The sequence below is a fragment of the Synechococcus sp. WH 8016 genome, assembly GCF_000230675.1.
Classification (GTDB): Bacteria; Cyanobacteriota; Cyanobacteriia; order PCC-6307; family Cyanobiaceae; genus Synechococcus_C.
Window position 1 is genome coordinate 1 of the sequence record NZ_AGIK01000007.1, and the last position, 57,545, is coordinate 57,545.

Sequence of the window (57,545 nt, forward strand, 5' to 3'; positions counted from 1 at the left end):
CTGGTGAATGAATTGGCCAATGGAGTGCCATTACCGGCGTAGAGAGTGCCAGCATTTTTTGAGGTGTAGTTGTAAGCAGCTGCGAGGCCCCAATTCTCAGGAGCGTATGCAATCTGAACAGTTCCGTTGGAGCCAGCACAATCGGTAGCGAGACCGCCAGTGCCTGCTCCACATGTGTCATCGAAAAGACCATCGGACGCATTCCCTGGATTCGAGAAAGCTCCGTTGGTGCTCAGATAATTAGCACTGATTATGAAATCATTAGATTGCCACCAAAGACCACCGCCGGCTCCGAGAGCAGAGTTATAGGTCGCAGGAGCACCGGCGTAGGTGAAGAAGTCAAGAACAGTGTCAGCTGGGTAAGCACTAGGCCAGACAGCCAACATATCGTCCTGTTGCACATAAGCACCAACAGTTGCAGTGAAGCCCGCACCAATAGGAAATTGATAATAAATACGTTCTACACCAAGGCTGTCTGCACCTGAAGGCTCTTCAAACGCAATCTCCAAGGCATCAAGACCGACATAGCCATCACCACCAAAAGCAGAGTTACCGAAGTTCCCGGCACGGAGCATGGTGCGGAAAAGATCCTTACCGGTAAAGCTCGTGTCGAGAGTTATCTGGAGGTCGTAGTTGAAACTCACAGCACCAGACTGAGCGGCAGCAGCATCAGCACGCTTCTGGCCGTCGACTTGCTCAGCGTTTCCGCCGAAGCTGTTAGCACCGATCACGAAGGTGGCTACACCTTTCAGCTTGGTGGTGGTGGAGAACTGAGTTGCTTCCAGTTCGCCAACGCGAGCTTCCAAACCGTCAACACGGCCCTTGAGGATGGCGAGTTCTTTTTCGAACTCTTTCATCAGGCGCTTCAGCTCGTCGGTCACTTCGGTGACGCGGTCGAGACAAGCGTTCAACAGAGCAGCCGCTTCATAGCGAGTCATCGCCCTGTTACCGCGGTAGGTGCCGTTGGGGTATCCAGCCACACAGCCGTAGCGCTCGATCAGGTTGCTAAGTGCCTGATAAGCCCAGTCGGTTGGGTAAACGTCGGAAAACTGAGTGATGCTGGTGACTTGCTCGCGGCTGTTCGATGCAGAGCTGGCGGCGTAGTCAGAAACACCGTTGATGTTCAGCTCAGTCGCTTTGAAGTCAGTGGCTTTGAAGTCAGTCGCTGTGAAGTGAGTGGCCTTTCGATCTGAAGCGTTCGCAATATTTAAGTCAGATGCCGACAACAGAGCGAGCAATGTGAGACTCAAAGGCTGAAGTTGAGAAAGTTTTGACACTCGTTTAACGGGCAATCTGCTAACTCTTTCATCAAACAATCCATCTTCAACTCAATAAGACCAGCCATCCAGGTGGCCGTAAACACAAAAAAGCCCCCTAAAGGGGGCTGAGTGAATTCAAGCCACAAATAGTAGGGCTTTTAAATTACTTCGTTTCCGTGAATTCAGCGTCAATGACATCATCACCAGCATTACTGGATCCATCGCCAGAGTTACCAGTAGCGGCACCATCATCACCAGAAGCTGCTGCCTCAGCACCCGCCTGTTGGTAAACAGATGCACCAACGGTGTATAGCTCCTGCTGTAACTCCTCAAGGAGGGTCTTCATCGACTCAAAGTCCTCTTTTTCCGTTGCTTCCTTGAGCTTGGTGGACTTCTCTTCAACCTTGGACTTGGCGTCGGCGTCAACCTTGTCGCCGAGTTCAGCCAGTTGCTTTTCGGCTTGATACACAAGAGTTTCAGCCTGATTCTTCAGGTCAATCTTCTCGCGCTTCTCCTTATCAGCACTGGCATTGCTCTCGGCATCCCTCACCATCTTCTCGACTTCATTGTCAGAAAGGGTGGAGGCGCCTGTGATCGAAATCGACTGCTCTTTGCCGCTGCCCTTGTCCTTCGCAGTCACGCTCAAAATGCCATTGGCATCGATGTCGAACGTGACTTCGATCTGAGGCACACCGCGAGGGGCAGAGGGGATGCCATCCAGACGGAAGGTCCCAAGACTCTTGTTGTCGGAAGCCATCTCGCGCTCACCCTGGAGCACGTGAATTTCCACGTTGGTCTGACCATCCACAGCCGTGGAGTAAGTCTCAGATTTTTTGGTTGGAACGGTGGTGTTCCTCGTAATCATTTTCGTCATCACCCCCCCGAGCGTCTCGACGCCCAGAGATAGAGGTGTGACATCAAGGAGCAAGATGTCTTTGACTTCACCGGCCAACACACCGCCTTGAATGGCGGCTCCGATAGCCACCACCTCATCAGGGTTCACGGTCTGATTGGGATCCTTGCCGGTGGTGCGCTTCACAAGCTCCAGCACAGCCGGAATCCTGGTGGAACCACCCACCATCACAATCTCGTCAAGCTCACTTGATGAAAGCTTGGCATCTTTCAAAGCCTGCTCAACTGGGATGCGGCAACGATCGATCAGCTTGGAAGCCAGCTCTTCAAACTTGCCGCGCGTCAGGGTGAGATCGAGATGCTTGGGTCCTTCAGGAGTCGCCGTGATGAAGGGCAAGTTGATTTCGCTCTGGGTCGCGCTCGACAGCTCAATTTTTGCTTTCTCAGCCGCTTCGGTCAGACGCTGCAGAGCCTGCTTGTCCTGACGAAGATCAATGCCTTCGTTGGATTTGAAGCTGTCGGCGAGATGGTCAACAATCACTTTGTCGAAGTCATCGCCGCCAAGATGCGTGTCACCTGAAGTGGAGAGCACTTCAAACACGCCATCACCGACTTCCAGCACAGACACATCGAAGGTGCCGCCGCCAAGGTCGAAGACAAGAATGCGTTCGTTGCTTTTTTTGTCGAGGCCGTAAGCCAACGCCGCAGCGGTGGGCTCATTGATGATGCGCAGCACTTCAAGGCCAGCGATCTTGCCGGCGTCTTTCGTGGCTTGGCGCTGAGAATCGTTGAAATAGGCGGGCACGGTGATAACCGCTTGGGTCACCGTTTCACCGAGGTACTTACCTGCATCTTCAGCCAGCTTGCGCAGCACCTGGGCACTCACCTCTTCAGGGGCGAACTGCTTGTCGAGAACAGGACATTTGACTTTGACGTTCGAGCCTGCCTTCTCAACTGAATAACTCACCTCTTTGGATTCATCATTCACTTCATCAACACGACGTCCGATGAAACGTTTGACGGAATAAAACGTGTTGTCGGTGTTCATCACCGCTTGACGCTTGGCGATCTGACCGACCAGCTGATCCTGGTTTTTTGTGTAGGCCACCACCGATGGCGTGGTGCGAAAGCCCTCAGCATTGGCGATAACGGTGGGCTTGCCGCCCTCCATCACCGAGACACAACTGTTGGTGGTACCTAAATCAATGCCGACAACCTTGCCCATTAGTGCCCTCCTATCCCTCGAAAAAATGTGACTAGAACACGTGCATCTTCGTCAGAGACATCACCAAGAGGCGAGGTGTGGTTCCCGAACAGCCCGAACGGCAGGCTGGTCTGGTCTGACAAACAAAGGAATGATCAGCGGAACCACGGCACTGGTCGCACTGTTGGGACAACCAGTGAGCCACTCACTCTCACCGGTCATGCAAAACGCAGCTCTGAAGGTGATGGGGCTCGACTGGAGCTTCATGGCACTGCCCTGTAGCGCTGATGATCTCGCCAGCGTGCTCAAGGGACTAGAGGCCGTGGGGTGCCGTGGGCTCAACGTCACCATCCCCCATAAACAGGCCGTCTCGCTGCTCTGTAAGGAACTCAGCCCGCTAGCTCAACGACTTGGGGCCGTCAACACGCTGACTCCTTTGCCCCGTGGTGGCTGGCACGGGCACAACACCGATGTAGAAGGCTTTCTCGCCCCGCTCCTACAAAATCATCCGGACTGGAGCGAAAGGCGAGCCGTGGTGGTGGGTTGTGGAGGAAGCGCCCGGGCGGTTGTAGCGGGTTTGCAGGACGTCAACCCAAGCGAAATCACAATCGTGGGGCGTCGGGCTGAAACACTCGAACCGTTTTGCAGCTCGCTCCAGCAAGGAAGACCAACCAACGCTGTCCGGTTACAACCTCTTTTAAACAACGACCCACAACTGCAAACCCGAATTCAACAAGCAGATCTGGTGGTCAACACCACCCCGATTGGCATGAGCAGCCATCAGCCTGATCAAGGTCCCGCTCTGCCGCTCGGCGAAGACATCTGGAACAACCTCTCTGCTCACACCGTGCTCTACGACCTGATCTACACACCACGACCCACGCCATGGCTGCAGCGCGGGGAAACATTGGGCTGCCGCACCTATGACGGCCTGGAGATGCTGGTGCAGCAAGGGGCCGCCGCTCTCCGGCGTTGGAGTGGCATTGATGAGATTCCGGTGGACGTGATGCGGAAAGCAGCTCTCAAAAACCTGAGCCATTCCTAAACGCCACCTAGCCTTTAGGCATTCACCAGCTTCAACCTGTGCCCATCCCCATCTGGCAGCGCCTGCTTGGTTTGTTGGTTTATGTGTTGCCTTGGAGCGATGCCATCCCCATCGGCCAACACCTGCTTATTCAATTCCCTGTGTTGCAGTGGCTGACCCTGCCGGCCTTGCCTCTCTTCATTTTGGAGCGGGGAATTCCTTTTGGTCTGGGGAACCTTCTGGTGTTTTTCTTGTTGTTCTTAGCGGTGGTGAGGAATCCAAACGTTCCTTACTTCATTCGCTTCAACACCTTGCAAGCTCTGTTGGTTGACATCATTGTGGTGATTATTAGCTATGCGTTCGCCATCCTGCCCATCGGTGGCGGATTGATGATGCGCACCCTTTCCAGCACGGTGGTGGTGGGTGTTCTGGCGGTCGTGATCTTTGCCCTGATCGAGTGTTCTCGAGGTCGTGAGCCCGACCTGCCCGGCTTAAGTCAAGCGGTTCGCATGCAGTTGTACTGATCCCCATAACACCAGGAGATAAGGTGGTAGATCCGTCGCTCATTCACTGAGCCTTCAGTCCCCGTCGGATCTGTCTCCATGACCCAACAGCCTTATTACGAGACCATGTACATCCTCCGTCCGGATATTCCGGAAGAGGAAGTGGAGTCTCACGTAACCAAGTACCGCGACATCTTGGCTGAAGCGGGTGCCGAGGTTCTCGACAATCAAATGCGCGGCAAGCGTCGTCTGGCCTATCCGATCGCCAAGCACAAAGAAGGCATCTACGTGCAGCTGAGCCACAACGGTGATGGCCAACAAGTGGGTGTCATCGAAAAAGCGATGCGTCTCAGTGAAGATGTCATCCGTTATCTCACCGTGAAGCAAGAAGGCCCCTTGCCTGCTCCTCGCGTGGCACCAGGAACAGAAGCACCAGCAGAGCCAGAAGCCGCTGCTCCTGCCTGAAGGCCATTGTGCAAGCCATGGCTGGGCGATAACGTCCGGCCATGGCGCATCAGGACTCCAGCTATTGCTCACCTCCACCCGTCTGGAAAGCCGCTCGACCCCCCAGTGGTGACGTCGAAGCACTCAAAGCCAGGGTGAACGAACTTGAACAGCAGGTCAGGGACTACGAAACGCTGCTGAGCGAACTCCCCGACCTCTTTGAACGCAAATTCCAACAGCGCTTGGAACCACTGCTTGAGCGCTACCGGTTGTTAGCTCAGGCACAGCAATTAATGGCTGGACCAGCTGAAGCCGAGATCGTTCCTCTGCCCTTACGCGCCGATCGACAAGGGCAGCAGCAACGCAACATCGCAGCCTGAACTCGCAGCCTGAACTCAACGCCGATGCTTGGCGGCCCACAAGCGCGTGGGTAAGCCCCAAACATAGATAAAGCCCTCAGCAGCACGATGATCAAACGTGTCTTCGCTGCCGTATGAGGCCATCTCGGGGACGTACAAGCTGTTGTCTGTAGAGGATCTACCGGTGACCGTGGCATTGCCCTTGTGAAGCCTCAGGCGCACGACCCCATTCACATGCACCTGAGTGCGATCCATGAAGCCATCAAGGGCATCTTTGAGAGGACCAAACCAAAGGCCCTGATAGACGAGATCGGCCCATTGCATCTCAAGCTGGCGCTTTGTCCGCAACACATCGGCAGCAAGGGTGAGACTCTCCAACTCCTGATGCGCCTGAATCAACAGCAGCAATCCAGGCGTTTCGTAAATCTCCCGACTTTTGATTCCCACCACACGGTTCTCGATCATGTCGAGACGACCAATGCCATGGGTGCCTGCCAAGCGGTTGGCTTCCCGGATCAAGGCCACGGGGTCCAGCCGTTTGCCATTGATGGCCACAGGATTGCCACCTTCAAACTGAATCTCGATCTCCTCGGCATCGTTAGGGGCTTGATCCACGGAACGGGTCATGGCAAAGACCTCTTCAGGTGGTGCCACCATCGGGTCTTCCAAGGGACCAGCTTCAATGCTGCGCCCGAGCAGGTTGAGGTCGATCGAATACGGGGATTTTTTGCTCACGGGGGATGGCATGCCAAACCGCTCGCCATAGGCAATCGTTTCCTCCCGGCTCATGCCCCATTCACGCGCTGGGGTTAACACCTTCAAATCGGGTGCAAGCGAAGCAATCGCCACATCAAAACGCACCTGATCGTTTCCCTTGCCGGTGCAGCCATGGGCCACAGCATCAGCGCCTACCTCTCGTGCCACCTCCACGAGCCGACGGGCGATCAAGGGACGCGCCAAGGCTGTTGAGAGGGGATAGCGACCCTCATATAAGGCATTCGCGCGAATCGCTGGAAAGGCGAATTCCTCGATGAAGGGCTTAATGAGATCACCAACCAAAGACTGACTGGCTCCCGCCTCAAGGGCCTTGAGTCGTATGGGTTCCAGTTCATCGCCCTGACCGAGATCAGCAGCGAAGGTGATCACCTCCTCCACACCCCACTCCTGCTTGAGATAGGGGATGCAGACGCTGGTGTCCACCCCACCGGAATAGGCAAGAACGACTTTGGTTGCGCGTCCCATCAGGTGGACTCCTGCTCTGAATCAGATTGCACTGATTCTCCACTCCCGCCGGCCCGCTGGACCGATTGGGGGGCCAGCCGAGCGAGCCAAAGCAGCCAAAGCGCCATGAAAAAGGCAGGCACAAACAACAGGGAAAGCACCGGAACCGTGGACACCACCAGCGGATCGGGATGCAAGCGCCCCCATTTCCATAGGCCAAAACTCAGTAACAAAGCCCCGCCCCACACAGAGAGGAGCAGCCACACCTTGGCCAAGAGACATCCTCAAGACTGCATTGAACTATGATGATCGATTACGGAACTGGACAGTGTCGTCTGAGTTGAGCGCCCTCGACAACATCAATCCAGCTCTGACGCGTTATGGGCGGAAGGAACCTGCACCGGTGCTGCCCCTGCGCGAAGAGCCCGATTTGCTCAGCTGGCTGGAAACCAGTGGCCGCCTTGTAGAAGACGAGGAGTCCAGCACAGCTGAAGTGAGCACCGTGGAAGAAGAAGAGCTCTCTGCTCTCATGGGCGAGAAAGAGGATTACAACGCTGCCGATGAGCAAACAGAAGAGAATTGGGAAGATTGATTCAAGGTCCCTGCCCTAAGCCGTTAAAGGAACGGGACGTGAACGACGCACAAGAGACTCCTCCACCCCTTCAGGGGAAAGTCTCTGCGGCTGTGCTTGCCGTTGTTGTGGTTGCAGCAGCGTTCGCATCAGACCGCTGGATCCCCAACAGCCTGCTGAGCCTCCCTTTGCTGATAGCGACCTTGATCGCTGCAATCGTGACCTGGTGGGGGGTACCCAAGCTCCGTGACTTAAAGCTGGGGCAAGTGATCCGAGAAGAAGGGCCTCAGGCCCATCTCAACAAATCAGGCACCCCCACCATGGGTGGACTGCTGGTGGTGCCGGTCGGCGTGATCGTGGGCGGCCTGATCAGCTGGAGCGGTCGACCGGCTGAACAACTCTTAGCCGTGGCCTTCATCACACTCGCCTACATGGTGGTGGGAGGAATTGACGATTGGCGCAGTCTCACCAAACACACGAACACGGGTTTAACGCCACGCGGAAAATTACTTCTTCAAGCCCTAGCCGCTGTGATCTTTCTGATCTGGGCAGGAATGCGCGGTTGGATCGGTGGTGATGTGGCCTTGCCGTTTGACATCACCCTTCCCTTGGGCTGGCTGATTTGGCCTCTTGCCGTTTTTGTGTTTTTAGCCGAAAGCAACGCCACCAACCTCACCGATGGCTTGGATGGTCTTGCCGCCGGTTGCGGGGCCCTAGTGTTCACCGGCATGGCACTCCAGCTCACATTGCGGGGAAACAGCGGAGACCCAAACCTTGCTGGGTTCTGCATGGCCATGGCGGGCTGCTGGATTGGTTTCCTTGTGCACAATCGCAATCCAGCCCAAGTGTTTATGGGCGACACCGGCTCTCTAGCCATGGGCGGCGCTCTCACGGCTGTGGCCCTACTCACAAACAGCCTTTGGCCCTTGCTGGTGATGGGTGGAGTGTTCCTAGCGGAATCCCTCTCCGTGATCATACAAGTGTGGGTTTTTAAAGCAACCAAAGGCGCTGATGGTGTGGGTCGCCGGGTGTTCCGAATGTCGCCCTTGCACCACCATTTCGAATTAGGAGGAACAGCAGAACAAACGGTAGTACCGGGATTTTGGTTGGCAACGATGGGGCTCGTATTAATCGGTTTAGCCTTGCGCCCCCTCTAATCAAAAATCCAGCTCATCGCATGGCGTATGTGCCCTTGAAAAAGTCAGATCGCTGCAATTAGGCAGCACGATCTTCTAAGCGTGAAAGATTCCAACCCATAGGCATAGGAACAACCTTTGGCTTCGGCATTAACAGTTCGATTTCATGGCAAGCTTGCGAGTAGGCGAAAAATCCCGACATTCTTCGCCGATCAGATCTCCCACTTTTCGTGACTGCACGATCAACAGTGACTCCCTCAGTCTCAGCATTTTCAAAAGCATTCAACAATGGAATCTCTGTGTCAAGAACTTGGACATTGAAACCACTCAAGATACTCCGAGCAAGTTGAATCGAAGCCTTCTTTCTCGCATCTGCCTTCACAATGAGTGCTGCATAAGGGATATCAAACTTATTGAGCATGCATGACATTTCTACCGTTAATTCTATTGATCTACTTTGTGCCGTTGTAGGGAGAACAATAAAATCAGACCCTTCCACTAGATTCTTTAGTTCCTCTTCATTGCTACTGGCCTGACCATCAGTCACGACAATTTCCGCACCTCTTGTTGCTTTTGCCGCCGCTTCCATCGGCACAACATCAAACGGGAGCAAACCTCTTGAGGCGTATGCAGTGGCTGATCGATTGCGATCAGAATCAACCAGGACAACAGAGCGGCCACTATTGGCCCAATGAGCAGCAAGATGAATGCTTGTGCAAGTTTTAGCTACTCCTCCTTTTTGCCCAAAAGTAGTAACAAACACAATGTGCATTCATAGTGATAAATCCCTTATACCTCATAATCTAATTACCGCAAGAGGGGATGCAGAAAATTGTGATTATCAGAAGAGATACATGGATAAAAAAGACAGTCCCTTGATTCCAAGACTTAATCTAACCTTGCAATAACCTTGCAAATGAGGCCCTCCTGCTCCCACAACTAACTATCGCGACAAAAGGCATCTTTCTGATTCTAATTAGAGCGATACCAATGAAATAAGTTAATATAAGTTTTAGCATTTAGCCTCATTTGCGGCAGGCAGGAGTCATTGAGCCAATCAGAAACCAGCATCGGAGACTCTTTTTCTATCGTTTTCTATATCTCAGTGACTCCTACAACCGATCGCTTTTATAGATCTGGTAGAAGATGTTCATTGAGATCCACTATTGGCTGCAGACCAACCCAAGACAAGCAGGATCAGAGAAAACCCTAAAGCCCTAACACCAGTCCTCATCGACAGTCCCTTGGATCATCAGACCATGAGCTACTTCACCTGGAAAGAAGCCGGCCTTACCAGCGACTGCCCCAGCCTTGAAGCGATGGCCTCCCGCTTTGAAGAAGCCGCCAGCCTGATGCGCCGGATGGCAAAAGAGGGCTTTGAGCTCCACTCACAGGGTCGTCAACAACGCATCACCCACAACGATGCCGAAGTCTTTGCCTCTTGGGGCTTCGTGAATGAAGAGCCCGCCTTCCGCCAGCTCACCTTGATCAGCAATCCAGCCAACGAGCCGCCCTCCCCCTAATCAACGACGGCGGAACCCGCCAATCACCCACACCAAGACAAACAAAAACGAAGAGAGCCCGAGGTAGATCAAGGCCCACTTTTGAACGGTGGCAATCTCCCAGCCAAACAGCAGACCATTGGCCGCATCTCCAGCCGTTGTAAACGCAAGCGGCAAAGGCATGAGGGCAAAGCGAGAAGATCAAGCCATGCTGCCTTGAAATTCACCATGACGACCTTCCCTAAAACAGTGATGCTGCTCGGCAGCGGCGAACTGGGAAAAGAGGTGGCGATCGCCGCCCAGAGACTGGGTTGCCACGTGATCGCCTGCGACCGTTACGCCGGTGCACCAGCCATGCAGGTCGCTGATCAGGCCGAGGTGCTCACCATGACCGATCCAAACGCCCTGAAGGCTGTTGTAAACAAACATCAGCCGGATGTACTGATCCCAGAAATCGAAGCGCTGGCTGTGGATGCCCTGCAAGCACTGGAAGACAACGGCATCTGCGTCATTCCCACCGCCAGAGCCACTGCAGTCACGATGAATCGCGACCGAATCAGGAATCTGGCGGCAGGCGAACTCGCACTGCGCACCGCACGCTTTGCTTATGCCTCCAATGCAGAGGAGCTCCACCGTGCCGCGGCTCCGTTGGGTTGGCCCGTGGTCGTCAAACCGGTGATGAGTTCATCTGGAAAAGGCCAAAGCGTGGTTCACTCCGCTAATGAATTAGATCGGGCCTGGGAGATCGCCATGGCAGGAGCTCGAGGCAGCTCAGCCCAGGTGATCGTGGAGGAATTTCTTGATTTTGATCTTGAAATCACCCTGCTCACCATTCGTCAACACGATGGAACCACCGTGTTTTGCCCGCCGATTGGTCATCAACAAGCCAACGGCGACTATCAATGCAGTTGGCAGCCCGCGCCGATCTCGGCCGCCCAACTGCAACAGGCCCAAACGATGGCACGCACCGTCACAGACAATCTTGGCGGTGCCGGTTTGTTTGGGGTGGAATTTTTCTTATGTGGCGATGAAGTGGTGTTTTCCGAGCTCTCACCTAGACCTCATGACACCGGTCTGGTGACCTTGATCAGCCAAAACCTGAGCGAATTCGACCTGCATCTCCGTGCCGTTTTGGGCCTACCCATCCCCTCGATCACGACTGCCGATGCTGCGGCCAGCCGCGTGATCCTGGCCGAAAGCCAAGGCAATCAAGTTCAATTCAGTGGTGTGGAACAAGCCCTCACGGAACCAGACACCAAGCTTCTGCTGTTTGGAAAACAAGAGGCCCGGCCAGGGCGTCGAATGGGCGTTGCCTTAGCCCGCGGCACCGATATCAACGAAGCCTTAGCCAAGGCAGACCGCTGTGCAGCGGCGGTCAAGATTCAGGTCAGTGACTGATCATGCCGGGCGCGTCCGCCCAAAAACCGATAGTGCTGGATCCCTTCCAGCACGCCCGGTAATTGGGAGCGGCTTGCAAAGTAAACACGCTGTTGCTGTCGAAAATCATCCAAACAAGGATCGTGATCACCCAAGACAACCGTGGCGGGTCGACCGCAAACCAACTCGCCATCACCCTGTTCACTAGCCACCACCAACATCTGTTCCAGGGGAAGCCCCCAACGCAGGGCTAGGAACCGAATCGCTTCGCTACGGGATGCCCGCAGCGGCAGCACGTCTAGATACCAATGACAGCGAAGCTGGGGACGCGCCGCCTGTTGACGCTGGCGCAGACGTTGGCGGATCAAAGGAAGGATCTCTTCTCCGGCATCGCGAATCGTGTAGCTCAGCTTGAACAATCCTTGCTGCTCTGCTGGCTGCAAATCAATGTGATCGGTGAGGTCGGCCAGGGCACTTTCCACACCTGCGCGGTCCCAATCCACTCCGATCTGCGCCGACCAAAACAAATCGGACTCACTCTCCTGGCCGTAATGAATTTCCGTACCAGCGCCAGTGATCCAAACCTTCGGTTCGGGTAGCAACAGCTCCCTAAACCGTTGTCTTGCGGCAGGCAACGAACGGCCCGACAAGATCCCTAACGAACACCGATCAAGCTGCTCACGCAAAACCCTGAGCGCATCCCCATCGGGCTGTTCCAAACTGCTATCGAGATCAAGCAGCAGCAAGCGATCGCCCAATGGCTGGAAACCTGGCGTGGAGGGGGTCTGCCTGGAGGCCAATGACATTGGCTGGGGTACCGCCTTCATGCGCTCCTGCATCAAGGCCAGGTAAGAACAAACGTGGGCATCCCAACTGAAATGGCGACTCACCGCCTCCACGCCGTTGTCACTCCAGCGGCTCCAGCGTTGAAGGTCAGAACCAGCACACTCCAAAGCATCTTGAAGGGCCTCTCGATCCGTCACATCTGCAAGGAGGCCGTTGTCACAGCGAGCAAGGATGTCCCGTGGTCCTCCGTCATCGGTGGCAACCATCGGCAATCCGCAAGCGGCAGCCTCCAACAAGGTGAGTCCAAAAGGCTCCGTCAGAGCAGGATTCACGAAGAGGCCTCGACGCTGAGCAGCCCAGCGATAGATGGCAGGGATCTGATCGCGACGATGCTGCTTGGGATAGGCAATGCGGCCATAGAGGTCGTAGCGATCAACAAGATCAAACACCTGCTGAAACACATCGCGCTGCTGTTTCTCCATCTGCCGGGGATCCTCCCGACACCCGAGCACCAGCACCAAATTGTGACGCTGCCGTAAAACTGCAGACCGGCCGAACGCCTCGACCAGAGCAGGAATGTTCTTGCGACGAACAGCCCTAGAAATCGCCAACAGCGGCGGAAGCTCAGGCTGACGCAGGAAAGGAGTTAAGAGTCCCGCAACCTCACTCTCCTCTGCAGCCACCAAACCAGGGTGAAAGCGACGTGCGTCCACACCGGGAGGAACCACCTGAGCGCGATCAGCACGAAATCCGCCGTAACGGGAATACTGCTGATCACATTCCTGGCGCGTGCTAGTGATCACCAGATCGGCATGAGCCAGCGCCAACTCCTCCGCATCAATGCGACGGCTAATCGAATAGGTCTGCTCGAGCTGTTGATGATCCCCACCTCCAGCTAACAGGCGACGCTGCTTCTCACGACCAAGGGAATGCCCTGTAAACACCAAGGGAATCCCAAGCCGACGACTCAGCAATGCCCCGACGTAACCAGCATCGGCGTAGTGCGCATGAATCCAATCAGGTCGATTTTCGGGCTTCTGAAGGTGCACCACAAGCTGGTCAGCCAAATCCTCGAGATAGGGCCACAGCAATTCTTTGCGGAGATAGCGCTTCGGGCCGAAAGCAAAACGCTGGATGTCAGCACCGGCCGCAATCGCTTCAACTGGCTGAGCGTAATCAGCTGAAACCCGTCGGTCCTGAATCAGACGAGTGACCACATCGACGCGATCCACTTCGGCCCGAGCCGCAAGGCTGCGCACCAGTTCGAGCACATAGAGGGTTTGACCACCGGTATCGGCGTCCCGTCCCAACTCCAAATCATGGGAGCGAAACAGTCCGTGGAGATGGAGATGAAGAAGCCGAAAACCCACAATCAACCCTCAACGAAACAAGACATGCATCTGATGTCTTGATTAAGGGTTAAGGCGTTCAAACACGTTCAAAGCTGAAGACATCCTTAGAAATCAACAGCTAAAGGCGTTTTCTTCGGTTAGAAGCCAGTCTGAGTCTGGATCTTTCGCCATCAGCGCAGAAACAAGCAAACGCAAACTGATGATGAAATGCAACGCAAATCAGTGCAAATAGATCAGCTTGTTCTGATCATTTCAAGACGTCGTTTTAAGAAAGGCTGTTTTTTAGAGCTGTCCAGTGACATCGACCAAAGGAACGGACGCATTCCCCCAACCACCTCCGCTGAAGGTATGAGATGAGGGAACAGCCAGCTGTTCATTGATCCAAGCCAAGATCATTGGCCCAAGAATCGGCGCTTCCTTCTGATCTGCAGGCGCCCAAAGATTGAAATGACTGCCACCTGAAGCCAGCACGAGGCGGTGACCATTCGCCAATGGCTTCCCCCCCTGCAAAGGGACCACGGCCTCAGGATCGGAGGGCACCACCCAATCTTTTGTTCCACTCACCAACAACACCTTCGCCTGAAGGGAAGGTCCGCTCGACTCATCAAAAAGAAGCCTCATGGGTGGACTGACCACAACCGCTGCCTTGACACGAGGGTCGGCCAGGGATCCTTGATCAGCTCCTGACAACCAACTGCATTGCAACACCCAACTGAGATTGCGATCTGGATCACGAGGGTCCTGACATCGCATTTTCAGCTTCCTGCTGGTGGTCTGTAGACCACTTAATTGCAACGCCGCTGTGGCACCCCATGAGTGCCCCACAACCGCTACGTCATCGATAGCAATCTGTTGTCCAGACAACAAGTTCCCTGCTTGCACTCCATCCAGAAGAGCTGAGACATCCAAGGGACGAAACCGTAGCTCCTCAGAACTCGGCGGAGGAGAGGCTCCATCAAGCAACTGCTTTTGCTGCTTAGCGTCGCTGCCTGGATGATCTGGAAGAAGAACGGTGTATCCATTAGCAGCCAACAAACGGCCCCAGCCTTCGAAACTATCGGGCTCGTCCCACAATCCATGGGAAATCACCACAAGCTTCCCGTTGGACGTTCCCTTTGGAGTCAACATCGTGATCTCGAGGGGTTCAGAGCGATGGGCCACAGCAAAGCGGATCTCAGCCCGCGACCAGCCCTCAGACCCCGATTCAGCCAGAGACGTTGGCGCCGGGGCCATCGCTGTTCCTTGCTGAACGAGCGCGCGGGCATCATCCTGATTGGCCCGCAAGCGTTTGGAGTAAAAAGCCAAAGCCTGAAAGTCGATCGATAACGACTCCCCCGGAACGCGACGAAGCATTCCCAGCAAATGGGGCTCTCCAGCGCGATAGGCCGCTTGAAGAGAATCCGACAGCATTTGTCCACTGGTATCTGGCGGCAGACCCTCCACCTTCACCAGCTCGGACGCCGCCAATAAGGCTTGCTCCAGCAATGGATGGCCCACCGATTGCTCCAACACGCTCGACGTCCGCTGGGGAAGAGGTGCAGTCAGGAACTGGGCAAGCAGTCGAGACACGGAACCATCACCAGCCCGATCTAATTCCTGCAGGTCAGGGTTGGCCTCAATCAACTCCGCAGCGGTGCCTGCTCCCTTCAAATTGAGCGAAACACTTACATCCAAGAGGGGTAGATCAAACTTGAGTCGCTCAACTGCAGAAACGGATCCTGCCCCTAAAAAAGTGAATACGGAGGCCAGAGCAGCCGCACGAACGCCATCAACCCAACGATGAAACAAAAAAGTCATGCCGCCGCCTCGATCAATTCAGGTGGATGTTGCTGCAAAATCTTGCTGAGATAGCGACCGGTATGACTGGTTTCATGCTGGGCAACCTCCTCAGGCGTGCCAGTCACCACAACATGACCTCCCTTGTCACCGCCTTCTGGACCTAAATCAATGATCCAATCTGAACAACGGATCACATCCAGATTGTGCTCAATGCAAATAATCGAGTTTCCCTTATCAACAAGACGCTGCATCACATCCATCAACTTGTGGACATCATAAAAGCTGAGTCCAGTGGTTGGTTCGTCGATTAAATAGAGCGTTTTTCCCGTAGCGCGACGCGACAATTCAGTAGCAAGTTTGACGCGCTGAGCTTCACCTCCAGAAAGGGTTGGCGCTGGCTGGCCAAGTTTCACGTACCCCAAACCAACATCCACCAGGGTCCAAAGACGATCTGCAGCCTGGGGGATCGCAGAAAACACATCCGCTGCCTGCTCCACTGTCATTTGGAGCACGTCGGCGATCGTGTGCCCTTTGTACGTGACCTGAAGCGTTTCGCGGTTAAACCGAGCCCCCTTGCAGACATCACATTGCACATAAACATCTGGTAAAAAATTCATTTCAATCACATTCACACCCTGGCCACGACAGGCCTCACAACGACCACCCTTCACATTGAAACTGAACTGTCCAACCTGATAACCGCGGGCCTTCGCTTCCACCGTTGCGGCAAAAATCTGACGAATAGGATCAAAAGCGCCTGTATAGGTAGCCGCATTCGAACGGGGAGTACGACCGATCGGAGACTGATCGATCACAATCACCTTGTCGATCGATTTGAGCCCGCGAAGTTCTCCCAATCCTTGTGGGAAAGGCACTTTATGGCCAAGTCCGTGCTCCAGTGCTGGATGGAGCAACTCATTCACCAAGGTGCTTTTACCGCTGCCGCTTACGCCTGTAACCGAAACCAGACGTCCAAGCGGAAACTCCACATTCAATCCCTCAAGATTGTTGCGAGAGCAATCGAGAAGTTTCAAACTACGGGTACCAACATTGCGTCGCTCTGCTGGAGTGGGAATACTCTTTCTTCCACTTAAATAAGCACCCGTTAAAGAATCCTCAGCGCCTAATAAATCATCAATCGACCCCTCGGCCACGATGTGACCGCCATGCACTCCGGCTCCAGGGCCAATATCGACAAGATGATCGGCAGCGCGAATCGTGTCTTCATCGTGCTCAACCACCACCAAGGTGTTGCCTAGATCTCTTAAACGTTCAAGCGTGGCCAACAAACGATCGTTGTCGCGCTGATGCAAGCCAATGCTCGGTTCATCAAGCACATAAAGAACGCCCGTCAGCCCAGCACCAATTTGAGTGGCAAGGCGGATCCGCTGAGCTTCACCACCCGACAGCGTCATCGCTGGTCGATCCAAGCTCAGATAATCCAATCCCACGTCAAGGAGAAAACGCAGGCGCATCCGGATCTCCCTCAAAACAAGATCACCGATCTGAATCTGACGAGAGTTCAGCAAGGGCTCAGAGCCTTCATGGCTACCCACCCCCATCAAACGTTCAATGCGTTCAAGAGTTTGACCCACGCTGACAGCCGTAAGTTCAGTGATCCGAAACGGACCAACTTTCACCGCGAGCGCCTCGGGTCTTAAGCGCAAACCCGCACAACTAGCGCAGGGGACTAGTTCGAGATATTTTTCAAGCTTTTGCCTCTGAGCTTCTCCACTTGCATCGCGAAGTTGACGCTCAAGGATCGGTAAAATCCCCTCAAAAGGTCTCATATAGGTTTGAGACTTTCGATAGCGACTATCCGCCTGAATTTGAATCGGCTCGCGACTCCCATTCAATAAAATATCCTTCTGTTCATCCGTTAGGTCCTTCCAAGGGGTCTTGATTTCAAATCCAAAGGCTTCGCCTACAGAATACAAAAGTGAGAAGTAATAGGAATTATCTTTTTCTGCCCATGGAACAACAGCGGAATACACCGGTTGTGATGGATCTGGAACAACCCGCTCCGACGTGAACTTTCGTAGATGACCTAATCCATGACAATCATCACAGGCACCATAAGGACTATTAAATGAAAACAACCTTGGTGATAACTCTTCAATAACAGAGCCATGCTCTGGACAAGCAAAATTCTCTGAATAAAGACGCTCTTGTTCCACTCCCTCTGGTAATTCCTCTCCTTTTTTAGGAACCACTTCCACAATCGCTAAACCATCTCCCCGCTTCAAAGCCGTGCGCAAAGAATCATTGAGCCGTTCCTGAATTCCTTCCCGAGCGACAAGACGATCCACAACCACCTCAATGTTGTGCAGATGGTTTTTATCAAGTTCAATATTGTCCGCAAGCTCACGCACCTCACGATTAATCCGGATTCGAGCAAAACCCTCCGCAGCCAATCCACTAATTAATTTGCTGTGGGTTCCTTTTTTGCCACGGACCACCGGGGCTAAAAGTTGATAACGCGTCCCCTCAGGAAGCTTGAGAATTTGATCAACCATTTCATCAATGGTTTGAGGTCGAATCGCTCGATTGCACTGCGGGCAATGAGGTTCTCCTGCCCTACCAAACAACAGACGCAAATAATCCTGAATCTCCGTCACCGTGCCAACGGTGGAGCGAGGGTTGTGGCTGGTTGATTTCTGATCAATCGAAATCGCTGGTGATAGCCCTTCAATGGCATCCACATCAGGTTTATCGACCTGGCCAAGAAATTGACGCGCATACGCAGACAAACTCTCTACGTAGCGACGCTGACCTTCCGCAAAGATCGTGTCGAACGCCAATGAGCTTTTACCGCTGCCACTGACACCGGTGAAGACCACCAATTTGTTCCGCGGAATCGTGACGTCCACGTTTTTGAGGTTGTGCTGACGGGCGCCTCGCACCCGAATCACTTCCTCTAAGGACCCCCCACTCAAATTCACAGTCTTCGACGAAGAATCCTTCGATGAAGCGGACTTTTCCTTTGCAGTCGGAGCAGGGCGCCCCATACGAGATGTGTTCAGCAGCCCAAGAGTCTAAGGAGACTGCTGCTGTTCAGGCTGCTCGCTGATCCAACAAACTTGCCGCATAGGCCTGAGCATCATCAAAATCCCCTCCAGCCAATTCAGCCAATTCTTGACGTCTGGCCTGAGTGTCCCGCAGGTGGGACACTCGCGAGCAGGTTTCACCGTTCAGCACCTCCTTGCTAACTCGGAAGTGATGATCTGCAGCTGCGGCCACTAAGGGTTGATGGGTCACACAAAACACCTGGCGGTGCTCGGCCATGGTTCGCAGCAAGTTGGCCATCTCTCCACTGACGCGGCCGCTCACGCCACTATCAATCTCGTCGAACAACAAGGTGCTGGAACCATCCACATCGGCCAGACAGGTTTTGAGTGCCAACAGAAAACGCGACATCTCCCCTCCTGAGGCCACCTCTCCTAACGGGGACAGGGGCTGGCCTGGATTCGCCGAAAATAAAAAGCAGATCGCATCTGCGCCTAGATCCATGGGCTCAGCTGCAGAGAAATCCACCCGAAAGCGCACATTTTCAAGGCCCATCGGTCGCAAGTGGGCCGTCAAGCGCTCCTCCAAGCCCACGGCGGAAGCCTGTCGCAAAGCCGTGAGCGATTGGTTGCAGGAATCGCGATGCTTGCGAGCCTCCTCTTCCTGGTGGCGCAACACCTCCAACGCCGCGTCGGCACCCCCAGCGGCATGTTGATCGCGCAGCGCATTACGCCGCTCAATCAACACCTTCAGTTCAACGCCATAACGCCGCTCCAAGCGTTTCAGCAAAGCCAGCCGTTCCTGCAGCACACCCAATCGTTCTGGATCGCTCTCCAAAGCCGCTCCATACGCTTCCAGGCCCCGGATTAAATCGAGAACACCAGCCTCCAGATCAAGGCAGCTCTCAGCCGAAACGCTCAGGGAGGCATCAAGGGTCTGCAATTGCTGCAGCTCGTGGCAGCAGGCCGTGAGGTGATCCAAAACCGATGGAGCCTGCTCAGCGCCGTCTTGAAGCCGGCCAATCAACACAGCAAGACCCTCGAGCAAGCGCACGCCATGGACCAAGCGGTCTTGCTCCTGTTCCAACTGTTGAATTTCGGAGGGGTCATCAAGGGAAGCGGCCTCGAGTTCCAGCAACAACGCGTCTTGCTCCTGCTGCTCCTCTTGGAGACGACGTCGATCTGTCTCCAACTTCAACACCTCGGCATGGCAGGTCTGCCAAATCTGGAAACACTCCCGCACGGTTTGTAAACACTGCGCGAGCGGCTCACCGCCGAGTCGATCGATCCAACGACGTTGCTGACCCGAATAGGCAAGCTGCTGGGTTTGACCCTGCACGGTGAGATCAATCAACAAGGGCCTGAGCTGAAGCAATTGCTGCCGGTTCACGACGGTGCCATTCAGCCTTGAGCGACTGCTCAAGCGTTCGTCTTGTCGTCGCCACTCCCGCGACAGAACCAAATCACCTCCGTCATCATCCAGTTGATGCTCTTGAAGCCAACGTCGCGCAGCGGCGTCGGGGGTGAAAGTCGCTTCAATCACCGCGCGATCACAACCCGTCCTGACCAACCGCCCCGCAGACGTCCCCTGCATGCCACCCAGGAGGGCATCAAGCGCATCTAACAGCAGTGACTTTCCTGCCCCTGTCTCACCGGTCAGCACGGTAAAACCTTGTTCGAACGCCAACTCCAAGCGCTCGATCAGTGCGATGTTGTCCAGTCTCAGACCGGTCAGCACGGCGAATCTCGAGGTTCAACAAACCGTAGCGACGGCTTCGGTCGTTTAGAAGGGACCACCAACGCAGTGGCGGCTGTGGCACAACAAGAGCTAGGAGATTTCATTGAGGCCGCCGGCCTGCTGGAGTACGACCCGGCTGCCATCACGCGGATCTATGCCGGCCATCCACAACGCCTCCTGCGCCGCCTCTGGCAAACCCTGGTCCCCATTGGGCTTTTGCTGCTCGGAGTTGGTGTTGACAAGCTTCTAGGACTGCTCAGCAATCAGGAGCGAGCCCGAACGAGAGCCAGGGAATGTGCCAATTTGCTCGTAGATCTAGGCCCTGCATTCATTAAGGCGGGCCAAGCGCTTTCCACGCGCCCAGACATCGTTCCTCCTGTGCTGCTCGAGGAACTGGCCCAACTCCAAGATCAACTTCCTGGCTTCGATAGCGACCTTGCCATGGCCTGCATCGAGGATGACCTCGGTGCACCGGTCGACAGCATCTACTCCGAACTCGACCGCGAACCTATCTCCGCAGCATCGCTGGGCCAAGTGCACCAGGGGTATCTCAAGAATGGCCAAAAAGTTGCCGTCAAGGTGCAACGCCCTGGGTTGCGAGAACAAATCACTCTTGACCTCTACATCGTTCGCAACATTGCTGCATGGCTGAATAGCAACATCGGCCTTATTCGTAGCGATCTTGTTGCACTGATCGACGAATTAGGGAGCCGCGTTTTTGAAGAGATGGATTATCTCAACGAAGCAGCTAATGCAAATAAATTCCGCGAATTACACAAACAAAATCCGCGCATCGCCGTTCCCAAAATTTTTGCAGAAGCCACCAGTCGACGGGTGCTCACAATGGAATGGATCGATGGCGTCAAACTCACCAATCTCGAAGCTGTTCGGGAGTTAGGAATTGATCCCAATGACATGGTGGAAGTGGGAGTGAGCTGCAGCTTGCAACAGCTGCTCGAACATGGGTTTTTCCACGCTGATCCCCACCCTGGAAACCTCCTAGCGATGGCCGATGGTCGACTCTGCTACCTCGATTTCGGGATGATGAGCGAGGTCAGCCGTGAATCCCGAACCGGACTCATCCAAGCGGTTGTTCATCTTGTAAATCGAAATTTTGGAAAACTCTCCAAGGATTTCGTCACGCTCGGATTTTTAGCCGAAGACGTGAATTTGGAGCCGATCGTGCCTGCTTTTGAATCCGTCTTCAGTCAAGCGATCGAGATGGGCGTTAATCGCATGGATTTCAAAAGCGTGACCGATGATATGTCCGGTGTGATGTACAAATTCCCCTTCCGAGTTCCCCCTTACTACGCCCTCATCCTCCGCTCTCTTGTCACCCTTGAAGGCATTGCCCTGAGCGTGGATTCGGAGTTCAAAATTCTTGGTGCGGCCTACCCCTACTTCGCCAGACGTTTGATGGAAGATCCAGATCCTCAATTGCGTCAAAGTCTCAAAGAAATGTTGTTCGAAGGTGATGCATTCCGTTGGACAAGGCTGGAAGGTCTTGTTGCAAGTGCAGGGAGTCAAAACCAATTAGATCTCGAGTCGTTGCTCGATCAAGTGCTCGACTTTCTGTTTTCAGCCAACGGCGGCATGCTCCGCAATCAACTGGTTGAAGCGGTAGCGGATCGTTTGGATGCGATTGGCTGGACAGCTCTACAACGCATCGGACGCCGTTTGCCCCGACCTTTACAACCGCCACTGCTCCTCGATATTCCGCCATCCCTCAACGAAGACAACTATCTCGACCTTGAACCGATCAGACAGCTCATCAACGTTTTGCAGCAGTTGCCAGGGTTTAACCCAGATCTTGTGTTTAGTCGGCTTCCTCGCTTGATTCGTGAGCGCGACGCGAGACAAATGGGTGTTGCGCTGGCACAAGGATTAGCCGAACGAGGAGTTGTCCGCCTCGTTAAAGCAGCAGCAGGAAGTCCGAATTAGATTCCGGCAATTGTTCAAGATCATGCCCCGCAAATCCAGCCGCCAAACCATCCTGGCGCTTGGTGCCGCAATCGGTCTCAGCATTTCATCTGCGTTTCAACCGGTCCATGCTGCAAAGGATGTTGCTCTCGTCAGCGGAGCCTATAAACGATCGATCTCTGTGAGTGACCTTGTCTATCTCGCAGACACTGGCAAAGCCAGAGGCATTCTTTCTGATGTTCTTCGCTTTGGAAAACAGGATCCCAAAGAGGTCGCCAAATTACTGAACCAGAAGCTTGATCTTCCCTTAGTTCTTACCAGTCGTTTGATGTCCACTCGGATTGGAGACGTCATCATCCGCCGTGTCGCAACGATCATTTATCCCCTCAAAGTGCCCGATCCCTCGGTGAGCGTTCCTGCCATCCGAGCCGGTGTGATTAACGGTCTGCAAAAAGAAGAGGGTGGCCTCACCGTGATCAACTTTCTGGATGCCTATCCAGCAGAGGTGATGGAGGTGAATATTCCTTCCCTCATGGCCTTGATCGCAAAAGCTGAATCCATTGCTGGCTTGGTGAAATTCTTCTCCGATTCACCCCTCGACGGTTTGAAATAAAGGCTTCGTACACCCGACCTCTCGATCCAGACACATAGATTTCTGGAATTGCTGCTCTCTGCGGGTGTCCGTACTCAAGAACCTCCGCCGGCGTTTCACGGCCAAACCAGTCATGCAGGACTGGCCAGGACTGATTGAAGCCTATCGATCCTGGCTTCCCGTTTCCTCAGCCACTCCAGTGATCACCCTCCACGAAGGTGCCACTCCGCTGATCCCTGTCCCATCCATTGCGGAACGGATTGGTCGTGGCGTGAAGGTGTTCATCAAATACGACGGTCTCAATCCCACCGGATCCTTCAAGGATCGGGGGATGACCATGGCGATCAGCAAGGCCAAAGAAGCGGGCTGTGAAGCGGTGATTTGTGCCAGCACAGGCAATACGAGTGCTGCCGCGGCCGCCTATGCCCGCCGAGGCGGGATGCGGGCCTTCGTGTTGATCCCAGACGGATACGTCGCCCAAGGGAAACTGGCGCAGGCCCTGGTCTACGGAGCAGAAGTGCTCGCGATCCGGGGAAATTTCGACCGTGCTCTCGACATCGTTCGCGAAGCAGCCGAGAAATACCCCATCACCCTGGTGAATTCGGTGAACCCTTACCGATTGCAGGGACAGAAAACAGCAGCCTTTGAAATCGTCGATGCCCTAGGAGATGCTCCCGACTGGCTGTGCATTCCGATGGGCAATGCCGGAAATATCACGGCCTACTGGATGGGATTCCAGGAATATCAACAAGCTGGTCGCAGTCGGCGTTTGCCGCGAATGATGGGGTTTCAGGCCAGTGGCTCCGCGCCGCTGGTGAATGAAACCACCGTGAGTGATCCAGAAACAATCGCGACCGCGATTCGCATTGGCAACCCGGTGAATCGAGACAAAGCGATCGCAGCCCGTCAGGCCAGCAACGGAGCCTTCCTAGATGTCACCGATGAGGAAATCATCGCTGCCTACAAACTTCTCGGCGGCCAGGAGGGAATCTTCTGTGAACCCGCCAGTGCAGCCTCTGTGGCGGGCTTGATCAAACGGGCAGCAGAGGTGCCAGACGGATCCACCGTGGTCTGTGTGTTGACCGGGAATGGTCTAAAAGATCCGGACTGCGCGATCAACAACAATGACGCCGCCTTTTACGCCGATCTTGATCCCGATCTAAGCACCGTGGCCAAGGTGATGGGTTTTTAAAGCGGCACGCGATTGAAGCGCGAACACACAGGCTGGAGTTTGTTGATGTCATCCGGATGAGCGGATTCATGGATGTCAACACCTGGATGATCGTTGGCTTCTTATTGGCGGCCTACTCGGTTGTTGCCAACGACTCACTTCAAACCCTCGGGACTTACATCTCTTCGAACAAGACACGCAGTCCAAAAGTGGTGCAGATGGCCTTCATCAGCACGGTCACGATTGCGGTGCTGATGCTCGGTTGGTTCCTCAAGAACGGTGATCCTGCCTGGGGTCGCCTCAGTGTTCCTGGTCAGGAGTTTCCACTTCCTGAACCCTTCACCTGGGTCTACATCCTTCCTCCCCTCGCCGTTCTGGCGCTTACTCAATGGGGTGCCCCCGTGAGCACCTCCTTTCTGGTGCTCTCCTCGTTCCATCCAGCCAATATCGGACAGCTGCTAACTAGCTCTCTGACGGGTTACATCGTGGCGTTTCTCGTTGGTCTCAGCGCCTACGGCCTGGGCGTGTGGCTGCTGGAGCGCTGGGTCTTCCTGCGGACTCAAGAAGGCAAACAAGTCAACAAGATCTGGTATGGCCTGCAGTGGTTCTCCACCGGTTTTCTATGGAGCATGTGGCTGGTGCAGGACCTCGCGAACATTTTTGTTTTCCTGCCTCGCCAACTTGACTTCTTGGCCATGGCGATCTGCACGGCGGTGCTCTGCGTGGGCCTATGCGTGCTGGCCGCCACCGGTGGCGGCCCGCTCCAGGCCGTCTTAGGCACCAAAACCAACACCTCCGATCTGCGATCGGCCACGGTGATTGATTTCTTCTTTGGGCTGTGCCTGCTCTACAAAGCCTTCCTATCCAGCTTCCCCCTCAGCACCACATGGGTGTTCCTGGGATTGATCGGTGGTCGGGAGATCGCCCTGCGGGTCAAGGAACAGGAGTTTGAGGTTGTATTCACCAATCGTGAGGGGGGAAATCTTGGCAGGATCATCGGTATGGACCTTTGGAAGGCCTTCGTTGGCCTTGTTGTGAGCCTCGGGATTGCGCTCGGCATTCAAACCCTGGTTTGACGCACCGGCATCAATGCAACGGCATTAATGGGCACCAAATCAGCTGGGTTCAGACCAGAAACTGCCTGAGGAATCCACTGATTCGCCCGACTCAAAACCGTGGAAAACTAAGGACAACTCCTCACCCCAAGTAGCTAGAAGTTTTCCCCAGGGTGTGAGTGATGGGGAAACGGGGCGAATCTCCCCATCGCTCTCTATTCATTCCACAACGCACCGGCTTCAAAAGCGGGCAGTAACAGGAGGTTTTGGGCTTATTTCCCCTGTTTCCACAAGACCTACTACGGCTGTTTTAGTAGTTCTTTTAAGAGAATAAAAACAGCCCTTAAGCCGGGGAACACGAAAAAAACGTGAAAGCATTGCGCTTCTCCCAACCGTGTGAAATCGTGAGGTGAGATTTGTTCACGCCGTTGACTCGGACCTCATGAAACTGGTCTGTTCCCAGGCAGAACTCAACGCAGCCCTTCAGTTGGTCAGTCGAGCTGTCGCCTCGCGTCCAACCCATCCGGTGTTGGCCAATGTTTTGCTCACCGCTGATGCCGGCACCGATCGCCTCAGCCTCACTGGATTCGATCTGAATTTGGGAATTCAGACGTCACTCCCCGCTTCTGTCGAAAGCAGTGGTGCCGTGACCTTGCCTGCCCGCTTGCTAGGCGAAATTGTTTCCAAGTTATCCAGCGATTCGCCGGTGTCGTTGTCTTGTGATGCCGGCGCTGAACAGGTGGAGCTCACCAGCTCGAGCGGCAGCTATCAGATGCGAGGAATGCCTGCGGATGATTTTCCCGAGCTTCCTCTCGTGGAGAACGGCACCGCCTTACGGGTGGATCCCTCATCTCTGCTGAAAGCCCTGCGTGCAACCTTGTTTGCCAGTAGTGCTGATGAAGCGAAACAGCTCCTCACTGGAGTTCATCTGCGCTTCAATCAAAAGCGTTTGGAGGCCGCATCCACCGACGGGCATCGGCTTGCGATGTTGACGGTTGAGGATGCCTTGCAGGCTGAAATCAGTGTCGACGAGTCTGAGCCTGAGGAATTAGCCGTCACGCTTCCGGCACGTTCCCTGCGTGAGGTGGAGCGATTAATGGCGAGCTGGAAAGGAAACGATCCGGTCAGCCTGTTTTGTGAGCGAGGTCAGGTTGTGGTGCTCGCGGCCGATCAAATGGTGACGAGTCGCACCTTGGAAGGGACCTATCCCAATTACCGCCAGCTGATTCCCGATAGTTTTAGCCGCACGATTGATCTCGATCGGCGGGCTTTTATTTCCGCTTTGGAACGCATTGCTGTCTTGGCCGACCAACACAACAATGTGGTCAGGATCGCTACGGAGTCAGCCACGGGACTGGTTCAGATCAGTGCGGATGCCCAGGACGTGGGCAGTGGTTCTGAGTCTTTACCGGCAGAGATCAACGGTGATGCCGTGCAAATTGCCTTCAACGTGCGCTATGTGCTCGATGGTCTCAAGGCCATGGATTGTGATCGGGTCCGACTGTCTTGCAACGCCCCCACGACGCCGGCGATTCTGACCCCCGCTAATGATGATCCAGGCCTCACCTATCTGGTGATGCCTGTTCAGATTCGTTCCTGACACCGTTCACGACACCTTGACTGTTCCGGACCAGCTCCTCTTGAGCGATCTGTTGCACCACCGGGTGCGCTGTGATCAGGGCCTTGACCATGGACCAGGGGTCATGGCTTGGATGCACCCACCAGTGCACCGTCTGCTCGGTTGGGTGAGTCGCCCGTCTGCGTTGCGTACAAGCCGAGACGTTTGGCGTCTTGATCAATGTCGGGGATTCGACGATCAGCAGGTGTTTGTGAAAGGGGCTCCTGCTGAAGCCGATCAGATCACCTTGGATCGCTTGCCAACCCTGCTGGATGCCGATCTTCTCAACGTGGATGGAGAGAGGATCGGGATCATCGCTGATTTGGCCTTTTTGCCTGCGAGCGGGCAGATCAGTCATTACCTCGTGGCACGCAGTGACCCTCGGCTGCCTGGAACCAGTCGCTGGCGCTTGTTGCCGGATCGAATCGTTGACCAACAGCCCGGCTTGGTCTCCACGGCGATCCATGAACTTGATGATTTACCTCTGGCTCGGGCCAGTGTTCGTCAGGATTTTCTTCAGCGCTCAAGACACTGGAGAGAACAGCTGCAGCAGTTTGGAGATCGCGCTGGTGAGCGCTTAGAGGGTTGGTTAGAAGAACCCCCATGGGACGAGCCTCTTGGGGCCTCTGACCTGGAGTCTTCCTATCCGACGGAAGCATCGCCTTCCGTGGACCCCATCGATGACTGGGATGATGCTGATTGGCCCGATGATCCTCCGGTTGAGCGTGGCCGTTCCGTTCGAAATGATTCGAGGGCTCGAAATGATTGGCCCGATCATGAGGAAGATCCTTGGGTCTGATCGTCGGCAACACTGGGTACAGATGACTCATCGGTTGTGACCCAGTCCTCTCATGCGGTTGCGGCATTTGATCTTGGGGCAGCTCTGCGCCAGGAAGGGCTCACCGAAACGGATTACAGCGAAATTCAGCGGCGTCTTGGACGGGACCCCAACCGTGCTGAGTTGGGCATGTTTGGTGTGATGTGGTCCGAGCATTGCTGTTACCGCAATTCCAGACCCCTGTTGAGTGGCTTCCCCACAGAAGGCCCACGCATCCTTGTCGGTCCTGGAGAAAACGCTGGCGTGGTGGACCTGGGTGAAGGTCACCGCTTGGCGTTCAAGGTGGAAAGCCACAACCACCCATCCGCTGTGGAGCCTTTTCAAGGTGCGGCCACTGGCGTTGGCGGCATCTTGCGTGACATTTTCACGATGGGTGCCAGGCCGATTGCGTTGCTGAACGCCTTGCGCTTTGGACCGCTGGAGGAACCCGCTACCCGTGGATTGGTGGAAGGGGTTGTGGCTGGCATTGCTCACTACGGCAATTGCGTTGGCGTGCCAACCGTGGGTGGAGAGGTGGCATTCGATCCGTCGTATCAGGGCAATCCCTTGGTGAACGCCATGGCCCTGGGCCTGATGGAAACGGATGACATCGTCCGCTCGGGAGCCGCGGGCGTCGGCAATCCCGTGGTGTACGTGGGCAGCACCACGGGCCGGGATGGCATGGGAGGCGCCAGTTTTGCGAGCGCTGAGCTCAGTGCCGATTCACTGGATGATCGCCCGGCTGTTCAGGTGGGCGATCCCTTTCTGGAGAAGGGCTTGATCGAGGCTTGTCTTGAAGCCTTTCAAAGCGGGGATGTGGTTGCTGCTCAGGATATGGGTGCTGCGGGGCTCACCTGTAGTTGTTCGGAGATGGCGGCGAAGGGGGATGTGGGTGTCGAGTTGGATCTCGATCGGGTGCCCGCAAGAGAACACGGCATGACCGCCTATGAATTCCTGCTTTCGGAATCTCAAGAGCGCATGTTGTTCGTGGTGCGTTCGGGTCGGGAGGAGCAGCTGATGCAACGTTTCCGCCGTTGGGGACTCCAGGCAGCGGTGGTTGGTCGCGTTTTGGAGGAGCCGGTGGTGAGGGTGCTGCAGCACGGTGCCGTGGCGGCAGAAGTTCCGGCCCGGGCCTTGGCGGAAGACACCCCGATCAACAAGCACGAGCTGCTGTCCGAGCCCCCAGAGGACATCCAGACGCACTGGACCTGGCGTGAATCAGATCTTCCCAGTCCTGCCATCGATCGCGATTGGAATGCCGATCTGTTGCGTTTGCTCGATGACCCCACGATTGCCAGCAAGCGCTGGATCTATCGCCAATATGACCAGCAGGTGTTGGCCAATACGGTGATTCGAGCCGGTGGTGCGGATGCTGCTGTGGTGCGACTGCGTCCTCAACAGGGTGAGGCGTCACTGCAAACGTCTCAGCGTGGCGTTGCGGCCACGCTGGATTGTCCCAATCGCTGGGTGGCCCTCGATCCAGAGCGAGGAGCGATTGCAGCGGTCGCTGAGGCTGCTCGCAATCTCAGTTGTGTGGGAGCCCAGCCGATCGCTGTGACCGACAACCTGAACTTCCCATCTCCAGAAACCCCCAGGGGGTATTGGCAGTTGGCGATGGCATGCCGCGGCCTATCCCATGCCTGTCGCAGCTTGGGCACCCCTGTCACCGGCGGCAACGTTTCTCTCTACAACGAAACCAGGGCCGACGATGGCAGTCTTCAGCCCATTCATCCCACGCCTGTGGTGGGCATGGTGGGACTGGTGGAAGATCTCGACTGCTCCGGAGGATTGGCTTGGCGCCAACCTGGCGATCTTGTGGTGCTGCTTGGTGTCTCCACCGATGAGGAGGGGAATGAAGGCCTTGGTTTGGCGGGCAGCAGCTATCAGGGAGTTGTTCATGGGTTGCTCACAGGCCGTCCACCAAGCGTGGATCTGGAGTTGGAGGGGCAAGTTCAGGCTTTGGTGCGTCAGGCGTTTGCCCAGGGCGTGTTGGCCTCAGCCCATGACAGCAGTGATGGTGGGTTAGCCGTAGCGCTTGCGGAAAGTGCCCTGGCCTCGGGACTTGGCGTTGATCTCAACCTGCCACAGGGGTCCGCTCGGCTGGATCGTGTTTTGTTTGCTGAGGGCGGAGCACGCATCGTCGTTTCGGTGCGCGCCGAACAGCGCCCGGCTTGGCAAGCCTTAGTGGCTTCTCAAGAGCATCAACATGTTCCTGTGACAGAGATTGGAACCGTTGCCGACCATGGTTGTTTCCGCTTGTCGGTGGGACAACATCCAGTGATTGACCTTGCCGTTGAGTCGCTGCGAGAGCAATACGAACAAGCCATTCCCCGTCGCCTTGGTGCGGTTTGATGCAGAATCTGAACACCCATCCGAAGTCGAGGCGGCCGGTGCATCAGCTCGAGATAGAGCGTCCCGATCGCATGGAAGAAGCCTGCGGCGTTTTCGCTGTTCAGGCCCTCGATCAGCCAGTCGCCAACCTGGTGTATTTCGGTCTTTACGCCCTGCAGCATCGCGGTCAGGAATCTGCTGGCATTGCTGTTTTCAACGAAGGCAAGGTCAGGCTCCACAAGGACATGGGCCTGGTGAGCCAGGTGTTTGATCAGGAGGTGCTCGAGCGCATGCCTGGTGGTTTAGCCGTCGGCCATAACCGTTATTCCACCACTGGGAGCAGCAAGGTTTGCAATGCCCAGCCCGTGGTCCTGATGACCCGTCTCGGGCCTTTTGCGCTGGCGCACAACGGCAATCTCGTGAATGCACCAGAGTTGCGAGCTCTGGTGGATGACGGTGAGGTGGAGTTCACCTCTTCCACGGATTCAGAGTTGATCGCTTACGCGGTTCAGCAGGCTGTGGATGGGGGCTTGGATTGGACTGAGGGGATTAAAGCGGCTGCATCCCAGTGTCAGGGGGCTTTCAGTTTGGTGATTGGAACGCCAGATGCCCTGTACGGCCTGCGGGATGGTTATGGGATTCGCCCCCTGGTGTATGGCTACCTCGGTGATCAAGATCTTGGACACTGGGTTCTCAGTAGTGAAACCTGTGGGCTCGACATCATTGGCTCTCCGTTCGTTGCCGATGTTGAACCTGGCGAATTAGTGGTGTTCCGTTGTGGGGACCCCACTCCAGAACGGCATCGCTGGATTGAACCCACCACCCGCATGTGCGTGTTTGAAATGATCTATTTCGCGCGCCCTGATAGTCGTTTCTTTGGTGAATCGCTCTACAGCTATCGACAGCGCATCGGCCAGATTCTGGCCCGTGAATCTGCGGTCGAGGCGGATCTCGTGATTGGGGTTCCTGATTCCGGAATTCCAGCTGCGATCGGGTATTCCCAGACCAGTGGTATTCCCTATGCCGATGGACTGATCAAAAACCGCTACGTCGGCAGAACCTTCATCCAGCCCACTCAGGCGATGCGTGAGGCCGGGATTCGCGTGAAGCTCAATCCACTGCCAGATGTTTTAACTGGCAAAAGGGTTTTGGTGATTGATGACTCGATTGTTCGTGGCACCACCAGTAAAAAATTGGTTCAGGCGCTCCGTGATGCAGGCGCCACTGAGGTGCATATGCGGATTAGTTCCCCACCAGTGACCCATCCCTGTTTTTACGGTATCGATACCGATACGCAGGATCAGTTGATCGCCGCTCGACTCACGCTCACAGAGATCGAAGAGCATCTCAAGGTTGATTCGCTCGCCTATCTCAGCAAGGAGGGGATGGTGGAAGCTGCCCATGCTCAGTCGGAACATTTCTGTACGGCTTGCTTCGACGGGGATTACCCGGTTCCGATGGACGCCTCGATCAAGGCGAGCAAATTGATGTTGGAACCAGCAGGGGTGGCGGCAACCAATCTCTAATCACTGTTCTGTTCTGATCAGCTGATTAAGGGCACCAATCGCAGGATGGATTCGTTGTCTTTCAGCGTGAGCTGATCCTGCTCGTGCACCTTCAGGCGTCCGTGGCGACCGTTGGACGTCACCACACCAATCAGGGAATCGGCGAGGCAAGCTGCTGCAATGCGCTCGCTCCCTTTGTTGGACTCGGAATTCAGTTCCCAACCAATTTCACCGAGATCGCCCCGTTTGCAGGGGCGGATTGTCGTGAGGTCCAACCAGTGGAGACGGCCTGTTTGACTCGCCAGAAGGATGGTTGTTGGTCGTTCAGCATGCCCCGCGATTGCGGTGACCAGCTGTTCGCCAGGGAGCAAACGCATCGTGATCGGTCCTTGGGCCAACTTGCCCATCAACGGCAGATTGGCTTCCCCTGCTTGCAGACGAAGAATCCTGCCGATATCGCTGATGACGGCGACATCAGCGCCGTCTTGACAGATCAAGGCCGCTTTCAGGTTCACCCCTTCTTTCAGTTTTAAAACGGTCGCGGCGCGCCCCGACAATTCCTGGATGTCTTTGAGAGGAAGCCGTTTGAACCGGCCATCACTGGTTAATAATCCAAGCGATCTTGTCTCATTGGCACTGAGATCCTCTGGATTGGGTAAGGGCAGTAGGGACACCACCACATCCCCTTCAAGGGCTGTGGGGAGGAATCGTTCGAGGGTTCCTTGTTGCTGTCCTGCAAATTCCCAGCGCACAAGTGCTACACGACCGCTCACCGTCACAGCCAAAAGTCGTGGCGGAGGCTGGATGGGCAAGCTGATGAGAGCTGGAGAGGGTTCATCCCCCATCGGAGCTGGATCGTTGAGATGCAGGCGTCCCAGCAGCTGTGGACTGATGATTTTTACCTGACCATCGTCTTGAATCAGCAACCTGGACTCGCTCGGAAGGGCATCCAGGGCTTGGCGCCTCTGTAGTTCGGCATTGGGCCGTTGACTGGCGGCCCGCTCGGCAAGCAGATGGTCACCACCCTCCACCAGCCGGGTGCGCCTTGGTGTTGCAAAGCGTTTTTTGAGTTGGCGCAGTTCCTGGATCAAGGCATCCAGCAATTGGTCACGGTTTTCCAGCAGCAGGGTGAGTCGCTGTCTTTCTTTGCGTAGATCATCCGCTTCTTTGCGCAGGCTTTCCTGTTCCAAGCCTGTGAGCCTGCGCAAGGGCATGGCCAGCACGGCATCAGCCTGCCGTTCGCTCAGATCGAAATGCACCATCAAGCTGGCCCGTGCTTTGGCCGCATCTCTGGCTTCTTGGATCATCGCAATCACTTGTTGCAGTGAGGCGAGGGCAGTGGTCAGGCCCTCCACCACTTCCAGCCGATCTTCCGTTTTACGGAGCGCATGGGTGGTACGCCGAATGATCGTGAGCTCTCTGTAATCCAGGAAGGTTTGGAGAAGCTGCCGGAGCGTCAGTTGCTGCGGTCGGCCATCGACGAGGGCGAGCAGGATCGCGCCAAAGTTGCTTTGCAGTGACGTGCGCCTTTGCAAGTCAGTCAGCACGGTTTCTGGATCGGCATCACGGCGGAGTTCCACCACCACGCGCATCCCTTCCCGGTCGCTTTCATCACGGATATCGGCAATGCCACCAATCTTTCCGTCGTTGACGTGTTCAGCCAGCTTTTCGATCCAGCCCGCCTTGCTGAGTTGGTAGGGGAGCTCGGTCACGACCACAGCGTTCCGCCGATGCTTTCCTTTGCCGGGATGCACTTCCTCGATATGGGCCACGCCGCGCATGGGAATGCTGCCCCGGCCTCTTAAGTAGGTTTCGCGGACGCCGCTTCCAAGAAGCACTTCTCCGCCTGTGGGGAAATCGGGCCCGGGGATCAGCTTTAAGACGTCGTCTTCGCTTAGATCGGGGTTTTTAACGAGGGCAATGAGACCGTCCACCACCTCGCCGAGGTTGTGGGGAGGAATGCTGGTGGCCATGCCAACAGCGATGCCCGAGCAGCCATTGAGAAGTAAAAACGGAAGCTGGGCAGGGAGAACCGTGGGCTCCTGTTGGGATCCATCAAAGTTGGACGCAAAATCGACGGTGTCGTCGCCGATTTCATCCAGTAACCCTTCGTGGGAGATCCGCGCTAGCCGGGTTTCTGTGTAGCGCATGGCTGCTGGTGGATCGTCATCCACCGAGCCAAAATTTCCGTGACCATCAAGCAATGGATGACGGCTGGAAAAGGTTTGGACCAAACGCACAAGGGCGTCATAAACGGCTTGATCCCCATGTGGGTGGTATTTACCAAGCACGTCCCCGACGACACGGGCACATTTGCGATAGGGACGATCGGGGGTGAGCCCCAATTCATGCATCGCAAACAGAATTCTGCGTTGGACGGGTTTCAGTCCATCACGCACATCCGGGAGGGCTCTGCCCACGATCACGCTCATCGCGTATTCGAGGTATGAGCGCTGCATCTCGTGATGCAGGGCGATCGATTGAACGCGCTCCTCGGCCATCCTGCAGGGAAATAAGAGGGCAGTCGAGTGTCAGCCTACAGATCTTCTTCTGCTTGACCAGGGTTTTGGTTAGTTGGCGCTTTTGGGATCTGCATTCGCCTCGGCCCGTTCGACGGCGTTTTGAAGGCTGGGATTGTTGAAAAGTTCAGCCGTCGCTCGGCGTAATTTCAGGCCCCATAGTTGTTTTTTCTGGTGGCCTGGCAGAACGTAATTCGGAGATTCGGCAAGAGCTCTTTGAGCGAGCTCCAAGGATTCCTCATCTCCAGGCCTCACTTTGTTTAATGCGGCAGCCAAGGCCAACATCGGCTCTGGGTTGGCATTGATCTTTAAAACGGAACGCCAGCGTCGAATCGCTTCCTTGGTGTTTCCCATTTCAAACAACACAAGGCTTTGGTTGTTTAAGGCTTCCCAAAAACTGGGTTTAATCGACGTGGCGCGCTCAAAAGCCTTCAGGGCCCGCTTTTGATCGGATTGCATCACCCTGGCGTTGCCAAGATCGAAGTAGGCCGTTGCGTTTTTTGGATCCAGACTGAGACCGCGATCCAACAGGGGGATCGCGTCGTCGGGACGGTTGTCGCGCAGCGCTAAGGATGCTTCTGCGAACCAAAGTCCCGCGTTGGTTGGGTTGAGTGATTTCGCCCGTGCCAGGGATCCAGCTGCGTCGTCGAGTTGTTCGCTCCGCAGTTGCGCTTCAGCCAGGACAGACCAAAGCCGTTCGTCGTTGGGTTGTAAACGCACCGCTAAGGCGGCTAAGCGGGCGGCTTCTTTGGGTTGTCCCAGCCTTAGCAACTGCGCTGCAGTGCGACCGATGCCGATCCCAGCCCCTTCTAATTCTTGGGTGCTGGGCGTGAACACATAGGGGATGAGGGCTTTCGCGGGTTCAGCGCTGCACAGACCGATCGCGCTCATCAGGGCGGCTAACACCCACGCTTTGTTGAACGATTGGCTTGAACGCCTATGGGATCCCATCACCGAATCTCAGATGAAGACACAGTAGGTGGATCTACTGACTTTGCTGAGGCGGCATTGCGGCGCCACATCCAAGGTTTGATGCGCCTCAGTGCGGATCCGCGCAGCTTCTGATCCCAGGTCGCAGGATCCCACTGCATTACCTGGGCAGCGCTCAGATCCAACACCCAGGGACGTGGCTGCACCTCGGGATCCTGATTCGTTGGGAGCTCCGTTTGGTTAAACGGACAGACGTCCTGGCAAATATCACAGCCAGCCACCCATGGACCCATCCCAGCCTTAATCAAGTCGGGAAGCTGTTCGTCTCGGTTTTCGATTGTGTGATAAGCGATGCAGCGCCGTGAATCGACTACGAACGGTTCCCGGATGGCGTCGGTGGGGCAAGCGTCCATGCACGCTCTGCAACGGCCGCAGCGAGGCTCTGCCGGTTGATCCGCCACTAAATCTTCGGTGCTGAGCAGGTGGCCGATCACCATCCAAGACCCTCGTTGTGGATGAATCACGTTGCTGTGTTTGCCAATCCATCCCAAACCAGCTTCTTCTGCCCAGGCCTTATCCAAGAGGGGTTCGGCATCCACGCAAACCCGCCAGCGCGATTCGGGTCTTTGTGATTCAAGCCAGCGACCAATGCGGCGCAGCCTTTGGTTGACGACGCGGTGATAGTCGCGGCCCCATGCATAGCGAGCGATGGCAAGGCTGTTTGGTTGGCGTGATTCGGAAACGTAGTAATTCAGCCCAACGGCAAGCAAGCTCCGAGCTCCATCCAGAAGTGTTCTGGCGTCGAGCCTGCGCGGAGCAGCCATCCAGCCCATTTCCGCTTGAAAACCAGCGTCAAGCCAGCGCTGTAACGCTGCTGTCCGCATCTGCAGCCTTGAACTTCCCGGTAAACATGCGATCCCAACAGGATCGAATCCTTCCAGGCGGGCACGCTCCTTGAGAGCCGCACTGAGTTGGGATTGTCCAGTGGAGGACGTCACGGAAGCGGGCCGTAAAATTAATCACCTTTCATCATCGTGACGTGTCCGCATCCCCATCGGGTTCTCAATCCTTACGACTGTCGTTTGTTCTGAGGTGGTTGGGCATCACTCTGGTTGCGCTGCTGGCATTGCAGATGGCTGTGCTGCTGAGTGCAGCTGATTGGGCTGATGGAGTTTTTAAGCAACTGCTCATTGAGCGCTTGGTTAATCAAGCCCCCATGGGGCTGATCGGCCTCTTGCTCATGCTTCTGGGCTCGCGTCTTGATCAACCGGAGACAGCAAGACCTCCCATTCGTTGGTTCGTTTGTGTGATTTCCGGGCTGTTGGCGATTTTGATGATCGTGGTTGTTCCCGTCTCGATCTCAGGCAATCAGAACCTCTCGGGTGAATCGGATCAAACGCTTGAGCAGCAAAAGGGTCAATTGGAGATGGCTCGTCAGCAATCGGCGAATCCTGAGAACGTGAAAATGCTGGGTAACCAGCTCACTCAGGCAGGACAGTTGCCTGCTGATGCCAGTGAGGAAGACAGGGTCAAAGCTGCTCAGGCTTTCATCGATAAGCAGCTGGCGCAGATGGAACAGCAGATCAAGCAGGGGGAACGTCAGCGCAACCTTGCTGTGAATCAGCGTCGTTTCGGTGGCACCTTGAGCGCGGTGATTCTTGCCGTTGCCTTTGTGCTCTTGGCTCTAGGGGCCGTGATCTAATCGATCTGCTGGTTAGGTTGGTGAGATCACGTCAGCCTTCGGCCACAGGCGTTCCTTGGTGCAGTCCAATACAAGACCTGACCTGCCGCTTAGCGCCAGGCTTCAGCAAGATCTGAAAAACGATTTAATCGCTGGGTTGTTGGTGGTCATTCCACTGGCAACCACGATTTGGTTGGCCACCACGGTCAGTCGTTTTGTTCTGGCTTTTCTTACCTCGATTCCCAAGCAGTTCAACCCGTTCATCACCCTCAATCCTCTTCTCCAGGATTTGATCAACCTGGCGCTGGGATTGACGGTGCCACTCTTCGCGATTCTGCTGATCGGTTTGATGGCGAGGAACATCGTCGGTCGCTGGTTGCTGGAGTTTGGCGAGGAAACCCTGCAACGCATTCCTCTTGCTGGCTCGGTTTACAAAACCTTGAAACAGCTGCTCGCCACGTTTTTGAGAGATAACTCTCAGCGTTTTCGGCGTGTGGTTCTAGTGGAATATCCCCGCGAGGGCCTTTACAGCGTGGGTTTTGTGACCGGCGTGGTGGGTCCTTCCCTCCAAGCTGAGCTCAAGGAGCCCCTTCTCAGTGTGTTCATCCCCACAGCACCAAACCCCACAACGGGCTGGTACACCTTGGTTCCCGAAACATCTGTCAAAGATCTGGACATTTCCGTGGAAGATGCGTTCCGAACGATCATTTCCGCTGGCATTGTGAATCCTGATGAGCGTGAAGCTCCTGTGAATCGAAGTTTCTCCAGCCTGATTTCTCAGCTGAGGGGTTCTGTCTCACCTTCGTCGTCCACCACTGGAGCCTGAACTCGACTCGGCCGTATGTCCATGCAGTCCCGATCCCTGTCCCGTGAACTAGCGCTGCTGGTGCTCGGTCAATGCCCTGAGAGGGTGGATCATCCCCCTGATCTCTCCCTGGACACCTTGCTCCAAAAGGCCCTCGATAGCTTGATGCAGCACTGGACTGAAGTCCTGGATTGTTGTGCTGGAGATTTGGAAAAAGCTCAGCAACATTTGCTCGAAAGTGAACTAAAAGATGGCCCTTCCTCCGATCAGGGTTCGGTTCGTGCGTCGTTGCAGTCGTCCCTTACGGGGGCCGAACAAGTTCTGAATGGTCTTTCAGCCAGTCTTGAGTTGCCCCGCTTGTTGGCTCTATCCAATCAAGACCAGGTGCGTCGCGAGGCCATGCAACGCGTGACGCTCGTGCTGAAAAAACGCAAAGCCATTGATCAGTTGCTCGATGGTGTGATGGAGGGCTGGCGCCTCACCCGGCTACCGCGCATTGATCGCGATATTTTGCGCTTGGCTGTGATTGATCTTTCCGAACTCAATACTCCCGCGGCTGTGGCTTGCAACGAAGCTGTGGAATTAGCCCATCGCTTCAGTGACGAGCAAGGCCGAAAGATGATCAATGGCGTGCTGCGTCGTCTGCAGAACGCCCCCTCACTGGTGTTGTCCTGAAATCATGGTCTACGACTGGTTTAATCGCGGATCCGTTCCTCCTGAAACCCCAGTGGACCCTCCAGTGGATCCAGAGGTTCAACCCGATCAGTCTTCTGCGTCGCAACCAGCAGACGTGCAGGCGGCTGAACCCCAATCGTCTGAGCCGGAAGACGATTCTCTTGAATGGGCCCGCCAGGCCTATGCCCGTTTAAAAGCTCAGAAAGCTGAGGCTGCTGAGGCCGCCAAGACGGCCCAGATCGATTCGACGTCGGAACAGAACGTGGTGGTTCCTCCAGTGATGGAGCCTCCAGCGGTGATGCCAACAGCTGTTGTCGCTCCTCCAGAAGCCGTTCCTTCTGAAGTGGCTCCTTCAGAAGCCTCTCCTGCTAGCGAAACTTCTTCGGTTGAGCCCCAGGAGCCTCCGGTTGAGACGGTCGAGCCGGCACAACAGGCCCCGGTGGTGGAGTCTGCTGTTGTTCCCGGGCCTACTCCGACCGCACCGGCGTCTCCTGCCCCAACTCCTACGCCACCTGCCCCGGCGCTGTCTTTGCTTGAACAGGCAGCTGCCCAGCGGGATCAGCGTCAGCAAGAGCTAGAGCAACCCGCTGAGCCTGAACGCGTTCCCGACGTTCCTGCGGCAGCACAAGGACAAGGCGCTCCCACAATTGATGAGGATGAACCAAGTCTTGGAGACTTTGACGATGCCTTCACCTGGTCGGCTGAAGTTTTAGCGGCCCAAGGGCGGAGCGCGGAGCAGGTCACCCTCGAGGAGATCGATTGGTTAGGGCGATTGCGCCAAGGCCTGGAGAAAACCCGCCAAGGCTTTGTTACCGGTCTGCTGGAAAACCTGGGCGACGATCCGTTGACCCCAGAGGTGGTTGATGACCTCGAATCCCTTTTGCTGAGGGCTGATGCGGGGGTTCAAGCCACGGATCAGGTTCTGGATGCCCTTCGCCAGCGGATGAACGAACAGGTCGTTGATCCCAGCGAAGGCATTCGTTTTCTGAAGGAACAGCTCCGCGACCTGCTTGATGAGCCGATCAAGGCCAGTGCTGTTGACCTCCTCGCTCCTCAAAGGGATCGCCTGAATGTGTGGCTTTTGGTGGGTGTGAATGGCGTTGGTAAAACCACCACCCTCGGCAAGCTCGCCAATCTTGCTGTTCGCAGTGGGTATTCCGCCTTAATCGCAGCGGCCGATACCTTTCGTGCCGCAGCTGTTCAGCAAGTTCAGGTTTGGGGGGATCGCAGTGATGTGCCAGTTGTGGCCAATCCTTCAGCGAATGCGGATCCTGCAGCGGTGGTGTTTGATGCGATCGGTGCCGCCCGTTCCAAGGGCACTGATTTGGTTCTGGTGGACACGGCCGGGCGTTTGCAGACCAAGCACAACTTGATGGAGGAGCTGGAAAAGATCCGTCGTGTGGTGGATCGTCTTGCCCCCGAAGCTCATGTGGAATCGTTGTTGGTGCTCGATGCCAGTCAGGGCCAAAACGGCTTGAAGCAGGCGATGGCCTTTGCCCGTGCTGCTGGGCTCACAGGTGTGGTGATTACCAAGCTTGATGGCACAGCCAGAGGCGGTGTGGCGCTGGCTGTTGCTTCAGAAGCAAAGTTGCCGATTCGCTTTATTGGCGCTGGTGAGGGGATTCGCGATCTTCGTCCTTTCAATAGTTTTGAATTTGTGGAGGCTCTCTTGGCATCGCGTTGATGCGTTGCACATTGCGGCCTGATCAGGCTGAACTTGCTACGTTGCGCCTTCTGCTGGGTGCGATGGCGTGAGCAGCACACCTTCACCTTCATGGCGACATCCGGCAACGCCTCAACGTGGAATCAACCAATCGTTGACGGCTACAGCCTCGCTACGACAGCTGTTAGAGAGCATGTCGCGGGAGCAGCGTTCCAATCAGGAGCTGCTGGTGTCGCTTGGCTTTGCGTTGCGCAGCTTCAGCAACCTCAACCGCTTTTTGGAGTTGGTGCCGGTGGTCGCTGCCCGGCTTGTCGGGGTTCAGGGTTCCCTGCTGGTTCCTTTTCAGGCTGACGGACGTCTTTGGCGTGAACAGCTGCAGATGCTTCCTGGTCCACGCAGGGAGGGCTTGTTGCGGGCGCTTGCTGCCCATGAGCCTGGCAACGTTGTTGGTTTTGGATCCGACGAAGGTCTTGTGCGGGCGATGGATCGCTTGGTCCAGCGACAGCTTGGTAGTGCAGGACTTTTTGCGACTTCGTTGATCGCTCGTGGTCGGCCGAGGGGACGCCTTTACGTGTTCAACCCGTCGAGTCCCCTTGCTTGGAGTGATGTCTATCGCCGCCATGTGCAATTGGTGGCCGATCTCACCGGGGTTGCGATTGAAAATGATTTGATGCTTCAGGAGGCCCGTCGTCATGAACGGGTTGATCGTCAGCTCAGCATCGGAGCGGATATCCAGGCTCAGCTGTTGCCCGATCACTGCCCTGTGATCGAAGGCGTGGATCTTGCGGCGCGTTGCCGGCCGGCTTTTCAAGTTGGCGGTGATTACTACGATTTCATTCCGACCCGGCCAGAACTGATCGGCCGCCGTAGGGAGCGTGGCCGTTGGGCTTTCGTGATGGGGGATGTGATGGGTAAGGGGGTGCCAGCGGGATTATTGATGACCATGCTCCGCGGCATGCTGAGGGCAGAGGTTTTGAGTGGTCTGCCGCCCGATCGCATCCTTTATGACCTCAATCAATTAGCGCTGGAAGACCTGTCTCAGTCCCATCGCTTCGTCACGCTCTTTTATTCCGATTTCGATCCACGCACGAGGCGACTTCGTTACGCCAACGCCGCCCACAACCCACCGTTGATTTGGCGTGCCCAGTCTCGGAAATTGATGCGATTGGATGCCCCCGGGCTCCTGATTGGCCTTCAGCCTGAGGCGGAATATGGCTGTGAATCGCTCGTGCTTGAGCCTGGTGACGTTCTTCTTTATTACACAGACGGAGTCACTGAAGCCCCTGGGATCACAGGTGATCGCTTTGATGAGGCGCGCTTGATGCGCTCACTTGAGCAAGCCTGTCGATCGGGAACTGGATCCCAAGGGATTCTTGATCACTTGTTTACTCGGCTCGATCGGTTTGTGGGACCCACCCGTCAGTTGGATGACGATGCCTCGATGGTGGTGCTCAAGGTCAAAGAGGAGATCATGCTGCCCTCTGTCCCCCGGTCTTTGGCCTGACAAGCTGAGGACAAGCGCAGAGGAGAGTGACATGGCAGGGGGGGTGACGGGTGGAGACTCCGCAACCTGGAGTGACCGGTTTGAGCAGGGCTTGCATCCGGCGATTGAACGTTTTAATGCGTCGATTGGCTTTGATATCACCCTCCTCCAGGAAGATCTGGATGGGTCGATCGCCCATGCCCGCATGCTTGCTCAGTGCGGTGTGATCCAGGAAGAGGAGGCTAATCAACTTGTGGCTGGTCTTGAACAAGTCCGCCAGGAAGCGGCATCAGGACAGTTTCAGCCAGGGCTCGCCGATGAAGATGTGCACTTCGCTGTTGAGCGACGTCTGATTGCTTTACTTGGCCCGGTTGGCAAGAAATTGCACACCGGTCGGAGTCGTAACGACCAGGTGGGGACCGATTTGCGGCTTTGGCTCAGGCGTCGTTTGGATGAGCTTGAACAGCATTTGCTTGGCTTTCAACGTGCCTTGCTTGACCAGGCCAACCTTCACAGCAACACCCTGATTCCTGGCTACACGCATCTGCAGCGTGCCCAGCCTCTTTGCCTCGCTCACCATCTTCTTGCCTACGTGGAGATGGTGGAGAGGGATCGGCAGCGGATGGCGGACTTGCGCAAACGGCTGAATCTCTCCCCTTTGGGTGCCGCAGCTTTGGCGGGCACTCCGGTACCGATCGATCGCAGGAGCACCGCGTCGGCCCTTGGCTTCGATGGCATCTATGCCAACAGCTTGGATGCGGTGAGTGATCGTGATTTCACGGTGGAATTTTCGGCCGCGGCCTCACTGGTGATGGTGCATCTCAGTCGTCTTGCTGAGGAGGTGATTTTTTGGGCGTCAGAGGAATGTGGCTTTGTACGGCTCACCGATCGCTGTGCAACGGGCAGCAGCTTGATGCCGCAGAAAAAAAACCCTGATGTTCCTGAATTGGTGCGGGGCAAATGCGGGCGGGTGTTCGGCCACTTACAAGGCCTGCTGACGATGATTAAGGGCTTGCCACTGGCCTACAACAAAGATTTTCAGGAGGACAAAGAGGCGCTGTTTGATGTGGTGGCGACCACATCGCAATGCCTTGAGGCGATGACGATTTTGCTTCAGGAAGGCTTGAGTTTCAGGACCGAACGCCTTGAGGCGGCTGTTGCTGCGGACTATTCCAATGCCACGGATGTGGCCGACTATCTCGTGGCGAAGCAGGTTCCTTTTCGAGAGGCCTATCAATTGGTTGGTGCTGTCGTGAAACATTGCCTTCAGGAAGGCGTGCTGCTTCGCGAACTGACGCTGGAGCGTTGGCAGCAGTTTCACCCTGCGATCGAGGCTGATTTGTTTGAGGCGTTAACACCTCGCAATGTGGTGGCAGCTCGAACCAGCGAAGGGGGAACAGGTTTCGACCGCGTCAACGAACAGCTGGCGATTTGGAACAAACGATTTGGGCTTACGAATTAGGTTGTTTGATTGGTGATCATTCGGCTGAGATCGGACTACGCTTAAGGAGCCAGAGATTCAATGATCTTCTTTAGGTCCATGAATTTTGGCCCTTTGATCCCATTGGCCCCTCTTAACTTCGGTCCATCAGATAAGTGAGCATTTTTGTCGGCAATCTTCCGTTCCGCGCTGAGCAGGAAGACATCATTGAATTGTTTTCCACCTATGGAGAGGTCACGAATTGTGCCCTCCCTCTAGAGCGCGACACCGGTCGCAAACGCGGCTTTGCCTTTGTCGAAATGAGCGACGAAGCGGCCGAAGCATCTGCCATCGAGGCGCTTCAAGGTGCTGAATTGATGGGTCGTCCCCTGCGCATCAACAAAGCTGAGCCCCGTGGCAGTGCCCCCCGTCGCGATTTTGGCGGCGGTGGCGGTGGCGGCAACTACGGCGGCGGCGGTGGCGGCGGTGGCAACTACGGTGGCGGCGGCGGCAACTACGGCGGTGGCGGCGGTGGCAACTACGGCGGTGGCGGCGGCGAGCGTCGCTCTGGTGCGAGTGGTTGGGAAGATCGCAGCTACGGCAGTGGAGCTCCTCCAGCTGGCGGCAGTGCCTACGACGATGGCCGTACCCGTCGTCGCCGTGGCGGAGCTGATGACAACAGTGGATATGGCGGCGCCGAAGGCTGACCTCGCTGTTAGGCCTGCTCAGTGCCCGGCATCAAGCAGCTGCTGAGCTGCTTCCTCAATGATTTCAATCCCAGCACCAGCTTTTTGAGCTTTGGTGCTGAGGTTGTTTCGCCAATGCCTGGCTCCCGGGACTGCTTCCACAACCTGAACGAGATGGCGGCATAGATCCCAAAGCCTTCCTCCTCGCTGAAGATGACGTTCGGCATGGGGAATCAGCCCAAGCACGACATCGGAGGCCAACACTTGGCGTGGCGCTGCGCCGTAGATCAAGCTGTCGATGTCGCGCCAGCGCAGTGGGTGGGCATAGGCGGCCCGCCCGACCATCGCCCCATCGCAGTGCTTTAAGGCCTTGAGGCAATCCTCAGGGGTATCGAGGCCACCATTCAATTCAATGGTGAGATCGGGTCTGGATTCCTTTAAAGCAATCACGCGATCATGCTGAAGAGCAGGAATCGTGCGGTTTTGCTTGGGATCTAATCCTTCCAGCCATGCCTTGCGGGCATGCACGGAAAAGCGCAAGGCTCCGGCTTCAGCCACTTGGTCAACAAACTGTCTGAGCAGGTCATCACTGTCGAGATCATCAATACCCACCCGATGTTTCACCGTGACGGGGAGGGATGAGGCCGCCACCATCGCTTCCACACAACGCGCCACGGTCTGCGGTTCTGCCATCAAACAAGCCCCAAAATTCCCGGCTTGCACCCTTGGACTCGGGCAGCCCACATTGAGGTTGATCTCGTCGTACCCCCAATCGGCTGCCATCCGTGTGGCGTCGGCCAGCAAGGCCGGATCGTCGCCCCCCACCTGTAGCGCTAGGGGATGTTCTTCGGCGTCAAAGTCCAGCAGCCGTTCACGGCGCTTGCTGTGGTGGAGAGCTTGCGCCACCACCATTTCGCTGTAAAGCAGGCATTGTTTGCTGATCTGGCGCATCAGCATGCGGAAATGTCGATCCGTGCAATCCAGCATGGGCGCCACACTGAAGCGCCAGGCGGGTTCCCGATCGGGGTTGAGTGGGGAATCCATTCCTCCATGCTGCCTCGCTCCCTGCCCTTGTCGCTTTAGAAAGAAGGCAAAATTTCAACACACTGCAGATGACGACTTCGATCCAGCCTTGGTTGTTGAGCAGACGTTCGATGCTTTTTGCCTCGATCGCCGGGATGGTGGGTGTTTTGAGAGCTCCGGATCAAGTGTTGGCTGCCTCCAAGGCTGGCGAGGCGGCATGGGATCTCAGCGATGGGGAATGGAAAAAGCGTCTGTCACCTGAGGCTTATCAGGTGTTGCGTCAGGAAGGCACTGAACGCCCCTTCACCAGTCCTTTTAACAACGAAAAACGAGAAGGCACCTACCACTGCGCCGGCTGTGACCTGCCCTTGTTTGCTTCCACCGCCAAGTTTGATAGCGGTACCGGATGGCCGAGTTTTTGGGAGCCCCTTCCGGGTGGTGTGGATACAAAAGTAGATTTCAAATTAATTCTTCCTCGCACTGAATATCACTGCAGCCGCTGCGGTGGGCATCAGGGCCATGTTTTTAATGACGGTCCCCGACCGACGGGCAAGCGCTACTGCAACAACGGAGTCGCCCTGCGTTTCCAGCCCACGGCATGACCTGATCGTGATCGGTGGTGGGCCTGCCGGATTTATGGCAGCGATCACCGCCGCAGAACGGGGGGTTCGTGATGTTCTGATCTTGGAGGCGACCCCAGAGGTGCTCACAAAAGTGCGCATCAGCGGTGGCGGTCGTTGCAACGTCACCCATGCTTGCTGGGATCCCATGGAGTTGGTGGGTCACTACCCCCGGGGAAGCAAACCCTTGCGGGGTCCCTTTAGCCAGTTTGCGTGCGGAGATTCGATCGCTTGGTTCGATGAGCATGGACTCACGCTTGTGGAAGAGCCCGATGGACGGATGTTTCCTGAGCAGAATCGCTCCGAGGCGGTGGTGGAGTGCTTGAGGCGGGCCGCATTAGCGGCAGGAGTGAAGATTCACTGCGGTTCTGCCGTGCGTCAACTCAGCTGCTCGAAGGCTGGTGGGTTTCAACTTTCCGATCAACGCTCTGTCCTTCATCACGCCAAGCGGGTGTTGCTGGCCAGTGGGGGCCATCCCAGTGGGCGACGTCTTGCTCAGGATTTAGGTCACACGATTGTTCCGCCGGTGCCGTCGCTGTTCAGCTTGAGATTGCAGGCTCCTGCTTTAACCGCATGCAGCGGGATTGCCTTGGATGACGTGAGCTTGGATTTAAAGGTTGGTGAGCAGCGCTTTCGTCAGACGGGCCGGGTGCTGATCACCCATCGGGGGGTGAGTGGGCCTGCGGTCTTGCGGCTCACCGCGTTTGCAGCGCGGGCCCTCCATGCCAGTCGTTACCAGGGCGAGTTGCGGGTGGATTGGAGCGGCGGGTTGGGTCGTGAGCGTGTTCAGCAGAAGTTGCAGCAGGCGCGCCTTGAGCAGGCGCGGCGCACGGTGGTGGCTGCCAAGCCGTTTGAGCATCTGCCACGGCGTCTTTGGCTTGCCTTTTTGACCCAAGCGGGAGTAGCCGCGGAACAGCGTTGGGCGGATCTTCCAGCGAAGGTGGAACGACAGTTGGTGGAAACGCTTTGCGCGCAGCGATTATCGATTCAGGGCCGCGGCCCGTTTGGGGAAGAATTTGTGACCGCGGGTGGCGTGGATCTGGGCGAGGTGAACTTGGCGACCATGGAAAGTCGGCGTTGTGCTGGGTTGTACTTAGCGGGTGAATTACTGGATGTGGATGGGGTCACTGGAGGCTTTAATTTCCAGGCCTGTTGGAGCGGCGGCTGGTTGGCCGGTGAGGCGATCGCAACTTCTTTTCTTACTGAATCTGATCAAACACCGTAAACATCGGTAAGTACATCGCCAGCAGGATCGACCCCACAATTCCTCCAACAACAACAATCATGGCTGGTTCCAACATCGATGTGAGTGCCTTTACGGATGCGGAGACTTCGTCCTCATAAAAGTCGGCCACTTTGCTCAGCATTCGGTCCATTTCACCAGTTTCTTCACCAATGGAGAGCATGCTGAGGGCCATGTCTGGTAAGACTTGTTGGCGAGTTAATGCCGTGCTCAGCAACACACCTTCTTGCACCAGGGTGCGTGAATCGAGGATGGCGTCAGAGATGATCGAGTTTCCAGCGGTTTCACTGGAGATCTCCATTGACATCAGGATTGGAACACCAGCGCGGGTCAGTGAGCTAAAGATTCTGCAAAACTGAGCGGTGGCTGTTTTCATGATGAGATCACCAAACAACGGCAGCTTGAGCATTAGTTTGTCGAGCACTCTGCGCCCTTTATGGGTGTTGTAATAACGGGCGATCATCCATACGCCGAGCATAAGAATGCCAGCAAACACAAGGGAGGCGGAGGAGCGAAGCAAGGCGCTTAAATCCACCATCAATTGCGTAAATAATGGTAATTCGGCTCCTAGGTCTTCAAAAATTCCGGCAAAGGTAGGAATCAAAAAGATCGTCATTCCTAAAAACACCAAAATGGCGATCACTAACACCGCAACGGGGTAACCCAACGCCCCTTTGATTTGGTTTTGGAGTCTGGCGTTGTCTTCCAACAGCTTGGCGAGGCGTTTGAGAGATTCATCCAGAACACCACCGGCTTCCCCTGCTTCCACCATGGCGATGGTGAGCTGATCAAACACCTTGGGCCATCGCCGCATCGCTGCTGCCATCGCCGTGCCCTGATTCACCTCAAGTCCCACGCTGGTGAGAGCTTTTTTAAACATGGGCAGCTTTTGCTGCGTGGCCATGAGATCGAGGCTGCGCACAATCGGCACCCCTGCATCCACGAGTGCTGCCAGCTTGCTGGCCCAAATGGCCTTTTCTTTGACCCCGGGTGGTTTCTGGAACGCTTCGCCTAGATCCATCGATAGCCAACTGGCTGATGAGCTCCCAGCTGCGGTTTTGGAGTCGCCCTTGGCTTTGTCTTTTCCTCTGCCTGAATCTTGGCGCAGTTCTTCCGCTTTAATTCCTCGCCGCCGTAGCTGACGACGGGCTGATACAGCATCACTTGCTTTGACCGTGACCGTGCGCGGTTGGCCTGTGGATGAGGTGTATGTAGCGGTGAAAGAAGCCATGCCCTTAGACCGATTTAGTTGTTCATCAGGCGTTCCAGCTCCGAGGGTTTGCTGGCTTTGCTGTGACCTTCATCAAGGCTGATCTCTCCCTGTTCAATCAGATCGGCAAGGGCTCTCTCCAGGGTTTGCATGCCGCGTTCGCCGCCGGTTTGAATTTGGGAATACAACTGGGCTGTTTTGCCTTCACGGATCAAATTGGCGATGGCTGGTGTGTTGATCATGATTTCTTGAGCCATCACGCGACCGAACTGCCCAGGGGCAGGATTTTGGCGTTTGCAGAGTGTTTGAGAGAACACAGCAGCCAGGCTTCCTGAGAGTTGCACGCGGATTTGGGTTTGCTGGCCAGGTGGAAACACATCCACCATCCGATCCACGGTCTGTGCCGCAGAACTGGTGTGCAGGGTTCCAAACACCAAATGCCCGGTTTCAGCAGCGCTGATCGCCAGTTGAATCGTTTCGAGATCGCGCATTTCACCTACCAAGATCACGTCTGGGTCTTCGCGCAATGCAGCGCGCAGAGCATTGGCAAAACTGCGCGTGTCTTCATTGAGTTGGCGTTGATGCACCAAGCTCAGATCACTGTTGTACACAAATTCGATCGGGTCTTCGATGGTGAGGATGTGCTCAGCCCTCGTGTGGTTGATGTGATCAAGAAGCGCTGCGAGGGTGGTGGTTTTGCCTGAGCCAGTTGGACCTGTGACCAAGACAAGACCACGGGGGCGTTTGCTTGTTTCCACCACGACTGGAGGCAGATTCAGCAACTCAACGCTGGGGATTTTGCTTCCAAGAGCACGCAAGCAGGCGGCATAGCTGCCTTTCTGCCGGTACACATTCACGCGAAAGCGGGCGACCCCTTTCAATCCATACGCGCAATCCAGCTCCCACGTTTGTTCCAGCGTTTTGCGTTGGCTGTTGTTGAGCATGGAGAAGATCAGGCGGTTGCAGCCTTCTTCACTGAGTGGTTCCTCCTGCATCGGTCGCAGTTCGCCACTGAACCGTCCATAGGGCGGCTGTCCGCTGGCGATGTGGAGGTCGCTTCCGCCTCCATTCACCAGCTGTTCCATCAGGTCTTCGATCATTTGTTCCATGCTCGGAGCTCTCACTGACGGGGTGTCAGGCAATACAGGCATTCCAGCCAACCTTCTTGAAGTCCGCCACCACATCCACGGCAAGTAACAGTGGTGAGGGCCCTGGCCCGTTGTTCCGATTCCAGGCCCGCATCCGTCAGCACCATCCGGTCCACCTCCTCCAGGGTGGTGTGACCTTCGCGTACGAGATCAAGGCTGTAGCCGAGCAGGGTTTTCATGCCTGATTCCAGGGCCAACTGGCGGACGAGATCAGTGGTAGCGCCTTTGGCAACGGATGCCGCCAGGGCTTCATTCATCCGCAGCACTTCGTACACACCGATACGGCCCTTGTAACCCGTGCCCTGACAGCTGGGGCAGGGTGGTTCAGGTCCTTCATGATGCTTCGCCTTGAAAAAGGTGACATCGCCTTCATGGCTCGTCATTAGGCCGAAGCGTCCTAATTCTTGGGACTGTGGGTGGTAGGGAATGCGGCAATCGCTGCACACGCGCCTCAGCAAGCGTTGAGAGACGATGCCAAGCAAGGATGCGCTCACCATGAACGGTTCAACACCCATTTCGTCGAGGCGGGCGATGGCGCTCGGGGCATCGTTGCAGTGCAGGGTGGTTAAAACCAGGTGTCCTGTAAGAGCCGCTTCGATGGCAGTTTTTGCTGTTTCCTGATCGCGGGTCTCACCCACTAACAGCACGTCTGGGTCCTGGCGCATGAAGGCGCGAAGAGCTGTGCTGAAGTCAAATCCTTTCTCACGATTCACTTGACATTGAGTAATGCCAGGCAATGTGTATTCAATGGGGTCTTCTACGGTAGAGATATTAATCCCTGGTTGGTTGCGCTCAGCTAAGAGGGAATAAAGAGTTGTGGATTTACCAGATCCTGTTGGACCGGTCACAAGAATCATCCCGAATGGTTTGGAGCCAAGGGTTCGCACTAGCTCGAGTGTGGTGGGATTAGAGATAAGTTTGTCCAGCCCTAATTGAGTGGATTGGCTATCGAGTAAGCGCAGGCAAATTTTTTCTCCGTAGCGGCTGGGCAAGCTATTCACACGGAAGTCAACGGTTCGTCCTTTGTATTGCCGTCGAATACGACCGTCCTGGGCCTGCCTCCGTTCAGCAATATCAAGATCGGCCATGATCTTGAAGCGAGAGGTAATGGCTGGAATTAATTTGGATGAAATAGGTTGCGTCAAATTGTTGAGCACACCATCCTTTCTTAGTCTGATCTGCAATCCAGATTGTTGGGGTTCAACATGAATATCGCTGGCATTCATGTCTAACGCTTTGATTAAAATACGGTCGACCAGTGTGACGATCGGAGATTGATCATTTCCTGATGGGGTGATGTCTACTAGGGAAACCGAATTGTTCTGAATATCGCTTTCATTTGGATCGCTTGTTAATATGCCTTCAACATCAAATCCATCTAGAAGGGATTTTGCTGTCTCGCTGATTGATGTTTGGTTTGTAGTGGAATCTGATTCGAAGGCTTGTGGATCAAGAACCCGCTTTAGATCCGCTGCATTGGCAAGGACGAGCTTGGAGATATAGCCATGGCTTCTCAAAACCTGCTTGAGTTGTTCTCGATGGTCTCGGTCGCTGCTGCTTGCGATGGCCACCATCAGGCCGTCGTCGCTGAGATGGATGGGGAGCGCTTGAAGTTGCTTCCAGGTTTCCAGGTCCAAAACCTTCCCTGATTGGAGGAGTGCTTCGCCAGAGGCGAGCTCTGCTTCTGAAATCAGCTTTGCCGGCAGAGCAGGCGGCAGGGGCATTCGGTTGGAGTCGGCGCTCATGCTGATTCGGCTTTCCGCGCTTGTGGTGGGTCCGTGTGACCCTTCAACATGTCTAGACGTGATTTCGCATCTGGTCAGCATGAGCGGCGACGCTTCCATCCCGGCTAACGAATCGGCATCGGATGTTCCCGAAGCCCAGCAGGACCCCACCCCCTCTGTTGAGGAAACCCCCGGCGCTGCTTCTCCCGACGCTGTTTCAGAGGGAGCTCCCTCTGAGCAGAAAAATGAGGCGCGGCTTGAGCAACTGGAGCGCGAGCACAGCACCCTTCGCCAAGAACACGAAACCCTGAGTGCTCAGTACGTGCGCATCGCGGCCGACTTTGACAATTTCCGCAAGCGTCAGAGCCGGGATCAGGACGATCTGAAGTTGCAGATCACCTGCAGCACCCTGAGTGAAATTCTGCCTGTGGTTGATAACTTTGAACGCGCTCGTCAGCAACTTGATCCCCAAGGAGAAGAAGCGCAATCGCTGCACCGCAGCTATCAGGGTCTCTACAAGCAACTCGTTGACGTTCTCAAGCAATTGGGTGTGGCCCCGATGCGGGTGGTTGGTCAAGAGTTCGACCCCAGCCTTCATGAAGCGGTGCTGCGCGAACCCAGTGACGAACATCCAGAAGACGTGGTGGTTGAAGAACTGCAGCGTGGTTATCACCTCAGCGGCAAGGTGTTGAGACACGCTTTGGTCAAGGTGTCGATGGGACCTGGACCTCAGCAGTCAGATTCAGCAGCCCTTGGAACTGAGGGCGGTGATAGTGCACCAACCCAAGGGGATGACGGTTCTTCGACGCCGGAGGCGAGCGAATGATTCAAAACTTGTGCCTAGTGTGCGCAGCGGAATGACGAGCTGATGGCCGATTACTACGACCTCCTAGGCGTGAGCAGGGATGCAGACGCCGACACCCTGAAGCGCGCCTACAGGCGTATGGCTCGCCAATATCACCCTGACATCAATAAGGATGCAGGAGCTGAAGATCGCTTCAAGGAGATTGGTCGCGCCTATGAGGTGCTGAGCGATCCCCAAACCCGCGGGCGCTATGACCAGTTCGGTGAGGCCGGGCTCGGTGGCGGCGGTGGCATGCCCGATATGGGCGATATGGGTGGCTTTGCAGACATCTTCGAAACCTTTTTCAGTGGGTTCGGTGGTGCTGCTAGTGGCGCAGGTCGTCAGCGCAGGCGAGGGCCTCAACAGGGAGATGACCTCCGCTACGACCTCACAATTGATTTTGATCAGGCTGTGTTCGGTCAAGAGCGGGAGATTCGCATCCCCCACCTCGAGACTTGCACCACCTGTAGTGGTAGTGGCGCCAAAACAGGGAGTGGTCCCACCACCTGTACCACCTGTGGCGGAGTTGGGCAGGTGCGTCGCGCCACGCGGACGCCATTCGGGAATTTTGAGCAGGTGGCTGAATGCCCCAGTTGCAATGGCACGGGACAGGTGATTGCTGATCCCTGTAGTTCCTGTGGTGGTCAAGGGGTCACGCAAGTCCGTAAGAAATTACGAATCAACATTCCCGCTGGTGTCGATACAGGCACCCGATTGCGGGTGTCTGGTGAGGGCAATGCCGGTCTGCGTGGTGGACCGTCCGGAGATTTGTATGTTTTCCTCACGGTTAAGTCCCATCCGAGCTTGAGGCGCGACGGGCTCACCGTCCTGTCAGAGGTGAAGGTGAGTTACCTGCAGGCGATCCTTGGCGACACCATTGAGGTGGAAACTGTGGATGGACCTGAATCGCTGGAGATTCCAGCCGGCACCCAGCCCAATTCCGTTTTAACGCTTGAAAACAAGGGCATTCCCAAGCTGGGCAATCCAGTGGCCCGTGGTCATCAGCGCATCTCCGTCACGGTGACCTTGCCGACCCGTCTCAACGATGAGGAACGCGGTCTTCTTGAAGATCTGGCTGGACACCATTCAGCCCGTGGTGAGCAGCATCACCACCATAAAAGCGGTCTGTTTGCCCGACTCTTCGGGCAACGCTGACGGATGCGTGACGCCCCCTCCGATCATTATCTGGATCTAAGGGGCACCCCCTGTCCAATCAATTTCATTCGTTGTCGTTTGGCCTTAGAGGCCATGGCCCCCGGTCAGCATTTTCAGGTTGATCTCGATCGGGGAGAGCCTGAGGAGATGGTGATACCGGGGCTCACTCGGGAGGGTCATCAGGTGGAGGTGATCGACCAAGCCAAGGATTGGGTGCGTCTTCAGGTGGTGTGTGGTGGTGGTTGATCAGCCGGCTCAGTCCGGCATGGTTGTGGCGCTCCAGGCCAACTACTTGGAGGTGGAGCTCGATCAGGTTTCCGAGTTGATTCCCTCACGACTGCTTTGCACGCGGCGCACGCGCTTGAGTCATCGCGGGGAGGCGGTCTTTGTTGGAGATCGGGTCAGGGTAGAAGCCATTGATGTGAGCCATGCCCGTGCGGTGGTCGCTGATGTGGAACCTCGCTTCAGTTTTCTGACACGCCCGCCTGTCGCCAATGCCACCACGGTGGTCGTGGCATTGGCCGTGGACCAACCAGCGTTTGATCCGGATCAGGCCAGTCGTTTTTTGTTGACAGCAGAGCGAACGTCCCTTGTTGTGCAGCTGGTTCTCACGAAAACCGATCTCTTAGAGCCGGAGGCATTGGAGACCCTGCGCCTGCATGCCTGGGGGTATCCCCCTTTATTGGTGTCGACGAGCAACGGCCTTGGGCTCTCCAATTTGAAAGAACGTCTTGCTGGATCGCCTCTTTCTGTGCTTTGTGGGCCCTCAGGCGTTGGCAAGAGCTCCTTGCTGAATGCCCTGATCCCTGATCTCGAGCTGCGGATCGGCGCCGTTTCCGGACGGTTACAGCGGGGACGTCACACCACGCGGCATGTGGAGTTGCATCGCTTGGGCGCTGAGGCACGCGTTGCTGATACACCCGGTTTCAACCGGCCAGAGTTGCCAGATGACCCCAGAAATCTTGAGGTGTTGTTTCCAGAATTACGCGCGCAACTCGAGCATCATCCCTGCCGTTTTCGGGATTGTTTGCATCGTGATGAACCTGGATGCGGAGTCACGCGCGATTGGGAGAGATACCCGATCTACAGGCGAGCCGTAGAGGAACTTCTGGGTCTTAGCCGCCCATCCCGGGGAGGTTGAGATTGAGTCCGCCAGTGAGTTCTTCCATGCGTTCTTTCATCGTGCCGGTGGAGCGTTCATAGGCGGATTGCAAAGCCGCGAGTGTGGCGGCTTCTGTGGCTTCCTGTCCTTCGCTCAGCAGGGTTGGATCCAGCCGCACCCTCAAGGGTTGTTGATTGCCGGATAACCAGATACTGGCTCGACCGTCTTCACTGTTGCCCTCGATCTCCATGGCATCGAGTTCTTCTTGCAGTTTTTGCGCGTCTTGCTGGATTTGTTGAGCCTTTCGGAAGGCCTCGGTGAGCTGTCCGAAATTGGGAAGTCCAAACCCTGCCATGACGCCAATGAAGTGACGCGAAGGCTAATCGGTCGTTTGAAAGCCCAGGCGTTTCACTTCAGGATGCAAAGTGATTCCGTGGATTCGCTCCACTTCGTTCTGCACGAAGTCGATCAGGGAGCGGATGTCATCGGCCGTGGCATCGCCAACGTTGACGATGAAATTGGCATGCACCGGTGAGACCTCGGCGCCTCCGATGCGTTTCCCCTTGAGCCCTAAGCCTTCGATGAGCTGACCAGCTTTTTCGGGTTCTGGGTTGCGGAACACACTTCCGCAGCTTGGCCATTGGTATGGCTGGGTGGTGGTGCGATGACTGAGGTTGCCACTGGTCTTTCGCATTAACTCCTTGGCGTCGTGGCCTGGCTCTAATTGGAACTGCGCCGCAATCACTAAGTGTTCGCTGCCTTGAAGAAGGCTGTGGCGGTAGTCGTAGTCGAGCTCGGCGTTGCTGAGCATCGTGGTGGTCTTCACCGCGTCCGTTAGCGATCGATCGATCACCTCCACGTAGGTCAGCGAGTCGGCTGTGGAGCCGCCCTGAGCTCCTGCGTTCATGGCCGCGGCCCCTCCCACGGTTCCAGGGATGCCAACGGCCCATTCCAGCCCGTGCAAGCCGAGTCTCGCCGCGCGCCTGGCAAGCGTGGGAAGCGGTTCACCCGCTAGAGCCTTCACCTGACCTGTTTCAGCATCTAGTTGGCTGCCTTGCAGGCGGCGTAAGCACAGAGTGAGGCCTGGAAGACCAGCGTCAGCAATCAGCAGGTTTGATCCCGCTCCAATCACTCGGGTGGTGAGCCCTTCCGTTTGGGCCCACTGGAGAAGCGCGAGACATTGTTCAGCATCGTTGGGCTCGGCTAACCATTGCGCTGGACCTCCCACCCGCCAAGTGGTGTAGTTCGCGAGGGACACCTGTTGTTGGAGAACCCCAGACTCGAGAAGGGCATTCAGGCTGCGATCGCCGGTGAACATGACGCCTCTCCTCCAATTCCTTGCTGGGACAGACGGTCCCAGAGACTGTTCACATCACCAGCGCCCATCGCCAAAATCAAGTCTTCAGGCTGACTGTGCTGCATCACCAGTCCTGTGAGCTCATCCATCGTGTTGGCCACAAAGACGGGTTGATGGGGATCCATCAGCCGAATGGAGCGTGCCAGAAGCTCACTATCGATGCCCTCGATTGGTTGTTCACCGGCGCCATAAATCGGCGCAAGAACGAGGGCGTCAGCGGATAAGAGTGCCTGGGCAAACGCGTTGAGAAACTCTTGAGTCCGGCTGTAGCGGTGCGGTTGGAAAACAGCGAGAAGGCGTTGGGGTGTGCGTGGTAGGGGGCTTCGGCCGCTTTGCACCATCAGTTGGGCCATGGTCAGAGTGGCCTGAACTTCGCTGGGGTGATGGGCATAGTCATCCACCACTTGTCGGTTTTGCCACTCCCCACGGAAATCAAAGCGGCGACCTGGTGAACGCAGTTCTGTCACAGCCGACAGAAGGGCCTCCAAGGGAACACCTTCCATGCGGCAGGCCGCTAAGGCCGCCACCACGTTGCTCAGGTTGTGCAGACCAGGCAGGGGAAGGGTGATTCGACCCATCCGTTGTCCTTGCTCGTAATAGTCGGCGATGGTGCGATCCCCATCAAGTTGCACAGGCAAAGCGGCGTAATCGGCGGTTTCGCAGTGGTGAACAGACCAACAGGCATCGGCTTGAAAGTGTTCTTGAAGAATCGGATCGTCTTGATTGATCAGCAGGCGTTTGCAGCTTCGGCCAAAGGTTTTCATCGTCTCGATCAGGTCGTCGAGATTGCGGTAATGGTCCGTATGGTCCAGTTCGAGATTGGTGATCATCCCGAGGCTGGCCTTGAACTTCACCAGGGATCCATCCGATTCGTCTGCCTCAGCCACCAGCAGACGACCGTTTCCGCTGTGGCCGTTGCTGCCATAACAGGGGACGACACCACCAATCACGGCGGTGGGATCTTCGCCAACGGTGGCAAGGAGCGTGGTCACCACAGTGCTTGTGGTGGTTTTTCCATGGCTACCGGCAACAGCGATCGCGGGTTGTTGTTCGATCAACCAGGCCAGAAGGTCGGAGCGATGCCAAATCGTTAAATCCAAGCGTCGCGCTTCGATCAGCTCTGGATTGGTGCTGGGAATGGCCGTGCTGACCACCACCAAGGGCGCGTTAATGCCTCGCTCGCTGAGGTGGGTGAAATTGTTGGAGACCTGGCTTTCGAAGAGGGCGAGTGCTTTCGTCTCAAGCGCCTGCATGGCAGGTGTGAGTTTGCGATCGGATCCGCTCACGGAATGGCCACGTTCCGCAAGAATCAGGGCCAAGGCCGACATGCCGATGCCGCCCATCCCAATGAAGTGAATGTGCTTCTGGGATTGGATCGAATCGGCCAAGGGGAGTCAACGTGAGGACAAACGATAATCCAGCTTTTCCTTGTGGCCAACTGCCCGAAGCTCATTCGCTTGAATTTTTTGGCAGATCAATAGGAGGATTTTCCAAATAAATTCTGTATGATCTGCGGCCAAAACCCCTACGCGGTAAGACCGCTTTATTTCTGCCATGACCTTGCGCGTTGCCATCAATGGATTCGGCCGAATTGGTCGCAATGTGCTGCGAGGTTGGATCAGTCGCGGTGCTGACACTGGTCTGGAAATCGTGGGCATGAACTCCACGTCTGATCCCAAGACCAGCGCACACCTGCTCACCTACGACTCGATTTTGGGTCGTCTGGATCCATCAGTGGACATCAAAACCACCGATGACTCCATGTTCATCAATGGCAAGGAAATCAAATTCTTCGCCGATCGCAACCCCCTCAATTGCCCCTGGAAGGAATGGGGAGTGGATCTGGTGATCGAATCCACCGGTGTGTTTAACACCGATGAGAAGGCCAGCATGCACATCCAGGCTGGTGCCAAGAAGGTGATTCTCACCGCCCCTGGTAAGGGTGCTGGGGTCGGCACATTCGTGGTTGGAGTCAACGACGATCAGTACCGCCACGAAGATTGGGACATCCTCAGCAACGCCAGTTGCACCACCAACTGCTTGGCGCCCATCGTCAAAGTTCTGGATCAGAACTTCGGCATGGAATGGGGTTTGATGACCACTATTCACAGCTACACCGGTGACCAGAGAATCCTGGACAACAGCCACCGCGACTTGCGTCGTGCCCGTGCAGCTGCCCTGAACATGGTGCCAACCACAACCGGCGCAGCCAAGGCTGTTGCCCTGGTTTACCCCGAAGTGAAGGGCAAGCTCACCGGCTTCGCCATGCGCGTTCCCACTCCCAACGTGTCCGCTGTTGACCTCACCTTCGGAACCTCCAAGGGCCCATCGGTTGAAGATGTCAAAGCAGTGATGAAGAGTGCCTCGGAAAATGGCATGAAGGGAATCATCAAGTACAGCGACTTGCCCCTCGTTTCCACCGATTACGCCGGCACGAACGAATCAACAATCTTTGATGCTGATCTCACCTACGCCATGGGTGACAAAGCTGTGAAAATTCTTGCTTGGTATGACAATGAGTGGGGCTACAGCCAGCGCGTCGTCGACTTGGCTGAGGTTGTTGCCAAAGGTTGGAAGTAACCCTCAGCTTCAAGATCGCCTTCATCTCCAGCCCTCCCTTAGGGGAGGGTTTTTTATGCGCCTGATTAGCCGTAATGGGAGAACCCTGATGGCTGGAGCAGCGCACCATCGTCGGCCCAGAGGATCTTGCCTTCGTCGGTCGTGATGGCTCCGAAGCAATAACTTCCAGGCTGATGCTGTGTCCAGGATTCAGCCCACTCAGGAGGCAGGCTCAGCACGAGTTCGAAATCTTCGCCTCCACAGAGGCACCAGCGATCCCATGGGCCGTCACAGGGCCAGCTAGCGGCGCGTGGGAGAGCCTCTCTGCGCAGAACAGCGCCGCAGCCACTGCTTCGACAGAGACCGGTCACGGCAGCAAGCAGGCCATCGCTGCTATCGGTCCCACCGGCTCGCCAGGGAAGGTGGTCGGGTTTGCAGGCGATGAGGGTCTGAAGGGCGTCAAACCTTGGCCATGGGCGCTGGTGGCATCGAATCGCTTGCTCTTTCAGCGTGAGAGGAAGAGAGCGTGCGCTGGGGAGCGGTGTGTCTTGCAGGAGTGCCAGGCCAAGTCGGCTCA

The 57,545-nt window shown here is 55.8% G+C and carries 52 protein-coding genes (1 of these 52 running past the window's edge); 30 read left to right on the top strand and 22 right to left on the bottom strand.

What is annotated here, in order from left to right; all coding sequences use genetic code 11:
• From SYN8016DRAFT_RS13280 to SYN8016DRAFT_RS15880, 3 genes are all read right to left on the bottom strand, one after another.
• Positions 1-1,250 (bottom strand): iron uptake porin (locus SYN8016DRAFT_RS13280; RefSeq protein ID WP_038014975.1); only part of this gene is annotated, 1,250 nt, incomplete at its 3' end.
• Positions 1,251-1,422: 172 nt separating this feature from the next.
• Positions 1,423-3,336 (bottom strand): molecular chaperone DnaK, encoded by a 1,914-nt coding sequence (gene dnaK, locus SYN8016DRAFT_RS13285; RefSeq protein WP_006854936.1) that lies wholly within the window; start codon positions 3,334-3,336, stop codon positions 1,423-1,425.
• 60 nt (positions 3,337-3,396) lie between these two features.
• Positions 3,397-3,537 (bottom strand): hypothetical protein, encoded by a 141-nt coding sequence (locus SYN8016DRAFT_RS15880; RefSeq protein ID WP_253909883.1) that lies wholly within the window; start codon positions 3,535-3,537, stop codon positions 3,397-3,399.
• On the opposite strand from SYN8016DRAFT_RS15880, the gene SYN8016DRAFT_RS13290 reads away from it, so the two are divergent.
• The 4 genes from SYN8016DRAFT_RS13290 to SYN8016DRAFT_RS13305 all read left to right on the top strand — a co-directional run bounded on the left by SYN8016DRAFT_RS13290 (position 3,512) and on the right by SYN8016DRAFT_RS13305 (position 5,666).
• Complete coding sequence (locus tag SYN8016DRAFT_RS13290) at positions 3,512-4,360, top strand: shikimate dehydrogenase (RefSeq protein WP_253909881.1); 849 nt, start codon at positions 3,512-3,514, stop codon at positions 4,358-4,360. The genes SYN8016DRAFT_RS15880 and SYN8016DRAFT_RS13290 overlap by 26 nt on opposite strands.
• 38 nt (positions 4,361-4,398) lie before the next feature.
• Complete coding sequence (locus tag SYN8016DRAFT_RS13295; RefSeq protein WP_006854938.1) at positions 4,399-4,863, top strand: Tic20 family protein; 465 nt, start codon at positions 4,399-4,401, stop codon at positions 4,861-4,863.
• Positions 4,864-4,941: 78 nt separating this feature from the next.
• On the top strand, positions 4,942-5,307 hold the full coding sequence (gene rpsF / locus SYN8016DRAFT_RS13300; RefSeq protein WP_006854939.1) for a 30S ribosomal protein S6: 366 nt from the start codon (positions 4,942-4,944) through the stop codon (positions 5,305-5,307).
• A 41-nt stretch (positions 5,308-5,348) separates the two neighbouring features.
• On the top strand, positions 5,349-5,666 hold the full coding sequence (locus tag SYN8016DRAFT_RS13305) for a hypothetical protein (RefSeq protein ID WP_006854940.1): 318 nt from the start codon (positions 5,349-5,351) through the stop codon (positions 5,664-5,666).
• A 15-nt stretch (positions 5,667-5,681) separates the two neighbouring features.
• On the opposite strand, the gene SYN8016DRAFT_RS13310 is transcribed toward SYN8016DRAFT_RS13305, so the two are convergent.
• Together SYN8016DRAFT_RS13310 and SYN8016DRAFT_RS13315 are read right to left on the bottom strand one after the other, a co-directional pair.
• Positions 5,682-6,887, bottom strand: coding sequence for an argininosuccinate synthase (locus tag SYN8016DRAFT_RS13310; RefSeq protein WP_006854941.1), 1,206 nt, complete (start codon positions 6,885-6,887; stop codon positions 5,682-5,684).
• Positions 6,887-7,141 carry a hypothetical protein gene (locus tag SYN8016DRAFT_RS13315; protein ID WP_038014939.1) on the bottom strand — a complete coding sequence of 85 codons (255 nt, stop codon included), beginning with the start codon at positions 7,139-7,141 and terminating at the stop codon, positions 6,887-6,889. The genes SYN8016DRAFT_RS13310 and SYN8016DRAFT_RS13315 overlap by 1 nt, the downstream gene beginning before the upstream one ends.
• A gap of 53 nt (positions 7,142-7,194) precedes the next feature.
• Here SYN8016DRAFT_RS13315 and SYN8016DRAFT_RS13320 point away from each other — a divergent pair, with 53 nt between their 5' ends.
• Entirely contained in the window at positions 7,195-7,458 is a 264-nt protein-coding gene (locus SYN8016DRAFT_RS13320) for a DUF3134 domain-containing protein (protein ID WP_006854943.1), read from the top strand.
• Positions 7,459-7,496: 38 nt separating this feature from the next.
• Entirely contained in the window at positions 7,497-8,594 is a 1,098-nt protein-coding gene (gene mraY / locus SYN8016DRAFT_RS13325; protein ID WP_006854944.1) for a phospho-N-acetylmuramoyl-pentapeptide-transferase, read from the top strand.
• A gap of 58 nt (positions 8,595-8,652) precedes the next feature.
• Here mraY and SYN8016DRAFT_RS13330 read toward each other — a convergent pair whose 3' ends face one another.
• Positions 8,653-9,336, bottom strand: coding sequence for a ParA family protein (locus SYN8016DRAFT_RS13330; RefSeq protein ID WP_038014977.1), 684 nt, complete (start codon positions 9,334-9,336; stop codon positions 8,653-8,655).
• A gap of 496 nt (positions 9,337-9,832) precedes the next feature.
• Here SYN8016DRAFT_RS13330 and SYN8016DRAFT_RS13335 point away from each other — a divergent pair, with 496 nt between their 5' ends.
• A complete protein-coding gene (locus SYN8016DRAFT_RS13335) occupies positions 9,833-10,096 on the top strand; it encodes a hypothetical protein (RefSeq protein WP_006854946.1) in 264 nt (87 codons plus the stop codon).
• Here the strand turns inward: SYN8016DRAFT_RS13335 and SYN8016DRAFT_RS13340 are convergent, their stop codons facing one another.
• Entirely contained in the window at positions 10,097-10,258 is a 162-nt protein-coding gene (locus tag SYN8016DRAFT_RS13340; protein WP_006854947.1) for a hypothetical protein, read from the bottom strand.
• Between the two features lie 45 nt (positions 10,259-10,303).
• On the opposite strand from SYN8016DRAFT_RS13340, the gene purT reads away from it, so the two are divergent.
• Positions 10,304-11,473: a formate-dependent phosphoribosylglycinamide formyltransferase gene (gene purT, locus SYN8016DRAFT_RS13345; protein ID WP_006854948.1), complete on the top strand. Its 1,170-nt coding sequence runs from the start codon at positions 10,304-10,306 to the stop codon at positions 11,471-11,473.
• Here purT and SYN8016DRAFT_RS13350 read toward each other — a convergent pair.
• The 4 genes from SYN8016DRAFT_RS13350 to recN form a co-directional block, all read right to left on the bottom strand.
• Complete coding sequence (locus SYN8016DRAFT_RS13350; RefSeq protein WP_006854949.1) at positions 11,458-13,608, bottom strand: HAD family hydrolase; 2,151 nt, start codon at positions 13,606-13,608, stop codon at positions 11,458-11,460. The two genes, purT and SYN8016DRAFT_RS13350, sit on opposite strands and share 16 nt — an antisense overlap.
• 264 nt (positions 13,609-13,872) lie before the next feature.
• Complete coding sequence (locus tag SYN8016DRAFT_RS13355; RefSeq protein WP_006854950.1) at positions 13,873-15,387, bottom strand: alpha/beta fold hydrolase; 1,515 nt, start codon at positions 15,385-15,387, stop codon at positions 13,873-13,875.
• The gene (gene uvrA, locus SYN8016DRAFT_RS13360; RefSeq protein ID WP_006854951.1) at positions 15,384-18,377 is read right to left on the bottom strand and encodes an excinuclease ABC subunit UvrA; all 2,994 of its coding nucleotides are present in this window, start codon (positions 18,375-18,377) and stop codon (positions 15,384-15,386) included. The genes SYN8016DRAFT_RS13355 and uvrA overlap by 4 nt, the downstream gene beginning before the upstream one ends.
• 46 nt (positions 18,378-18,423) lie before the next feature.
• Positions 18,424-20,112, bottom strand: a complete 1,689-nt coding sequence (gene recN, locus SYN8016DRAFT_RS13365) for a DNA repair protein RecN (RefSeq protein WP_006854952.1) — start codon at positions 20,110-20,112, stop codon at positions 18,424-18,426.
• Between the two features lie 75 nt (positions 20,113-20,187).
• Between recN and SYN8016DRAFT_RS13370 the strand changes: the two genes are divergently transcribed.
• The 8 genes from SYN8016DRAFT_RS13370 to purF all read left to right on the top strand — a co-directional run bounded on the left by SYN8016DRAFT_RS13370 (position 20,188) and on the right by purF (position 31,142).
• Positions 20,188-22,053, top strand: a complete 1,866-nt coding sequence (locus tag SYN8016DRAFT_RS13370; RefSeq protein ID WP_173362189.1) for an AarF/ABC1/UbiB kinase family protein — start codon at positions 20,188-20,190, stop codon at positions 22,051-22,053.
• A 22-nt stretch (positions 22,054-22,075) separates the two neighbouring features.
• A complete protein-coding gene (locus SYN8016DRAFT_RS13375) occupies positions 22,076-22,645 on the top strand; it encodes an alpha/beta hydrolase (RefSeq protein ID WP_006854954.1) in 570 nt (189 codons plus the stop codon).
• 112 nt (positions 22,646-22,757) lie between these two features.
• Positions 22,758-23,816: a threonine synthase gene (gene thrC / locus SYN8016DRAFT_RS13380; protein ID WP_006854955.1), complete on the top strand. Its 1,059-nt coding sequence runs from the start codon at positions 22,758-22,760 to the stop codon at positions 23,814-23,816.
• A 56-nt stretch (positions 23,817-23,872) separates the two neighbouring features.
• Positions 23,873-24,871 carry a hypothetical protein gene (locus SYN8016DRAFT_RS13385; RefSeq protein WP_006854956.1) on the top strand — a complete coding sequence of 333 codons (999 nt, stop codon included), beginning with the start codon at positions 23,873-23,875 and terminating at the stop codon, positions 24,869-24,871.
• A 421-nt stretch (positions 24,872-25,292) separates the two neighbouring features.
• Positions 25,293-26,450, top strand: coding sequence for a DNA polymerase III subunit beta (dnaN, locus tag SYN8016DRAFT_RS13390; protein WP_006854957.1), 1,158 nt, complete (start codon positions 25,293-25,295; stop codon positions 26,448-26,450).
• Between the two features lie 16 nt (positions 26,451-26,466).
• Complete coding sequence (locus SYN8016DRAFT_RS13395; protein ID WP_038014946.1) at positions 26,467-27,267, top strand: hypothetical protein; 801 nt, start codon at positions 26,467-26,469, stop codon at positions 27,265-27,267.
• Positions 27,268-27,303: 36 nt separating this feature from the next.
• Positions 27,304-29,637: a phosphoribosylformylglycinamidine synthase subunit PurL gene (gene purL / locus SYN8016DRAFT_RS13400; RefSeq protein WP_006854959.1), complete on the top strand. Its 2,334-nt coding sequence runs from the start codon at positions 27,304-27,306 to the stop codon at positions 29,635-29,637.
• Entirely contained in the window at positions 29,637-31,142 is a 1,506-nt protein-coding gene (gene purF / locus SYN8016DRAFT_RS13405; RefSeq protein WP_006854960.1) for an amidophosphoribosyltransferase, read from the top strand. Before purL ends, purF begins: the two co-directional genes overlap by 1 nt.
• A gap of 17 nt (positions 31,143-31,159) precedes the next feature.
• Here purF and SYN8016DRAFT_RS13410 read toward each other — a convergent pair whose 3' ends face one another.
• The 3 genes from SYN8016DRAFT_RS13410 to queG all read right to left on the bottom strand — a co-directional run bounded on the left by SYN8016DRAFT_RS13410 (position 31,160) and on the right by queG (position 35,568).
• Positions 31,160-33,622, bottom strand: a complete 2,463-nt coding sequence (locus SYN8016DRAFT_RS13410; RefSeq protein ID WP_006854961.1) for a DNA topoisomerase (ATP-hydrolyzing) subunit A — start codon at positions 33,620-33,622, stop codon at positions 31,160-31,162.
• Positions 33,623-33,691: 69 nt separating this feature from the next.
• Positions 33,692-34,591 (bottom strand): tetratricopeptide repeat protein, encoded by a 900-nt coding sequence (locus tag SYN8016DRAFT_RS13415; RefSeq protein ID WP_006854962.1) that lies wholly within the window; start codon positions 34,589-34,591, stop codon positions 33,692-33,694.
• Positions 34,591-35,568: a tRNA epoxyqueuosine(34) reductase QueG gene (gene queG, locus SYN8016DRAFT_RS13420; protein ID WP_006854963.1), complete on the bottom strand. Its 978-nt coding sequence runs from the start codon at positions 35,566-35,568 to the stop codon at positions 34,591-34,593. Before queG ends, SYN8016DRAFT_RS13415 begins: the two co-directional genes overlap by 1 nt.
• Positions 35,569-35,609: 41 nt before the next feature.
• Between queG and SYN8016DRAFT_RS13425 the strand changes: the two genes are divergently transcribed.
• The 7 genes from SYN8016DRAFT_RS13425 to SYN8016DRAFT_RS13455 all read left to right on the top strand — a co-directional run bounded on the left by SYN8016DRAFT_RS13425 (position 35,610) and on the right by SYN8016DRAFT_RS13455 (position 43,004).
• Entirely contained in the window at positions 35,610-36,272 is a 663-nt protein-coding gene (locus tag SYN8016DRAFT_RS13425) for an HpsJ family protein (protein ID WP_038014950.1), read from the top strand.
• Positions 36,273-36,327: 55 nt separating this feature from the next.
• Entirely contained in the window at positions 36,328-37,077 is a 750-nt protein-coding gene (locus SYN8016DRAFT_RS13430) for a DUF502 domain-containing protein (protein ID WP_038014953.1), read from the top strand.
• A gap of 21 nt (positions 37,078-37,098) precedes the next feature.
• On the top strand, positions 37,099-37,731 hold the full coding sequence (gene nusB / locus SYN8016DRAFT_RS13435) for a transcription antitermination factor NusB (RefSeq protein ID WP_006854966.1): 633 nt from the start codon (positions 37,099-37,101) through the stop codon (positions 37,729-37,731).
• 4 nt (positions 37,732-37,735) lie between these two features.
• Positions 37,736-39,415, top strand: a complete 1,680-nt coding sequence (gene ftsY, locus SYN8016DRAFT_RS13440; RefSeq protein ID WP_006854967.1) for a signal recognition particle-docking protein FtsY — start codon at positions 37,736-37,738, stop codon at positions 39,413-39,415.
• Between the two features lie 172 nt (positions 39,416-39,587).
• Positions 39,588-40,898: a PP2C family protein-serine/threonine phosphatase gene (locus SYN8016DRAFT_RS13445; protein ID WP_006854968.1), complete on the top strand. Its 1,311-nt coding sequence runs from the start codon at positions 39,588-39,590 to the stop codon at positions 40,896-40,898.
• A gap of 31 nt (positions 40,899-40,929) precedes the next feature.
• The gene (gene argH / locus SYN8016DRAFT_RS13450) at positions 40,930-42,339 is read left to right on the top strand and encodes an argininosuccinate lyase (protein ID WP_006854969.1); all 1,410 of its coding nucleotides are present in this window, start codon (positions 40,930-40,932) and stop codon (positions 42,337-42,339) included.
• A gap of 134 nt (positions 42,340-42,473) precedes the next feature.
• On the top strand, positions 42,474-43,004 hold the full coding sequence (locus SYN8016DRAFT_RS13455) for an RNA-binding protein (protein WP_006854970.1): 531 nt from the start codon (positions 42,474-42,476) through the stop codon (positions 43,002-43,004).
• Positions 43,005-43,022: 18 nt separating this feature from the next.
• On the opposite strand, the gene dusA is transcribed toward SYN8016DRAFT_RS13455, so the two are convergent.
• The gene (gene dusA, locus SYN8016DRAFT_RS13460) at positions 43,023-44,027 is read right to left on the bottom strand and encodes a tRNA dihydrouridine(20/20a) synthase DusA (RefSeq protein ID WP_006854971.1); all 1,005 of its coding nucleotides are present in this window, start codon (positions 44,025-44,027) and stop codon (positions 43,023-43,025) included.
• Positions 44,028-44,095: 68 nt separating this feature from the next.
• On the opposite strand from dusA, the gene msrB reads away from it, so the two are divergent.
• Both msrB and SYN8016DRAFT_RS13470 read left to right on the top strand, forming a co-directional pair.
• On the top strand, positions 44,096-44,608 hold the full coding sequence (gene msrB / locus SYN8016DRAFT_RS13465; RefSeq protein WP_038014955.1) for a peptide-methionine (R)-S-oxide reductase MsrB: 513 nt from the start codon (positions 44,096-44,098) through the stop codon (positions 44,606-44,608).
• On the top strand, positions 44,535-45,851 hold the full coding sequence (locus SYN8016DRAFT_RS13470) for an NAD(P)/FAD-dependent oxidoreductase (protein WP_050802761.1): 1,317 nt from the start codon (positions 44,535-44,537) through the stop codon (positions 45,849-45,851). The genes msrB and SYN8016DRAFT_RS13470 overlap by 74 nt, the downstream gene beginning before the upstream one ends.
• On the opposite strand, the gene SYN8016DRAFT_RS13475 is transcribed toward SYN8016DRAFT_RS13470, so the two are convergent.
• Genes SYN8016DRAFT_RS13475 through SYN8016DRAFT_RS13485 form a run of 3 tightly spaced genes read right to left on the bottom strand, consistent with a single transcriptional unit; the run spans position 45,826 to position 50,053 of the window.
• Entirely contained in the window at positions 45,826-47,100 is a 1,275-nt protein-coding gene (locus SYN8016DRAFT_RS13475) for a type II secretion system F family protein (protein ID WP_006854974.1), read from the bottom strand. The genes SYN8016DRAFT_RS13470 and SYN8016DRAFT_RS13475 overlap by 26 nt on opposite strands.
• Positions 47,101-47,114: 14 nt before the next feature.
• Positions 47,115-48,188: a type IV pilus twitching motility protein PilT gene (locus tag SYN8016DRAFT_RS13480; protein WP_006854975.1), complete on the bottom strand. Its 1,074-nt coding sequence runs from the start codon at positions 48,186-48,188 to the stop codon at positions 47,115-47,117.
• Between the two features lie 11 nt (positions 48,189-48,199).
• Complete coding sequence (locus tag SYN8016DRAFT_RS13485; RefSeq protein ID WP_038014984.1) at positions 48,200-50,053, bottom strand: GspE/PulE family protein; 1,854 nt, start codon at positions 50,051-50,053, stop codon at positions 48,200-48,202.
• Between SYN8016DRAFT_RS13485 and grpE the strand changes: the two genes are divergently transcribed.
• The 4 genes from grpE to rsgA are packed head-to-tail and all read left to right on the top strand — an operon-like array spanning position 50,052 to position 53,091.
• The gene (grpE, locus tag SYN8016DRAFT_RS13490) at positions 50,052-50,777 is read left to right on the top strand and encodes a nucleotide exchange factor GrpE (RefSeq protein ID WP_038014957.1); all 726 of its coding nucleotides are present in this window, start codon (positions 50,052-50,054) and stop codon (positions 50,775-50,777) included. The genes SYN8016DRAFT_RS13485 and grpE overlap by 2 nt on opposite strands.
• Before the next feature lie 42 nt (positions 50,778-50,819).
• Complete coding sequence (gene dnaJ, locus SYN8016DRAFT_RS13495) at positions 50,820-51,950, top strand: molecular chaperone DnaJ (protein ID WP_006854978.1); 1,131 nt, start codon at positions 50,820-50,822, stop codon at positions 51,948-51,950.
• 3 nt (positions 51,951-51,953) lie between these two features.
• Complete coding sequence (locus SYN8016DRAFT_RS13500) at positions 51,954-52,196, top strand: sulfurtransferase TusA family protein (protein ID WP_006854979.1); 243 nt, start codon at positions 51,954-51,956, stop codon at positions 52,194-52,196.
• Positions 52,183-53,091, top strand: a complete 909-nt coding sequence (rsgA, locus tag SYN8016DRAFT_RS13505) for a ribosome small subunit-dependent GTPase A (protein ID WP_371212452.1) — start codon at positions 52,183-52,185, stop codon at positions 53,089-53,091. The genes SYN8016DRAFT_RS13500 and rsgA overlap by 14 nt, the downstream gene beginning before the upstream one ends.
• Here rsgA and SYN8016DRAFT_RS13510 read toward each other — a convergent pair.
• Genes SYN8016DRAFT_RS13510 through murC form a run of 3 tightly spaced genes read right to left on the bottom strand, consistent with a single transcriptional unit; the run spans position 53,066 to position 55,797 of the window.
• Positions 53,066-53,407 (bottom strand): YbaB/EbfC family nucleoid-associated protein, encoded by a 342-nt coding sequence (locus SYN8016DRAFT_RS13510; protein WP_006854981.1) that lies wholly within the window; start codon positions 53,405-53,407, stop codon positions 53,066-53,068. The two genes, rsgA and SYN8016DRAFT_RS13510, sit on opposite strands and share 26 nt — an antisense overlap.
• A gap of 24 nt (positions 53,408-53,431) precedes the next feature.
• Positions 53,432-54,370 (bottom strand): UDP-N-acetylmuramate dehydrogenase, encoded by a 939-nt coding sequence (gene murB, locus SYN8016DRAFT_RS13515; protein ID WP_006854982.1) that lies wholly within the window; start codon positions 54,368-54,370, stop codon positions 53,432-53,434.
• Positions 54,346-55,797, bottom strand: a complete 1,452-nt coding sequence (gene murC / locus SYN8016DRAFT_RS13520; RefSeq protein WP_038014958.1) for a UDP-N-acetylmuramate--L-alanine ligase — start codon at positions 55,795-55,797, stop codon at positions 54,346-54,348. The genes murB and murC overlap by 25 nt, the downstream gene beginning before the upstream one ends.
• Positions 55,798-55,963: 166 nt before the next feature.
• Between murC and gap the strand changes: the two genes are divergently transcribed.
• On the top strand, positions 55,964-56,989 hold the full coding sequence (gap, locus tag SYN8016DRAFT_RS13525; protein WP_006854984.1) for a type I glyceraldehyde-3-phosphate dehydrogenase: 1,026 nt from the start codon (positions 55,964-55,966) through the stop codon (positions 56,987-56,989).
• Between the two features lie 65 nt (positions 56,990-57,054).
• On the opposite strand, the gene thiL is transcribed toward gap, so the two are convergent.
• Positions 57,055-57,545 carry the 3' portion of a thiamine-phosphate kinase gene (thiL, locus tag SYN8016DRAFT_RS13530; protein ID WP_006854985.1) on the bottom strand. The gene runs 490 nt beyond the window's last position, so 491 of the gene's 981 nt are visible here — the last part of the coding sequence; the start codon falls outside the window, past its right edge; the stop codon is at positions 57,055-57,057.

What these genes read in the sequence shown, in the direction of transcription:
- dnaJ (WP_006854978.1), top strand. Translation starts at nt 50,820, where the DNA reads ATGGCCGATTACTACGACCTCCTAGGCGTGAGCAGGGATGCAGACGCC.
- SYN8016DRAFT_RS13305 (WP_006854940.1), top strand. Translation starts at nt 5,349, where the DNA reads ATGGCGCATCAGGACTCCAGCTATTGCTCACCTCCACCCGTCTGGAAA.
- gap (WP_006854984.1), top strand. Translation starts at nt 55,964, where the DNA reads ATGACCTTGCGCGTTGCCATCAATGGATTCGGCCGAATTGGTCGCAAT.
- SYN8016DRAFT_RS13510 (WP_006854981.1), bottom strand. Translation starts at nt 53,407, where the DNA reads ATGGCAGGGTTTGGACTTCCCAATTTCGGACAGCTCACCGAGGCCTTC.
- SYN8016DRAFT_RS13340 (WP_006854947.1), bottom strand. Translation starts at nt 10,258, where the DNA reads ATGCCTTTGCCGCTTGCGTTTACAACGGCTGGAGATGCGGCCAATGGT.
- SYN8016DRAFT_RS13445 (WP_006854968.1), top strand. Translation starts at nt 39,588, where the DNA reads ATGTCGCGGGAGCAGCGTTCCAATCAGGAGCTGCTGGTGTCGCTTGGC.
- SYN8016DRAFT_RS13385 (WP_006854956.1), top strand. Translation starts at nt 23,873, where the DNA reads ATGAGCGGATTCATGGATGTCAACACCTGGATGATCGTTGGCTTCTTA.
- SYN8016DRAFT_RS13335 (WP_006854946.1), top strand. Translation starts at nt 9,833, where the DNA reads ATGAGCTACTTCACCTGGAAAGAAGCCGGCCTTACCAGCGACTGCCCC.
- SYN8016DRAFT_RS13310 (WP_006854941.1), bottom strand. Translation starts at nt 6,887, where the DNA reads ATGGGACGCGCAACCAAAGTCGTTCTTGCCTATTCCGGTGGGGTGGAC.
- argH (WP_006854969.1), top strand. Translation starts at nt 40,930, where the DNA reads ATGGCAGGGGGGGTGACGGGTGGAGACTCCGCAACCTGGAGTGACCGG.
- SYN8016DRAFT_RS15880 (WP_253909883.1), bottom strand. Translation starts at nt 3,537, where the DNA reads ATGACCGGTGAGAGTGAGTGGCTCACTGGTTGTCCCAACAGTGCGACC.
- dnaN (WP_006854957.1), top strand. Translation starts at nt 25,293, where the DNA reads ATGAAACTGGTCTGTTCCCAGGCAGAACTCAACGCAGCCCTTCAGTTG.
- SYN8016DRAFT_RS13415 (WP_006854962.1), bottom strand. Translation starts at nt 34,591, where the DNA reads ATGGGATCCCATAGGCGTTCAAGCCAATCGTTCAACAAAGCGTGGGTG.
- ftsY (WP_006854967.1), top strand. Translation starts at nt 37,736, where the DNA reads ATGGTCTACGACTGGTTTAATCGCGGATCCGTTCCTCCTGAAACCCCA.
- grpE (WP_038014957.1), top strand. Translation starts at nt 50,052, where the DNA reads ATGAGCGGCGACGCTTCCATCCCGGCTAACGAATCGGCATCGGATGTT.
- nusB (WP_006854966.1), top strand. Translation starts at nt 37,099, where the DNA reads ATGCAGTCCCGATCCCTGTCCCGTGAACTAGCGCTGCTGGTGCTCGGT.
- SYN8016DRAFT_RS13375 (WP_006854954.1), top strand. Translation starts at nt 22,076, where the DNA reads ATGCCCCGCAAATCCAGCCGCCAAACCATCCTGGCGCTTGGTGCCGCA.
- SYN8016DRAFT_RS13480 (WP_006854975.1), bottom strand. Translation starts at nt 48,188, where the DNA reads ATGGAACAAATGATCGAAGACCTGATGGAACAGCTGGTGAATGGAGGC.
- SYN8016DRAFT_RS13410 (WP_006854961.1), bottom strand. Translation starts at nt 33,622, where the DNA reads ATGGCCGAGGAGCGCGTTCAATCGATCGCCCTGCATCACGAGATGCAG.
- purT (WP_006854948.1), top strand. Translation starts at nt 10,304, where the DNA reads ATGACGACCTTCCCTAAAACAGTGATGCTGCTCGGCAGCGGCGAACTG.
- SYN8016DRAFT_RS13500 (WP_006854979.1), top strand. Translation starts at nt 51,954, where the DNA reads ATGCGTGACGCCCCCTCCGATCATTATCTGGATCTAAGGGGCACCCCC.
- SYN8016DRAFT_RS13475 (WP_006854974.1), bottom strand. Translation starts at nt 47,100, where the DNA reads ATGGCTTCTTTCACCGCTACATACACCTCATCCACAGGCCAACCGCGC.
- SYN8016DRAFT_RS13355 (WP_006854950.1), bottom strand. Translation starts at nt 15,387, where the DNA reads ATGACTTTTTTGTTTCATCGTTGGGTTGATGGCGTTCGTGCGGCTGCT.
- uvrA (WP_006854951.1), bottom strand. Translation starts at nt 18,377, where the DNA reads ATGGGGCGCCCTGCTCCGACTGCAAAGGAAAAGTCCGCTTCATCGAAG.
- SYN8016DRAFT_RS13485 (WP_038014984.1), bottom strand. Translation starts at nt 50,053, where the DNA reads ATGCTGACCAGATGCGAAATCACGTCTAGACATGTTGAAGGGTCACAC.
- dnaK (WP_006854936.1), bottom strand. Translation starts at nt 3,336, where the DNA reads ATGGGCAAGGTTGTCGGCATTGATTTAGGTACCACCAACAGTTGTGTC.
- rpsF (WP_006854939.1), top strand. Translation starts at nt 4,942, where the DNA reads ATGACCCAACAGCCTTATTACGAGACCATGTACATCCTCCGTCCGGAT.
- dusA (WP_006854971.1), bottom strand. Translation starts at nt 44,027, where the DNA reads ATGGATTCCCCACTCAACCCCGATCGGGAACCCGCCTGGCGCTTCAGT.
- thrC (WP_006854955.1), top strand. Translation starts at nt 22,758, where the DNA reads ATGCAGGACTGGCCAGGACTGATTGAAGCCTATCGATCCTGGCTTCCC.
- msrB (WP_038014955.1), top strand. Translation starts at nt 44,096, where the DNA reads ATGACGACTTCGATCCAGCCTTGGTTGTTGAGCAGACGTTCGATGCTT.
- SYN8016DRAFT_RS13470 (WP_050802761.1), top strand. Translation starts at nt 44,535, where the DNA reads ATGACGGTCCCCGACCGACGGGCAAGCGCTACTGCAACAACGGAGTCG.
- murB (WP_006854982.1), bottom strand. Translation starts at nt 54,370, where the DNA reads ATGTTCACCGGCGATCGCAGCCTGAATGCCCTTCTCGAGTCTGGGGTT.
- purF (WP_006854960.1), top strand. Translation starts at nt 29,637, where the DNA reads ATGCAGAATCTGAACACCCATCCGAAGTCGAGGCGGCCGGTGCATCAG.